The sequence below is a fragment of the Mycobacterium sp. genome (assembly GCF_035633495.1).
Classification (GTDB): Bacteria; Actinomycetota; Actinomycetes; order Mycobacteriales; family Mycobacteriaceae; genus Mycobacterium.
In genome coordinates this window covers 1-57671 of the sequence record NZ_DASQEU010000149.1, presented here as the reverse complement: position 1 = coordinate 57671, position 57671 = coordinate 1, and the positions used below count along the sequence as shown (strand labels likewise).

Annotated in this window: 55 protein-coding genes, 2 pseudogenes and 2 riboswitches (1 of these 59 running past the window's edge); of the genes and pseudogenes, 25 read left to right on the top strand and 32 right to left on the bottom strand. The window is 67.7% G+C overall.

Annotated features, from left to right (window positions below; genetic code table 11):
* The 4 genes in view from VET27_RS22055 to VET27_RS22040 are tightly spaced (at most 56 nt apart) and all read left to right on the top strand, a layout consistent with a single transcriptional unit that may run on beyond the window.
* Positions 1-511 carry the 3' end of a CBS domain-containing protein gene (locus tag VET27_RS22055; RefSeq protein ID WP_526521741.1) on the top strand. Its footprint begins 542 nt before the window's first position, so only the last 511 of its 1053 coding nucleotides appear in the window; its start codon lies off the left edge, out of view; its stop codon occupies positions 509-511.
* Positions 504-1403: a 3-methyladenine DNA glycosylase gene (locus tag VET27_RS22050; RefSeq protein ID WP_526521740.1), complete on the top strand. Its 900-nt coding sequence runs from the start codon at positions 504-506 to the stop codon at positions 1401-1403. Before VET27_RS22055 ends, VET27_RS22050 begins: the two co-directional genes overlap by 8 nt.
* A gap of 28 nt (positions 1404-1431) precedes the next feature.
* A complete protein-coding gene (locus VET27_RS22045) occupies positions 1432-3624 on the top strand; it encodes a malate synthase G (protein ID WP_526521739.1) in 2193 nt (730 codons plus the stop codon).
* Positions 3625-3680: 56 nt separating this feature from the next.
* On the top strand, positions 3681-5759 hold the full coding sequence (locus VET27_RS22040; RefSeq protein WP_526521738.1) for a substrate-binding domain-containing protein: 2079 nt from the start codon (positions 3681-3683) through the stop codon (positions 5757-5759).
* A gap of 77 nt (positions 5760-5836) precedes the next feature.
* Here VET27_RS22040 and VET27_RS22035 read toward each other — a convergent pair.
* From VET27_RS22035 to VET27_RS22025, 3 genes and pseudogenes are all read right to left on the bottom strand, one after another.
* Positions 5837-6694: pseudogene (locus VET27_RS22035) on the bottom strand (alpha/beta fold hydrolase); the annotation flags it as partial.
* Positions 6695-6703: 9 nt separating this feature from the next.
* Positions 6704-9574, bottom strand: a complete 2871-nt coding sequence (gene gcvP / locus VET27_RS22030; RefSeq protein WP_526521737.1) for an aminomethyl-transferring glycine dehydrogenase — start codon at positions 9572-9574, stop codon at positions 6704-6706.
* 33 nt (positions 9575-9607) lie between these two features.
* Positions 9608-9728: riboswitch (glycine riboswitch) on the bottom strand.
* A riboswitch (glycine riboswitch) is annotated at positions 9729-9826 on the bottom strand. It abuts the riboswitch before it with no gap.
* A gap of 14 nt (positions 9827-9840) precedes the next feature.
* Positions 9841-10878: a flavin monoamine oxidase family protein gene (locus VET27_RS22025; protein ID WP_526521778.1), complete on the bottom strand. Its 1038-nt coding sequence runs from the start codon at positions 10876-10878 to the stop codon at positions 9841-9843.
* Here VET27_RS22025 and VET27_RS22020 point away from each other — a divergent pair.
* On the top strand, positions 10852-11487 hold the full coding sequence (locus VET27_RS22020) for a TetR/AcrR family transcriptional regulator (protein ID WP_526521736.1): 636 nt from the start codon (positions 10852-10854) through the stop codon (positions 11485-11487). The two genes, VET27_RS22025 and VET27_RS22020, sit on opposite strands and share 27 nt — an antisense overlap.
* Positions 11488-11512: 25 nt before the next feature.
* Here the strand turns inward: VET27_RS22020 and VET27_RS22015 are convergent, their stop codons facing one another.
* The 10 genes from VET27_RS22015 to secA2 form a co-directional block, all read right to left on the bottom strand.
* The gene (locus VET27_RS22015) at positions 11513-12136 is read right to left on the bottom strand and encodes a MerR family transcriptional regulator (RefSeq protein WP_526521735.1); all 624 of its coding nucleotides are present in this window, start codon (positions 12134-12136) and stop codon (positions 11513-11515) included.
* A 217-nt stretch (positions 12137-12353) separates the two neighbouring features.
* Complete coding sequence (locus VET27_RS22010; RefSeq protein WP_284226624.1) at positions 12354-12848, bottom strand: bifunctional nuclease family protein; 495 nt, start codon at positions 12846-12848, stop codon at positions 12354-12356.
* A gap of 47 nt (positions 12849-12895) precedes the next feature.
* Positions 12896-13627: a transcriptional regulator FtsR gene (ftsR, locus tag VET27_RS22005; protein ID WP_526521734.1), complete on the bottom strand. Its 732-nt coding sequence runs from the start codon at positions 13625-13627 to the stop codon at positions 12896-12898.
* Positions 13627-14103: a glycogen accumulation regulator GarA gene (gene garA / locus VET27_RS22000; protein WP_526521733.1), complete on the bottom strand. Its 477-nt coding sequence runs from the start codon at positions 14101-14103 to the stop codon at positions 13627-13629. Before garA ends, ftsR begins: the two co-directional genes overlap by 1 nt.
* 127 nt (positions 14104-14230) lie before the next feature.
* Complete coding sequence (gene gcvH, locus VET27_RS21995) at positions 14231-14626, bottom strand: glycine cleavage system protein GcvH (protein WP_526521732.1); 396 nt, start codon at positions 14624-14626, stop codon at positions 14231-14233.
* A 39-nt stretch (positions 14627-14665) separates the two neighbouring features.
* Positions 14666-15430 carry a DUF881 domain-containing protein gene (locus VET27_RS21990; RefSeq protein WP_526521731.1) on the bottom strand — a complete coding sequence of 255 codons (765 nt, stop codon included), beginning with the start codon at positions 15428-15430 and terminating at the stop codon, positions 14666-14668.
* Positions 15431-15433: 3 nt separating this feature from the next.
* Positions 15434-15766, bottom strand: a complete 333-nt coding sequence (locus VET27_RS21985; protein ID WP_526521730.1) for a small basic family protein — start codon at positions 15764-15766, stop codon at positions 15434-15436.
* Between the two features lie 25 nt (positions 15767-15791).
* Positions 15792-16703: a DUF881 domain-containing protein gene (locus VET27_RS21980; protein WP_526521729.1), complete on the bottom strand. Its 912-nt coding sequence runs from the start codon at positions 16701-16703 to the stop codon at positions 15792-15794.
* Complete coding sequence (locus VET27_RS21975) at positions 16696-17292, bottom strand: CDP-alcohol phosphatidyltransferase family protein (RefSeq protein ID WP_526521728.1); 597 nt, start codon at positions 17290-17292, stop codon at positions 16696-16698. Before VET27_RS21975 ends, VET27_RS21980 begins: the two co-directional genes overlap by 8 nt.
* Before the next feature lie 9 nt (positions 17293-17301).
* The gene (gene secA2, locus VET27_RS21970) at positions 17302-19641 is read right to left on the bottom strand and encodes an accessory Sec system translocase SecA2 (RefSeq protein WP_526521777.1); all 2340 of its coding nucleotides are present in this window, start codon (positions 19639-19641) and stop codon (positions 17302-17304) included.
* Positions 19642-19795: 154 nt separating this feature from the next.
* Here secA2 and VET27_RS21965 point away from each other — a divergent pair, with 154 nt between their 5' ends.
* From VET27_RS21965 to VET27_RS21955, 3 genes are all read left to right on the top strand, one after another.
* A complete protein-coding gene (locus VET27_RS21965) occupies positions 19796-21706 on the top strand; it encodes an ABC transporter ATP-binding protein/permease (RefSeq protein WP_526521727.1) in 1911 nt (636 codons plus the stop codon).
* 45 nt (positions 21707-21751) lie between these two features.
* Entirely contained in the window at positions 21752-23671 is a 1920-nt protein-coding gene (locus tag VET27_RS21960) for an ABC transporter ATP-binding protein/permease (RefSeq protein WP_526521726.1), read from the top strand.
* A gap of 67 nt (positions 23672-23738) precedes the next feature.
* Positions 23739-25631, top strand: a complete 1893-nt coding sequence (locus VET27_RS21955; RefSeq protein WP_526521725.1) for an ABC transporter ATP-binding protein/permease — start codon at positions 23739-23741, stop codon at positions 25629-25631.
* Here VET27_RS21955 and VET27_RS21950 read toward each other — a convergent pair.
* The 10 genes from VET27_RS21950 to VET27_RS21905 form a co-directional block, all read right to left on the bottom strand.
* A complete protein-coding gene (locus VET27_RS21950; protein WP_526521724.1) occupies positions 25628-27079 on the bottom strand; it encodes an FAD-binding protein in 1452 nt (483 codons plus the stop codon). The two genes, VET27_RS21955 and VET27_RS21950, sit on opposite strands and share 4 nt — an antisense overlap.
* Positions 27076-27570 (bottom strand): VOC family protein, encoded by a 495-nt coding sequence (locus tag VET27_RS21945; RefSeq protein WP_526521723.1) that lies wholly within the window; start codon positions 27568-27570, stop codon positions 27076-27078. Before VET27_RS21945 ends, VET27_RS21950 begins: the two co-directional genes overlap by 4 nt.
* Positions 27571-27616: 46 nt before the next feature.
* A complete protein-coding gene (locus VET27_RS21940; protein ID WP_526521722.1) occupies positions 27617-27907 on the bottom strand; it encodes a WHG domain-containing protein in 291 nt (96 codons plus the stop codon).
* A gap of 138 nt (positions 27908-28045) precedes the next feature.
* A complete protein-coding gene (locus tag VET27_RS21935; RefSeq protein ID WP_526521721.1) occupies positions 28046-28687 on the bottom strand; it encodes a SecDF P1 head subdomain-containing protein in 642 nt (213 codons plus the stop codon).
* Positions 28688-28693: 6 nt separating this feature from the next.
* The gene (locus VET27_RS21930) at positions 28694-29389 is read right to left on the bottom strand and encodes an Rv1815 family serine proteinase (RefSeq protein ID WP_526521720.1); all 696 of its coding nucleotides are present in this window, start codon (positions 29387-29389) and stop codon (positions 28694-28696) included.
* A 95-nt stretch (positions 29390-29484) separates the two neighbouring features.
* A complete protein-coding gene (locus tag VET27_RS21925; protein ID WP_526521719.1) occupies positions 29485-30108 on the bottom strand; it encodes a LysM peptidoglycan-binding domain-containing protein in 624 nt (207 codons plus the stop codon).
* A 120-nt stretch (positions 30109-30228) separates the two neighbouring features.
* On the bottom strand, positions 30229-31644 hold the full coding sequence (locus VET27_RS21920) for an NAD(P)/FAD-dependent oxidoreductase (RefSeq protein WP_526521718.1): 1416 nt from the start codon (positions 31642-31644) through the stop codon (positions 30229-30231).
* A 22-nt stretch (positions 31645-31666) separates the two neighbouring features.
* Positions 31667-32575 carry a sterol desaturase family protein gene (locus tag VET27_RS21915; protein ID WP_526521776.1) on the bottom strand — a complete coding sequence of 303 codons (909 nt, stop codon included), beginning with the start codon at positions 32573-32575 and terminating at the stop codon, positions 31667-31669.
* A 92-nt stretch (positions 32576-32667) separates the two neighbouring features.
* Positions 32668-34236 (bottom strand): carboxylesterase/lipase family protein, encoded by a 1569-nt coding sequence (locus VET27_RS21910; RefSeq protein ID WP_526521717.1) that lies wholly within the window; start codon positions 34234-34236, stop codon positions 32668-32670.
* The gene (locus tag VET27_RS21905; RefSeq protein WP_526521716.1) at positions 34233-34880 is read right to left on the bottom strand and encodes a vWA domain-containing protein; all 648 of its coding nucleotides are present in this window, start codon (positions 34878-34880) and stop codon (positions 34233-34235) included. The genes VET27_RS21910 and VET27_RS21905 overlap by 4 nt, the downstream gene beginning before the upstream one ends.
* Before the next feature lie 157 nt (positions 34881-35037).
* On the opposite strand from VET27_RS21905, the gene VET27_RS21900 reads away from it, so the two are divergent.
* Entirely contained in the window at positions 35038-35373 is a 336-nt protein-coding gene (locus tag VET27_RS21900; RefSeq protein WP_526521715.1) for a DMT family transporter, read from the top strand.
* Positions 35373-35696, top strand: coding sequence for a DMT family transporter (locus VET27_RS21895; RefSeq protein WP_526521775.1), 324 nt, complete (start codon positions 35373-35375; stop codon positions 35694-35696). Before VET27_RS21900 ends, VET27_RS21895 begins: the two co-directional genes overlap by 1 nt.
* On the opposite strand, the gene VET27_RS21890 is transcribed toward VET27_RS21895, so the two are convergent.
* Positions 35665-36795 (bottom strand): MFS transporter, encoded by a 1131-nt coding sequence (locus VET27_RS21890; RefSeq protein WP_526521774.1) that lies wholly within the window; start codon positions 36793-36795, stop codon positions 35665-35667. The two genes, VET27_RS21895 and VET27_RS21890, sit on opposite strands and share 32 nt — an antisense overlap.
* A gap of 111 nt (positions 36796-36906) precedes the next feature.
* Between VET27_RS21890 and malQ the strand changes: the two genes are divergently transcribed.
* From malQ to VET27_RS21860, 6 genes and pseudogenes are all read left to right on the top strand, one after another.
* Positions 36907-39045, top strand: coding sequence for a 4-alpha-glucanotransferase (gene malQ, locus VET27_RS21885; RefSeq protein ID WP_526521714.1), 2139 nt, complete (start codon positions 36907-36909; stop codon positions 39043-39045).
* A gap of 64 nt (positions 39046-39109) precedes the next feature.
* A complete protein-coding gene (locus VET27_RS21880; protein WP_526521713.1) occupies positions 39110-39535 on the top strand; it encodes a hypothetical protein in 426 nt (141 codons plus the stop codon).
* Positions 39536-39627: 92 nt separating this feature from the next.
* Positions 39628-40530, top strand: a complete 903-nt coding sequence (locus tag VET27_RS21875; RefSeq protein ID WP_526521712.1) for a metal-dependent hydrolase — start codon at positions 39628-39630, stop codon at positions 40528-40530.
* A complete protein-coding gene (locus VET27_RS21870) occupies positions 40530-41630 on the top strand; it encodes a PDR/VanB family oxidoreductase (protein ID WP_526521711.1) in 1101 nt (366 codons plus the stop codon). The genes VET27_RS21875 and VET27_RS21870 overlap by 1 nt, the downstream gene beginning before the upstream one ends.
* Before the next feature lie 27 nt (positions 41631-41657).
* Positions 41658-43019 (top strand): annotated as a pseudogene (locus VET27_RS21865) (serine/threonine-protein kinase).
* Positions 43016-43480, top strand: a complete 465-nt coding sequence (locus VET27_RS21860) for a nuclear transport factor 2 family protein (protein ID WP_526521710.1) — start codon at positions 43016-43018, stop codon at positions 43478-43480. The pseudogene VET27_RS21865 and the gene VET27_RS21860 overlap by 4 nt, the downstream one beginning before the upstream one ends.
* Here VET27_RS21860 and VET27_RS21855 read toward each other — a convergent pair.
* Together VET27_RS21855 and VET27_RS21850 are read right to left on the bottom strand one after the other, a co-directional pair.
* Positions 43455-43922 (bottom strand): NUDIX hydrolase, encoded by a 468-nt coding sequence (locus tag VET27_RS21855; RefSeq protein ID WP_526521709.1) that lies wholly within the window; start codon positions 43920-43922, stop codon positions 43455-43457. The two genes, VET27_RS21860 and VET27_RS21855, sit on opposite strands and share 26 nt — an antisense overlap.
* Positions 43922-44533 carry a GIY-YIG nuclease family protein gene (locus VET27_RS21850; protein ID WP_526521708.1) on the bottom strand — a complete coding sequence of 204 codons (612 nt, stop codon included), beginning with the start codon at positions 44531-44533 and terminating at the stop codon, positions 43922-43924. Before VET27_RS21850 ends, VET27_RS21855 begins: the two co-directional genes overlap by 1 nt.
* 130 nt (positions 44534-44663) lie before the next feature.
* Between VET27_RS21850 and VET27_RS21845 the strand changes: the two genes are divergently transcribed.
* The 5 genes from VET27_RS21845 (at position 44664) to VET27_RS21825 (ending at position 50180) form a co-directional block, all read left to right on the top strand.
* Complete coding sequence (locus VET27_RS21845) at positions 44664-45392, top strand: endonuclease/exonuclease/phosphatase family protein (protein ID WP_526521707.1); 729 nt, start codon at positions 44664-44666, stop codon at positions 45390-45392.
* 390 nt (positions 45393-45782) lie between these two features.
* Positions 45783-47591, top strand: a complete 1809-nt coding sequence (locus VET27_RS21840) for an amino acid permease (RefSeq protein ID WP_526521706.1) — start codon at positions 45783-45785, stop codon at positions 47589-47591.
* A 12-nt stretch (positions 47592-47603) separates the two neighbouring features.
* Positions 47604-48494, top strand: a complete 891-nt coding sequence (locus tag VET27_RS21835; protein WP_526521705.1) for a universal stress protein — start codon at positions 47604-47606, stop codon at positions 48492-48494.
* A 66-nt stretch (positions 48495-48560) separates the two neighbouring features.
* The gene (locus VET27_RS21830; RefSeq protein ID WP_526521704.1) at positions 48561-49358 is read left to right on the top strand and encodes a hypothetical protein; all 798 of its coding nucleotides are present in this window, start codon (positions 48561-48563) and stop codon (positions 49356-49358) included.
* Positions 49359-49379: 21 nt separating this feature from the next.
* Positions 49380-50180, top strand: coding sequence for an SGNH/GDSL hydrolase family protein (locus tag VET27_RS21825; RefSeq protein ID WP_526521703.1), 801 nt, complete (start codon positions 49380-49382; stop codon positions 50178-50180).
* Here VET27_RS21825 and VET27_RS21820 read toward each other — a convergent pair.
* Genes VET27_RS21820 through VET27_RS21810 form a run of 3 tightly spaced genes read right to left on the bottom strand, consistent with a single transcriptional unit; the run spans position 50157 to position 51949 of the window.
* Positions 50157-50534 carry a DUF732 domain-containing protein gene (locus tag VET27_RS21820; RefSeq protein WP_526521702.1) on the bottom strand — a complete coding sequence of 126 codons (378 nt, stop codon included), beginning with the start codon at positions 50532-50534 and terminating at the stop codon, positions 50157-50159. The two genes, VET27_RS21825 and VET27_RS21820, sit on opposite strands and share 24 nt — an antisense overlap.
* A gap of 38 nt (positions 50535-50572) precedes the next feature.
* Positions 50573-51136, bottom strand: a complete 564-nt coding sequence (locus VET27_RS21815; RefSeq protein WP_526521701.1) for a hypothetical protein — start codon at positions 51134-51136, stop codon at positions 50573-50575.
* Between the two features lie 15 nt (positions 51137-51151).
* Positions 51152-51949 carry a nuclear transport factor 2 family protein gene (locus tag VET27_RS21810; protein WP_526521700.1) on the bottom strand — a complete coding sequence of 266 codons (798 nt, stop codon included), beginning with the start codon at positions 51947-51949 and terminating at the stop codon, positions 51152-51154.
* Between the two features lie 120 nt (positions 51950-52069).
* Between VET27_RS21810 and VET27_RS21805 the strand changes: the two genes are divergently transcribed.
* The 3 genes from VET27_RS21805 to VET27_RS21795 all read left to right on the top strand — a co-directional run bounded on the left by VET27_RS21805 (position 52070) and on the right by VET27_RS21795 (position 54686).
* Entirely contained in the window at positions 52070-52423 is a 354-nt protein-coding gene (locus VET27_RS21805; protein ID WP_526521699.1) for an Rv0313 family protein, read from the top strand.
* Positions 52424-52538: 115 nt separating this feature from the next.
* The gene (locus VET27_RS21800; protein ID WP_526521698.1) at positions 52539-52970 is read left to right on the top strand and encodes a hypothetical protein; all 432 of its coding nucleotides are present in this window, start codon (positions 52539-52541) and stop codon (positions 52968-52970) included.
* Positions 52971-53021: 51 nt separating this feature from the next.
* The gene (locus tag VET27_RS21795; protein ID WP_526521697.1) at positions 53022-54686 is read left to right on the top strand and encodes an acyl-CoA synthetase; all 1665 of its coding nucleotides are present in this window, start codon (positions 53022-53024) and stop codon (positions 54684-54686) included.
* On the opposite strand, the gene VET27_RS21790 is transcribed toward VET27_RS21795, so the two are convergent.
* From VET27_RS21790 to VET27_RS21780, 3 genes are all read right to left on the bottom strand, one after another.
* Positions 54638-55207 (bottom strand): hypothetical protein, encoded by a 570-nt coding sequence (locus tag VET27_RS21790; protein ID WP_526521696.1) that lies wholly within the window; start codon positions 55205-55207, stop codon positions 54638-54640. The genes VET27_RS21795 and VET27_RS21790 overlap by 49 nt on opposite strands.
* 173 nt (positions 55208-55380) lie before the next feature.
* Positions 55381-56259, bottom strand: coding sequence for a cyclopropane mycolic acid synthase family methyltransferase (locus VET27_RS21785; RefSeq protein ID WP_526521695.1), 879 nt, complete (start codon positions 56257-56259; stop codon positions 55381-55383).
* A gap of 109 nt (positions 56260-56368) precedes the next feature.
* Positions 56369-56836, bottom strand: coding sequence for an SRPBCC family protein (locus VET27_RS21780; protein ID WP_526521694.1), 468 nt, complete (start codon positions 56834-56836; stop codon positions 56369-56371).
* A 47-nt stretch (positions 56837-56883) separates the two neighbouring features.
* Here VET27_RS21780 and VET27_RS21775 point away from each other — a divergent pair, with 47 nt between their 5' ends.
* Entirely contained in the window at positions 56884-57669 is a 786-nt protein-coding gene (locus tag VET27_RS21775; protein WP_526521693.1) for an SDR family NAD(P)-dependent oxidoreductase, read from the top strand.
* Positions 57670-57671 lie beyond the last annotated feature (2 nt).

Below are 57671 nucleotides of genomic sequence, written 5' to 3'. Positions count from 1 at the left end.
GTCCACGGTCGAACTGTGGGAGATGATCGCCGAGTCACTGTCGGAGGGCCTGCTCGACCCCGAGGAGCACGGCAGGCTGACGCGGGCTCTGCAGGTGCGCACCCACGTCGTCGCCGACGTCGCGATTCCGCTCGGTGACATCCGGGCGGTTCCGGTCGCGGGTCCGGGGCTGGGACCCACCGTCGCCGCGATCGAACGGGCGCTGGTCGACACGGGCTATTCACGCTTCCCCGTGACCGACGGCGCGGGCGAATACCTCGGTTACCTGCACATCAAGGACGTGCTCTCGCTGATGAACGACCCCGATGCGGTGCTCGACGCGTCGAGCGTGCGCGCCCTTCCGAGGTTGCCGTCGTCGTTGCCCGTGCCCGATGCATTGACCCGCTTGCGGCGCGACAACAGCCACCTGGCCCTCGTCACCACCGGCGAACAGGTAACCGCCGTCGTGGCGTTGGAGGACCTCGTCGAGGATCTGGTGGGGACGGTGCGCGACGGAACGCACCGTGTCTGAGACGGTGCTCGGCGAATCCGACTGGACCGAGCGCGAGCGCCGGTACGTCGAGCGGGCGCAGGACTTCCTCGGGCCGCACCGTGCCCGCGCCCAACGTGGCGAAGCGCATCCGGTGTGGGACTTCCTGTTCAGTTACTACAGTCTGCGTCCCCGACAGTTGCGTCGCTGGCACCCCGGCTTCGGCATCGCCCTCGAGGGTGCCTCGGCGGATCGGTTCGCCGACCGCGCCGCCTACGTCCGAGGGGGCTCCGCGGTCACCGTCACCCGAGCGCACCTGCTCACCCGCATCTACACCGTCGAATTCATCGCGGAGTTGCTGCGGGCCACGGCCGGTCGGCCGGCGCGGCTGAACTGCTTCGGACTCCACGAGTGGGCGATGGTCTACCGCACCCCCGACGTGCGGCACGGCCAGGTTCCGCTCCGGCTCGGCGCGGCGGGCACCGACGCGGTGATCGAATCAAACCCGTTGCGGTGCAGTCACTTCGACGCCTACCGCTTCTTCACCGGGCCAGCCGTGCCGCGCAACGCCGAGTTGTTGAGCCGCCAGACGCAGGTCGTCAGCGAACAACCGGGTTGCGTGCACGCCAACATGGACTTGTACAAGTGGTGCTACAAGCTCGGTGCGCTGGTGCCGTCGGAATTGCTGATGGACTGCCTGGACCTCGCGGCCGACGCGCGGGCGCTGGACATGCGGGCCAGCCCGTACGACCTGCTGTCCTACGGGATCGCACCCATCGCGATCGAGGACGCCGCGGGCCGCATCGAGTACGTGCGGTGTCAACGCGAGATCGCCGAGCGCGCCGCCCCGCTTCGGGTAGCCCTGCTGAGCCGGTGCGACGAGTTGCTCGCGGCGGCGCGACAGGCCAATCGGCCCGCAGTTACCCACGGGTAAGCTGGATCGACGCTTGAGAGAGGAAACCATGACCGATCGCGTGACCGTCGGAAACCTGCGCGTGGCACGGGTGCTGCACGACTTCATCACCAATGAGGCGCTGCCGGGCACCGGTGTGGACGCCGACAGCTTCTGGGCGGGCGTCGACAAGGTCGTCACCGATCTGGGGCCCCGGAACCAGGATCTGCTGGCGCGACGGGACGACCTGCAGGCGCAGATCGACAAGTGGCATCGTCAGCGCGTCATCGGACCGTTCGACCCGGCGGAGTACCAAGAGTTCCTCACCGCGATCGGGTACCTCGAACCCGCACCCGAAGACTTCTCCATCACCACCTCGGGTGTCGACACCGAGATCACCAGCACTGCGGGTCCACAGTTGGTGGTGCCGATCCTCAACGCCCGCTTCGCGCTGAACGCGTCCAACGCACGCTGGGGCTCGCTGTACGACGCGCTGTACGGCACCGACGTCATCCCCGAGACGGATGGCGCCGAGAAGGGCAGCGGCGGCTACAACCGGGTGCGCGGCAACGAGGTCATCGCGTATGCCCGCACGTTCCTCGACGAGTCGGTGCCGCTGGCGTCCGGTTCCTACGTCGACGCCACCGGCTTCAAGGTGGACGAGGGCCAGCTGTTGATCACCCTCGGCGACGACCTGTCCACGGGTCTCGCCAATCCCGAGGAGTTCGTCGGCTACCTCGGTGAGGCGGACTCGCCGACGTCGGTGCTGCTGGTGCACCACGGCCTGCACATCGAGATTCTGATCGACCCGGACTCCCCCGTCGGTTCGACCGACGAGGCGGGTGTCAAGGATGTCGTGCTGGAGTCCGCGATCACCACGATCATGGACTTCGAGGACTCGGTGGCGGCCGTCGACGCCGACGACAAGGTGCTCGGCTACCGCAATTGGCTGGGCCTGAACCGCGGCGACCTGACCGAAGAGGTCAGCAAGGGCGACAAGACGTTCACCCGGGTCCTCAACGAGGACCGCACCTTGACCGCCCCCGACGGCGGCGAGCTGACCCTGCCCGGCCGCAGCCTGCTGTTCGTCCGCAACGTCGGCCACCTCATGACCAACGACGCCATCACGGACGCCGACGGCAACGAGGTGCCCGAGGGCATCCAGGACGCACTGTTCACCGGGCTCATCGCCATGCACGGCCTCAAGGCCGACGAGCACAACGGGCCGCTGATCAACAGCCGCACCGGTTCGATCTACATCGTCAAGCCCAAGATGCACGGTCCCGACGAGGTCGCGTTCACGTGCGAACTGTTCAGCCGCGTCGAGGACGTGCTTGGCCTGCCGCAGGCCACCATGAAGGTCGGCATCATGGACGAGGAGCGGCGCACCACGCTGAACCTCAAAGCGTGCATCAAGGCCGCCGCCGACCGCGTGGTGTTCATCAACACCGGCTTCCTGGACCGCACCGGCGACGAGATCCACACCTCGATGGAGGCCGGGCCGATGATCCGCAAGGGCGCGATGAAGAGTCAGCCGTGGATCAAGGCTTACGAGGACGCCAACGTCGACACCGGCCTGGCCGCCGGCTTGTCCGGCAAGGCGCAGATCGGCAAGGGCATGTGGGCCATGACCGAGCTGATGGCCGACATGGTCGAGCAGAAGATCGGCCAGCCCAAGGCCGGCGCCACGACCGCGTGGGTGCCGTCCCCGACCGGTGCGACCCTGCATGCGATGCACTACCACCAGGTCGACGTGTTCGAGGTGCAGAAGGGGCTCGCGGGGAAGAAGCGGACGACGCTCGACGAGCTGTTGACCATTCCGCTCGCCAAGGAACTCGCGTGGGCTCCCGAGGAGATCCGCGAGGAGGTCGACAACAACTGCCAGTCGATCCTGGGCTACGTGGTGCGCTGGATCGATGCGGGCGTCGGCTGCTCGAAGGTGCCGGACATCCACGACGTGGCTCTCATGGAGGACCGCGCCACCCTTCGCATCTCAAGCCAGCTGCTGGCCAACTGGCTGCACCACGGCGTCATCACCCCCGAAGACGTGAAGGCCAGCCTGCGACGGATGGCCGCCGTGGTCGACGAGCAGAACGCCAAGGACCCCGACTATCTGCCGATGGCCCCCGACCCCGAAGCCAGCATTGCGTTCGAGGCGGCCCAGGAGCTGATCCTGTCCGGTACCGAGCAGCCCAACGGCTATACGGAGCCGATCCTGCATCGCCGTCGCCGGGAGTTCAAGGCTCGCCACGCCAACCAGTGACTAGACTTCGGCGGGGCCGGGTGACAAGTCAGAGCAACGAGTGCAGGGGTTGAGGGATGGGCAGGCATAGCATTCCCGATCCCGAGGACGACTCGGAGGCGGGACCATCCGGCGGGTCGGACGTCGGCGGAGGTCAGCCGGAGCTCGAATACCCCGGTGACGGTGGGTATTTCGACGATCGCGGTGACAACCACGAGGACGCCGACGACGGCTACGAGACCGACGACGACGACCAGACCGACTACGACGACTGGCAGTCCGGCGCCCCCACGGAGACCGGGTATGACTACTCGTATCTCGAGGAGCCGGAACCCGCGACGCAGGCGTTCGCCTCATCGACTCCCCCACCCGACCGGCCACCGGCCTCCGGGCCGCAGCACGGCGGTGACTGGGACGGCGGCGAGTGGACCGGCAGCCACCGCGCCATCGAGACCGGCAGGCGCGGCGTCAGTGTCGGAGTCATCATTGCCCTGGTCACCGTCGTCGTCGTGGTCGGCGCCGTGATCCTCTGGCGCTTCTTCGGCGATGCCCTGTCGCAGCGTTCGGAGGCCAGCGCCGCCCGATGCGTGGCCGGCGAGGTCGCCGTCGCGGTGATCGTCGACCCGTCCATCGCGGACCAGATGACGCCCCTCGCCGACAAGTACAACCAGTCCGCGGACCCCGTCGGGGACAAGTGCGTCAAGGTCGGGGTGAAGTCCGCGGATTCCGATCAGGTCATCAACGGGTTCGTCGGGCCGTGGCGCGGGGAACTGGGCGAGCGCCCCGCGCTGTGGATTCCCGGCAGTTCGATCTCCGAGGCACGCCTCGAGGCGTCGACCGGAGAGAAGACCGTGAGCGACAGCCGGTCCCTGGTCACCTCGCCCGTGATGCTCGCGGTGCGACCCCAGTTGAAGAATGGGCTGGCTCAACAGAACTGGGGCACGCTCCCCGGCCTGCAGAGCAATCCCGCGTCTCTGGACGGCGTGAACCTGCCCGGCTGGGGATCTCTGCGACTGGCGCTGCCGCTGACCGGCGACAGCGACGCCACGTATCTGGCCGCCGAGGCTGTCGCCTCCGCAGCGGCACCACAGGGCCAACCCCCGACGTCCGGTGCCAACGCCATCGCGAGCTTGATGGCGGGGCAGCCCAAGCTCGCCGACAACGCGTCGTCGACGGCGATGGACGCGTTGATCAAGGCAGGCAATCCCGCCACGGCTGACGTGCACGCAGTGGTCGCCACCGAGCAGCAGATCTTCCAGCGGGGCACTCAGCCGGACGCCAAGGGTCAGCTGGCCTCGTGGCTGCCGCCGGGACCGACGGCGCTGGCCGACTATCCGACGGTTCTGCTAGCAGGCACCTGGCTGAGCCAGGAACAGGTAAGCGCAGCAAGCGAGTTCGCCCGTTTCCTGCGCAAGCCGGAGGCGCTGTCGAGCCTGTCGGCGGCTGGTTTCCGTGCCGAGGGCACCACCATGCCGGAGAGTGACGTCACCGACTTCGCCTCGCTGTCGGCGCCGCTGTCGGTGGGTGACAACGGCATGCGTGCCACGTTGGCCAACCTCGTCAGCACACCCGCCCAGAATCCTGCCGTCACCGTCCTCCTCGACCAGTCGATGACCCCCGACGAGGGCGGCAAGTCCAGGCTGGACAACGTCACCGCTGCGCTCAACGCGCGACTGCAGGCCCTTCCACCGAGCTCGGCGGTCGGGTTGTGGACGTTCGACGGCGTGGCGGGTCGTTCCGAGGTGCCGATGGGACCACTCGCCGACCAGGTCGGCGGTCAACCGCGCTCGGCGGTGCTCACCACCAACCTGAACGGTCAGGTGCCCAGCAACGGCGGTGCGGTGTCCTTCACGACCCTGCGGTTGCTGTACCCGGAGGCGGTCGCGAACTTCCTTGAGGGCCAACCCAATTCGGTACTGGTCATCACGGCGGGACCGCACACCGACCAGTCGCTCGACGGCCCTGGCCTGCAGGACTTCATCCGGCAGAACTTCAACCAGGCACGGCCGGTGGCGGTCAACGTCATCGACTTCGGCGGCGACCCCGATCGCGGCACCTGGGAAGCAGTGGCTCAGGCGACCGGTGGCGACTACCAGAACCTGAACAGTTCGGCGGGCCCGGAACTCATCACGGCGCTGACCACCGCGCTCGGCTAACCACTTCCCGCCGAACGTGGATTACCCTCACGCGGATCTCGCGGTTGGCGTGGGGGTAATCCACGTTCGGCGGAGGTGAGCAGGTGCAACGCGTGCTCTGTGAAGACCTCGGGCACCTCGACCTGGGGGTAGTGGCCGACGCCTTCGAGTTCGACGACCTCGGCGGCAGGGCGCAACTCGCGTAGGCCGGCCAGCACGTTGACCGTCGCGACGGGATCGTCCAACGCCCACAGGAACCCGAGTGGTTTCGGCCAGTCCCGCACCGCGCCGTGCCACCGCGTGGCGTAGCGCACGCGCTCGTCGAGGTAGGAGATCGTCAGATGCGTGATCCGATGTCCGTCGTGGTACGACAGCAGCGCCCACTGTGCGTCGGCCTCCTCGGCCGACAGGGGGTGCCCGGCGCTGAACAGCTCGCCGAAGCCCTTAAGGAAGCCCTTGCGGTTGGCCAACCGGGCGGCAACGGGTCCGAGCGGCCCGCGCAGCACCTTCTGCGCCGGCCGCAAACTGGCCCGCTCCAGAATCACGCTGCCGTTGGTCAGCACCGCAGCCCGAAGATCGAAACCCAGGCGGCCGTCGATGTCTCGAGCCAGAAGCTCCGTGGCGACCGACGTGCCCATGTCGTGGGCGATCAGCACCACCGGGCCCGACACCTCTGCCGCGACGATCGTCTCCACCAGATCGGCCTGTTCGAGAAGGCTGTAACGGTGTGGCCGCGGCTTGTCGGACAGGCCGAAGCCCAGGAAGTCCATCGTCAACCAGGCGCGATCACCAAGGTGGGCAACCACGTTGCGGTAGTCGTAAGAACTCGACGGATAGCCGTGTAGCAGGAGCACCGTCGGGCCGGTGCCCGCCGACGCGCGGACGAACACCGAGCCCACACCCGTCTCGACGAAGTGTCCCCCGTCGAGCCAGTCCCGAACGCTACGTGGCAGCATCGGCCAAGGTTAGGCGAAGGCCTCCACCGGCGGGCAGGAGCAGACCAGATTGCGGTCACCGTAGGCGCTGTCGATTCGGCGCACCGGCGGCCACACCTTGGGCCGGAAGCCCTTGCCCAGCGGATACGCCGCCTGCTCGCGGGTGTACGGGTGATTCCAGTCCTCGACGAGCAGGCACTCGGCCGTGTGCGGGGCACCGCGCAGCGGGTTGTCGTCGACCGACCAGTGGCCGGACCCGACCTGGTCGATCTCTGCGCGGATCGCGATCATGGCCTCGCAGAACGCGTCCACCTCGGCCAGGCTCTCGCTCTCGGTGGGCTCCACCATCAGCGTGCCCGCGACCGGGAAGCTCATCGTCGGAGCGTGGAACCCATAGTCCACCAACCGTTTTGCCACATCGTCAACGGTCACGCCGGTGGTCTTGGTGATGGTGCGCAGGTCGAGGATGCACTCATGGGCCACCATGCCGTTCTCCCCCGTGTAGAGCACCGGGTAGTACTCGTCGAGACGGCGGGCGACGTAGTTGGCCGACGCAATGGCGGTGAGCGTCGCGGCCCGCAGGCCGGGCGCACCCATCATCCGGATGTACGCCCACGTGATCGGAAGGATCGACGCCGAGCCGTACGGGGCGGCCGACACAGCGTAGGTGTCCTTGAGCTCGTCGGCCATCGGGTGGCCGGGCAGGAACGGAGCCAGGTGGCTGCGCACCGCGACCGGTCCGACGCCCGGGCCGCCGCCGCCGTGCGGGATGCAGAACGTCTTGTGCAGGTTGAGATGGCTGACGTCGCCACCAAATTTGCCCGGCCGGGCCAGCCCGACGAGGGCGTTGAGGTTCGCGCCGTCGACGTAGACCTGGCCGCCGACGTCGTGCACGGCTCCGCAGATCTCCTCGACGTCGTGCTCGTACACGCCGTGGGTCGACGGGTACGTGATCATCAGCGCCGCAATGCTTTCCCCGTGCTCGGCTATCTTGGCGCGGAGGTCGTCGAGGTCGACGTCCCCGTTCTCGCGGCACGCGACGACGACGACGCGCATGCCCGCGAGCGCGGCGGACGCCGCGTTGGTGCCGTGGGCGCTCGACGGGATGAGGCAGACGTTGCGTTGCGAGTCGCCCCGGCTGAGGTGGTAGGCCTGGATCGCGAGCAGTCCCGCGTACTCCCCCTGTGAGCCGGCGTTCGGTTGCAGGGAGACCGAGTTGTAGCCGGTGATCTGGGTAAGCCAGCCTTCGACGTCGGCGATCAGTTTGCGCAGTCCTGGCGTGTCCGAGACCGGTCCGAACGGGTGCTGGCGGGCGAACTCCGGCCAGGTGATCGGCTCCATCTCGGCGGCGGCGTTGAGTTTCATCGTGCACGACCCCAGTGGGATCATGCTGCGGTCCAAGGCGATGTCCTTGTCGGCGAGCGATCGCAGGTAGCGCATCATCTCGGTCTCGGTGCGGTACTTGGTGAACGCCGGGTGCGTAAGGAAGGGCGAAGTGCGCGTGGCGATTTCGGCACCGGTCCAGTGCTGGCCGCCGCGGGTGGCGCCGAACGCGGCGAGGACGTCCTCGACGTGGTTGGCCGTGGTGGCCTCGTCGCACGCCACCGAGACGTGGTCGCCGTCGACCAGCCACACGTTGATGCCGCGGGCCTTGGCCGCCGCGCGGACCTCCTCGGCGCGGCCGGGGACGCGGGCCAGCACGGTGTCGAAGAAGGCGTCGTGCACCACCTCGACGCCTGCCTCGACGAGCCCCATGGCGACACCGAGTGCGTTGCCGTGCACCTTGTGGGCGATCGCCGTCAACCCGTCGGCGCCGTGGTAGCTGGCGTACATGGCCGCCATCACCGCCAACAGCACCTGCGCCGTGCAGATGTTGCTGGTGGCCTTGTCGCGTCGGATGTGCTGTTCGCGGGTCTGCAATGCGAGTCGGTAGGCCAGCGAGCCGTCGGAGTCCACCGACACGCCTACCAGACGGCCCGGCAGCTGGCGGGCATGCTTGGTGTGCACCGCGAGGTATCCCGCGTGCGGTCCACCGAATCCCATTGGCACGCCGAATCGTTGCGTGGTTCCGAAGGCGACGTCCGCGCCGATTTCTCCGGGCGGGGTGATCAGGGTGAGGGCAAGAAGGTCGGCGCCGACCGCGACCAGTGCGCCACGATCGTGTGCCTGGCTGATCACGCCGGACCAGTCGACCACTGCGCCACTCGCGCCGGGCAGTTGCACGATGACGCCGAAGAAGTCGCCGTCCGGCAGTCCGTTGCGCAGGTCGGCGGTCACGATCTCGATGCCGAGCGGTGCGGCGCGGGTGGTCAGCAGCGCGGCGGTTTGGCGGTAGACGTCGCTGTCGACGAGGAGGGTGTTGGCCGAGCCCTTGACAGCCCGGTGCATCAACGTCATGGCTTCGGCCGCGGCGGTGCCCTCGTCGAGCATCGATGCGTTGGCCACCTCGAGGCCGGTCAGCTCCTCGACCATCGTTTGAAAGTTCAGCAGGGCCTCGAGCCTGCCCTGGCTGATCTCCGGCTGGTACGGCGTGTAGGCGGTGTACCAGGCGGGGTTCTCGAGGATGTTGCGCCGCAACACGGGCGGTGTCAGCGTGTCGAAGTACCCCTGCCCGATCATCGAGAGGGCGACGGTGTTCGCGTCGGCCATCGCCCGCAACTCGGCAAGGGACTGCTCCTCCGACGCCGGCGGCGGGAGCTGGTCGAGTCCGGGGGCTATCCCGTCGATCGTGATGGCGTCGAGAATTCCCGCGGGCAGCGCCTTTTCGGCCAGCTCTCCGAGGGTGTCCACGCCGATGACCCCGAGCATGGTTTCGATGGCGTCAGCGTCCGGTCCGATGTGTCGATCGGCGAACCGGGGCTGGTGATGTTCGTTGCTGGGGTGGGGACGAGCACCGGACAAGGGAGGCCTCTCAGAGCGCAGAACCGCTAGCGGTCCTCTCCCTCTGTCGTCGACCCGTAACGGGTGCCTGAGAGATTCGGCGGGCCGGACAATGCCGGCGGAGCCTTTCCCCATGGGCGGGCGATGTCGAACTCGCCACTTTCCAGAGGCATCGTGGCTCCGCGCGGTCCTGGTGCCTGAGAGGTTGACGGAGAGGTGTTGCTCCTTCGGCGTCCGTGGCTGGCGGCCACGGAACTCTCCCGCGCGGGGGCGATGCGTGGTTGAGTCTACCGGGCCGGCGCTATCAGCGCGTTGCCGGCCGACGGTAGCGAGCCGGTCAATTCGCCGACCACTCGATGGGCGGACGCCACTGCGCCGTCCATGTGCCCCTCCCAGACATGCGTGGACTCGGCGCCCGCGAAGTGCAGGTTGCCCACCGGTCGTGTGAACGCGTCCCGGGCGGCAGTGATGACGCCAGGCGAGGGCCGTGGAACGCAGCCGGCCTGGTAGGGCTCGGTCGACCAGTCCTGTTCGACGTAGTCGACCGGTTGGCGGGCCTGTTCTCCGAAGCGCTCTGCGAGCTCGGCCGCCACCGCGTCGCGGCGGCACTCGGGCGGGCCGTCGAGCAAACCGGTGGATTCCCACGCGGCGTGATCGAGAAATGTCATCAAGATGCCGGGCCCGGCCGGTTGACCGACATCGAACGTGACGGGGATCAGTCCGCTGTCGGCGTAGGACAGGCCCGACAACCCGCCGCGCCGCCAGAAGGGTTCGTCGTAGCCGATGTGGACCTTGGTGCCGCTACCCATCGCGAACGTACGTTGCAGTGTGGCGCGCCTCGGCGGCAGTGCTGGCCGATGCTCGATGCCGCCCGCCATAGCCGGGTCGACCGCCAGAACCCCGTGCTGGCAGGTGAATTCGAAACCCTCACCAACGATTCGCAGCCCAGAGTCGGCTTGCTCGATCAGTCTCACGGGAGTGTCGCAGCGAACGCGGGCACCCAGCTTGGCGGCCAGTTCGTCGCAGAGCGTTGCTGCGCCGCCAACGATGTGACGGTCTAGAGCTGCGCCCCTGACCCCGGTGAGGTTCGCCAGTCCGTCAGCCGACGCAACGTGTACGAGAAACCCGAGCAGGGACAGCTCGTCGGGGTGGCAGCCGAACGAGGTGGCCGTGATCAGCTCGAGGAAGAAGCGGGCCCCCCGCGTCAGGGTGTGACGGTGCATCCAGGCGCCGAGAGTCTGCCGGTCGAACCGCTCGGCGTCGGGGTGCGACCAGGGCGCAGGACCGCAGCCTCTTCCATGACTCGAAGAGCCGAGCCGTCCGATGCCGGAACGCTGCGCACCGTCCCCGAGCAGGACCGTTCGCGTCGCACCGTTGCAGCCATCCTCGAGGCGGCCAGTGATCTGCTGTCCGAAGGTGGACCCGATGCGCTGACCACCAGCGCTCTGGCCGAACGCACCGGTCTGCGGGTCCGCAACGTCTACCGCTACTTTTCCGATCGGCAAGCGGTGATGGCGACACTCGCGGAACGAATGAACGAACGGATTGAATCTGCCGTCGCGGAGGTCACGGCGCTCGCGGACCCTGCCCATTCTCTGGAGCGCGCAATCGACGAACTGATCGATGGCGTAATCGCGGCGACGGCGTCGGAGCCAGCCGCTGCACAGGTCCGGGCGGCGATGCGAACTAGCCGCCAGTTACAGGTACTTGATCGCGCGTCCGACGAGCGCATTGCGCGGCAGCTGGCCGACCTCGTGCAGCAACGCGGGGTCAGGACTCAGCGCCACCGGCTGGAAGCGGGAATGTTCGTTCTCGCAACGTGCGTCGGCGCGGTACTGGACAGGGCCACGCTCGACAGCGGCGCCAGCGACGGAGTCGCCGAAGTGCGGGAGACCAAGCGAATGGCAGCCGCCTACCTGCGGACTCTGATCTAGGCAACGCAAACCGGCGTGGCTGACCTCAGCCGATTTTGCGGTCGCGGTGCTTGCGTCGCGACGCGAGTTCGTCCTCCGGGCTGGGGATGGACTCCCCGCCGTCGGCCCGCTCACCCGGGAAGTCCGCGATGGCACCGGTGAGCTCACGCATCGCACCCGATACCGCGATGCCGAAGACGCCCTGGCCGCCTTGGAGCAGGTCGACGACCTCTTCGGCCGAGGTGCACTCGTACACCGTGGTGCCGTCGGAGAACAACGTGATGTTGGCCAGGTCCTTGACGCCGCGTTGGCGCAGGTGATCGACGGCGACCCGGATGTTGTGCAGCGAGATGCCGGTATCCAGAAGCCTTTTCACGATCTTGAGGACGAGGATGTCCTTGAACGAGTACAGCCGTTGGCTGCCTGAGCCTGCCGCGCCGCGGATCGAGGGAACGACCAATGACGTCCGGGCCCAATAGTCCAGCTGGCGGTACGTGATGCCCGCGATCTGGCAGGCGCTGGGGCCGCGGTAACCCACCAGTTCGTCCGGGACGGAGTCGTCGGGAAACAGGCCCGCCTGGACGGGTTCGCTAGGGGCTGCTGAGACCACCGGCTCCGGCGTGCTGTTGGAGGTGAGATCCAACTGCTCCTGACGTGGCGTGTCGCCCACTGCCCATCCTCTCGCCGATCGAACTGGATCCGTGCCCCGCAGCCGTCAACGACGACTCAACACGTTTGCTCCGAGCTCTCGAGTATGTCGAGCATACGCTCCCTGCTCGGCACTCACTGCCTCTCGTAGCGATCAAAGTATGGCTGCCCACGCACCTGGATCGATGAAACCGTCTCCGCGTGTCGAGAGCGCGAGACGCATCCGTGACTATAGAGCTTCAGGTGGCCTTGAAATCGTCCGGCGAGACGCTGTCGAGGAACTCCTTGAACTTCTCGACTTCGTCTTCCCGGACCGCTCCGGTGGTCTCTTCGTCGGACTCGTCGGGAATCAGCAGCCCCGCTTCGGCCAGCACGGCTTCCTCGACGTAGATGGGGACGCCGACCCGCATGGCGATGGCCACGGAGTCCGAGGGACGCGCCGACACCTTGATGTCGCGGTCGAAGACCAGGTCGGCATAGAACGTGCCTTCCTGCAGATCGACGATCCGAACTTCCTTGAGTGAATGCCCAAGGGCGGTAATCAGATCCTGGATCAAATCGTGGGTGAGCGGGCGCGCAGGCTCAACGCCCTGCTGCTCGAGCGCGATCGCCTGCGCTTCGAACTGGCCTATCCAGATTGGAAGATAGCGGTCGCCGTTGGACTCTCGCAGCAACAGAACCGGCTGGTTCTGAGGCTGTTCCACGCGAATGCCGATCACACGAACCTCGCCCATCTGTGTCTGCCCTCCGCGCCGCAAGCCGTCGTGGGTGAGTCTAATCCTCAGCGATCGAGAACGTCGCGCACGGCGGACTTGATCAGCGACGTGTGCAACGTAATGGCCAGTGCGGCAACTTCGCGCGCAAGATCGTCGGCCCGGTCGCGGGCGCCCGCCTTCACCACGGGGCCGGCAATCTGAGCGATCAGGTCGGATTGCCGATCCGCCGCCGACCGGAACGCCCGCAGGTGCCGGGGTTCGACGCCGTAGTCGGCCAACGCCTTCGCGCACTGGGCGGTCACGACGGAGTGCTCGTCGAAGAATCCGCCGGGGCCGGACTTGATGACGCCTGCCTTGATGAGGGCGCCGAGCAGTTCCTCGTCGACTCCCGAGCGCGTCAACAGATCCTCGCGGCTCAGCCTGACCTGTGCGGGCGCCACCGCGGCCGTGTCGTGGACGGTGCCGTCACCGTCATTCGACACCTGCACCAATCGCGGCACGCCGTAAGCGGATCCGGTCTCGGGTAGCGCCCCGTCGGGTAGTGAGTCGAGCTGGGCCTTGATGACCTTCAACGGCAGGTAGTGATCCCGCTGCGCGGTCAGGATGAACCGCAGCCGCGCACAGTCATAGGCGGTGAACCGCCGGTAACCCGAGCCCGAGCGCTGGGGCGTGACCAGTCCTTCAGCTTCCAGGAAGCGGATCTTGGAGATGGTCACGTCCGGAAAGTCGGGTCGCAGCGAGTCCAGGACCGCTCCGATCGACATCCCGGCGAACGCTGGGGTGTCGGGGGCGGTCATCAGCTACCGGAACCGCCCTCGTCACCCTTCGGTCCGGTGAGGAAGACCAGTCGGAACTTGCCGATCTGGACCTCGTCGCCGTTGGCCAGCACCGCGGAATCCACGGGCTCGCGGTTGACGTAGGTGCCGTTGAGGCTGCCGACGTCGACGACCTGGAACTCCGCGGCCTCGAGCCGGAACTCCGCGTGCCGACGGCTCACGGTGACGTCGTCGAGGAAGATGTCGCTGTCGGGGTGTCGACCGGCCGAGGTCCTCGCCTGGTCGAGCAGGAATCGCGACCCGGCGTTCGGACCGCGCTTGACGACGAGCAACGCCGAACCCGCGGGAAGTCCTTCGACTCCCGACACGGCGTTGTCGCCGCCCGTCGGGGGCGGTGCGTCCAATTCGTTGAGGAAGTCCGATCGGAAGACCGAGGTGGTCTCGACCGTCACTTCTTCGGACTGATCAGCTCCCGAACTGGTGTCGTTGTCCGTCACCCGGTGCTCCTCACTGGCTGCTGTGGCAATGGTTGGCAGAAGCGCCGGCACTGACGCCGCCCGTCATGCATCTCGTGACGACCGTACCGCGCGGCGGTGGTCGCCGTGTCCACCACCGCCGGAATTCTCATTCGTCGAGGGTGGCGCCGTAGGCGTCGGGGTCGAGCAGACCGTCGAGTGCCTCGGATAGCGCCGCGGCGTCGATCTGCAGGTCGATGAGCCATCCGGCGCCGTACGGGTCGGAGTTGACCAACTCCGGGGAGTCGGTCACTTCGCCGTTGACGGCAACGACTTTCGCGGTGATCGGCGCGAAGAGATCCGAGTTCGACTTGGTCGACTCCACCGTGCCGAACTCGCCGCCTGCGGTGACGTCGGCGTCAACTTCGGGCAACTCGACGAACACGACGTCGCCGAGCGCGGCCTGGGCGTAGTCAGTGATGCCGACGCGCACGGTGTCGTCGCCGGTCCGACGCACCCATTCGTGGTCCTCGGTGTAAAAGAGGTCGGACGGAATCTCGCTCACGGCGCTCCTCGGTTCTCCGCCTGGGTGCGGATGTCGTGCTCACTTGACTGGCTGAGCGTATTGGCGGGGTTTCGGTTGCCGCAAGGCGGTCACGTTCACGACGTCGGCTTGTTGCACCGACATTGTGCCGCCGACGCGTTCGACGCTGTCGACGGCCCCACCGGGAATGTTCATCGCCGCGGCGAGCGTCGCTGGATCACCAATGGCGAGAACGGAATAGGGCGGCGACAGCGTGCTGCCGTCGACGACGAGCGCGCCGGGCGATCCTACGATCCAGGTGTCGACGCCGACTCTGATCACCGATCCGCCAGGACTGGAGATCTGCATGGCCTCCGCGCCCGCGGCGCGCAGCTCGTTGACGACGTCGAGCATCGTCTCCGGAGACACCCCAGGGGCGACGTCGTCGATGGTGATCGTCACTCCCGGACCCGTCGCGGCCACGGTTCCGATCAGGATCGACAGGGCGGCCAGCCGGGCCTGGGCGTTCTCGACGGCGGCCTGGTCGTTGCTGCCCGAGGACTGCAGCGCTTCGAGGGTGCGCTGCAGGTCGGCGACCTCGGTGTTGAGCGCGGCTTCGCGCTGCTGCAGGGAGTCCAGGAGCACCAGCAGGTCGGCCGGGCGGGCCGTTTCCAGCGAGTCGCCGGAGTCGGTCTGCCGCGCCTGGGTGACGATCGCCACCCCGAGCAGGGCGCACAGCACGACCGCCAGCGCACCGAAGGCGATCTGGGTCCGACCGCGACGGACCACGCCCGCCACGCCGTCGGGCCGCTCGTGGCTGCCGTGTTCCGCGTGGGGTTCGGTCATGTCTCAGGCCCCGAACAGTCTGCGCCGCAGTGCGGCGGCGTTGCCGAAGATTCTGATGCCGAGAACGACGATGATCGCGGTCGAGAGCTGGGTGCCCACCCCGAGCTGATCGCCAACGAAGACGATCAGCGTGGCGACGAGCACGTTGAAGACGAACGACACCACGAACACCTTCGAGTCGAAGATGCGCTCCAGGTACGCACGCAACCCGCCGAACACCGCGTCCAGCGCGGCGACGACCGCGATCGGCAGATACGGCTGGATCACCTCCGGCACGCTGGGGTGAAACACCAGGCCGAGGATTATGCCGACGACGAGTGCAGCTATTCCGACCATCTGTCTCCGATCACTCGCGTGTGCATCAGGGCCCAATCTGCTTGGCGAAGTTGACGTCTCGCACCGAGCTGGCGGGAAGGGTCACGTCGTCGACTTCACTGACGTTGACGCCGACCCCGTACGACGACTCGAGGATGCGCAGCCGCTGAAGGGCCGGACTCTGCTCGAAGACGTCGTGCATCCCGTGCGGCGGGCCGACGGCGAGCACGACGTACGGGTTGCTGATGGGCAGGTTGTCGACCAGCAGACCGCCGCCCGCCTGCCGCACGGTGACGTTGGGTCCGATGCGCACGCCGCCGACGGCGATCGCCTCGGCGCCGCTGACCCACAGCGAGTTGACGACCAGCTGCAGATCGCGGTCGAGGATGACCTGGGGGCTGCCCGCGACGCGCTGTTTGGACACGTCGCTGAGATCGCGCGCGGCAGTGGGTTCGGTGACCGTGACGGTCAAGCCCGGCCCGTGGACGGCGGTGGCGGCGGCGGCGAAGTCTGCGACATCGAGGTTGGCGAGCAACAGGCGTCCACGCTCGTCACCCGCCAGGCGACTGCGCCGCTCCGACTCGACCTGCTCGGCCAGCGCGTCGCGGCGGGCGGTGCCGTCGTTCGTCGTCCGCTCGGCGTTGAGCACCCCCGCGGCCAGTACCTGTCTGGTCTCCTGAGTCGCCGGGGCGACGGACTGCGACTGGGCGGCAGCGGCGGCGAACACCGCGGTCACCAGCGACCCCGCCAGGATCTGCCAGCCCCAGTTCGCGGCCCTGCCGCGGGGTTGGCCCGACGTGCGCCGCTCAGCCGCTGCGGCATAGCCGGGGTCGAGGTGCTCGGACAGCAGCGACCGCAGCAGCGACGGCACCGGGATCGGCGTCGGTTCACCCGCTACGTGAGCGTGGCGTCCGGCGTCCGGGCTGTAGCCGCCGAGCGCGCGCTCGTCGTCAGCCATTCCCCCGACTGCCGGCGACGTGGCGGGGCATCTGCCGAACCACCATGGTGGCCTGGACGAGGTACAGCACGCCCGACCAGACGTACATGGCCATCCCCCAGCCGAGGAACGCCCAGCCGATCGCGAGGGCCACCCGGCTCCAGAGCGCGTCCCACTGGCCGAGCAGGACCAGGGGGAAGCCGGACATCAGCGAGAACGTGGCGGCCTTGCCGACGTAGGTGACGGTCAGGGCGGTCAGCCCGCGGCTGCGCAGGACGGGCAGGGTGAGGGCGAGTAGCACGTCGCGCACGATGAGTACGACCACGAACCACCAGGGCACGATGCCGTAGACCGCCAGCGCCACGGGCACGACCACCATGTAGATGCGGTCGACGGCGGGATCGAGCAGCGCGCCGAGTCGCGATGACTGGTTGTCGACGAGTCGCGCAATCTTGCCGTCTGCCCAGTCGGAGAATCCGCTGAACGTGAGCACCGCGACGGCCCAGGCGTTGGCGTCGACGGCGAGCAGGTAGATGAAGACGGGCACCAGGACCAACCGCAGCACGCTGAGCGCGTTGGGAATGGTCAGCACCCGATCCCCGGTGTCCATGCGATGAACCTAGCGGAACACCCCGGGCAGGCTGAGGCCAGACATGGTGTCGTCCGCCAGTGGATTGTCGTGAATCATGTAGGTCCACGTCGAAGTGGGCCGTGCGAGTTTCGACAGGTCGAGTCCCTGCTCGTCGTCGACCACGTTGGCGGTTTCGAAGGTCTGCTGCGCGGCTTCGATGGCGTCGGCCGCCAGTGAGGCGAAGGCGTCGACGGCCAGCCGGTGGAATTCGTCGAGTGGGTTCTGTCTGCCCAGCGCCCGCAGGTGGATGCTCTCGCGGATGTCCGACAGGTAGGCCTGGTGGTCGGCCCAGCCGCGGTCCAGGTGGTAGAGCATGATCTGTCGGCAGATCTTCTCCAGCCGCTCCTCGTCGATCTCCTTCGCCAGTTCCTCGTAGCGCTCCGGGGACCGCTCGGCCAGCTCCTGGCGGGCAGTAGCGGTGCGCAGCAACGTGTTTCGCCGCTCCACCAGGATCGCGCGCTGCTGGGCGACGAGCTGGTTGTAGCGCCAGGTGTTGGCGTGCACGTCGAGCAGCCTGCCCTCGGCGATGCGCTGGGCGTGCTCGAGCAGCTGGGCGGCCTTGTCGGCGGTGATGCGGCCGTCGTCGTCGGTCCCCATCGGGAGTTTTTCCGGGTCGAGGTGCGAGACGACGACGTCGTCCTCCCAGCTGGAGAAGAACACCGACGAACCGGGATCGCCCTGCCGGCCGGCACGGCCGCGAAGCTGGTTGTCCAGCCGCTCGGTGTGGTGGCGGCCCGTGCCGATGACGTGCAGCCCGCCGAGTTCGGCGACTTCATCGTGGCCGGCCTCGTCGGAGCCGCCCAGGCGGATGTCGGTGCCGCGGCCGGCGATCTGGGTGGACACCGTCACCGAGTTCAGCGTGCCTGCCTCGGCGATGACGCGCGCCTCCTCCTCGTCGTTCTTGGCGTTCAGGACGACGGCGGGCACACCCGCCTTGACGAGCCGTTCGTGCAGTTCTTCGGACTCGGCGACGTCGCGGGTGCCGACGAGCACCGGCTGGCCGGTGGCGTGGATCGTCTTGATGTGGTCGATGACGGCGTCGATCTTGGCGGCGGCGGTGATGTAGACGCGGTCGGCGACGTCCTCGCGGACGTTGGGTGTGTTCGGGGGAATCGGCGACACCCCGAGCTTGTAGAACTGCCGGAGCTGCTCGCCGGCGGCCAGCGCCGTACCGGTCATCCCGCACACGGTCGGATAGCGGTTGATCAGGGCCTGGACGGTGATGGTGTCGAGCACTTCACCGGTCTCGGTGGTCTCGATGCGCTCCTTGGCCTCGACGGCTGCCTGCAGCCCGTCGGGCCAGCGCTGCAGTTGCGCGATGCGGCCACGGGACGCGTTGATCAACTGCACCCTGTCGTCGCGGACGATGTAGTGCACGTCGCGCTGCAGCAGCACGTGGGCGTGCAGGGCCACGTTGATCTCGGTCAGCGTGGTGCTGACGTTCTCCTCGGAGTAGATGTCGATGCCGCCGAGTGCCTTCTCGAGCTTGCGGGCGCCCTGGTCGGTGAGATGCACGTTGCGACGGTCGGCGTCGGTGTCGTAGTACTTTTCGGCGGCCGTCGCGGCACACAGGTCGCCGACCATCCGGATGATCTCCAGCCGCGGGGTCTCGCGGTGCGTGGTGCCCGCCAGCACCAGCGGGACCAGCGCCTCGTCGACGAGTACGGAGTCGGCCTCGTCGATGAGCGCGACGTCTGGGTCGGGTGACACCAGGTCGTCGACGTCGGTCACCAGCTGATCGCGCAGCACGTCGAAGCCGATCTCGTTGACCGACGCGTAGGTCACGTCGCAGGCATAGGCGGCGCGTCGCTCGTCGGCGGTGGACTCGGCGGTGATCCAGCCGACGGTCAGGCCCATCGCCTCGAGCAGCGGGCCCATCCATTCGGCGTCGCGTCGCGCCAGGTAGTCGTTGACGGAGATGACGTGCACGCTGCGGCCGGCGATCGCGTAGCCTGCCGCGGCGATCGCACCGGCGAGCGTCTTGCCCTCGCCGGTCGCCATTTCGACGACGTCGCCCGCGAGCATGCGCAGGGCGCCTAGTAGCTGAACGTCGAACGGCCGCAACGTCGTTGCGCGTTCGGAGGCTTCGCGGGCAATGGCCAGGAACTGCGGGATGTCGGCCGACTCGGCGAGCTCGTCGAGGTTGAGCAGCTTGGCGGCCTTGCGCAGTTTCTCGTCTTCGAGGCCCGCCGCCTTGTCGTCGAACTCCGCCGAGGCGCGCACCAGGTCCATCGACTGGGCCTGGTCCTTGTCGGTACTGGCGCCGAGCAGCTTCCAGAACCGGTTGCTCAGCCGACCAGAGGTGCGGTCTTTCGTCTTCGGGAAGATCTTTGGCACTCGTTCACGGTACGCGGACCACTCTCGCTCCCGCGAGCGTGCGTGTCTGCGGCCGACACGCCGCGTCTAAACCGCAGAACGCGCACGCTCGCGGCAGGGTAGCTTCCCGCACAGCGGTGTCGCCGGACGCCCGCAGAGGAGTCTGATGGATTCGGAGCGATTCAAGCCCTCCGTCGACTGGAGCAATGAATTCCTCGCGTCGACCCTGTGGGTGTTGAAGACCTTCGGCATCACCGCCGTCTGCCTCGTCGCGGTCCTCGTCCTGCTGGGTCGCCTGACCGAATGGGGCCGCCAGTTCTGGCGCATCAACGGCCCGTACTTCACCCCTCGCGGCTCGCGTCTGACCGTGTGGATCATGTTGGCGGGCTTGCTCGCATCGGCCATCCTGGCAGTGCGGATCAGCGTGCTGCTCAGTTACTACGCCAACGACCTGTTCTCGTCGTTGCAGGTGGCGTTCGAGGGCAACGCGGCACCGGACGGCTCACTGAAGGACACCGGGGTCGAAGGGTTCTGGGTGTCGATGCGCATCTTCGCCGTCCTGGCGACGGTCGCGACCGTCCGGTCACTGTTCGACCTGTACCTGATGCAGCGGTTCACCATTCGGTGGCGCGTGTGGTTGACGCACCGGGTGGTCGACGACTGGCTCGGCGGCTACGCCTACTACCGCGGGCAGCTGATGAGCACGCCGATCGACAATCCCGATCAACGGATACAGCAGGACGTCGACATCGTGACCACCGGCACCGGCGAGCCCAACACGCCGTCGCACGGCTCGAGCAACACCCTGCTGTTCGGTGCCGTCGAATCCGTCCTCAGCGTGGCGTCGTTCGGGGTCATCATGTGGCAGCTGTCGGGACCGCTGACGGTCTTCGACGTGACGCTGCCGCGGGCGCTGTTCTGGATCGTGATCGTCTACGTGCTGGTCGCGACGGTCGTCGCGTTCTGGATCGGCCGTCCACTGATCCGCTTGAGCTTCCTCAACGAGTTCCGCAACGCCAGCTTCCGCTACGCGATGACACGGTTGAAGGAGGCTGCGAGCGCCGTCGGCCTCTACCGCGGCGAGGACGCCGAGCGTCAGCAGCTCACCACCCGCCTCGGCGCCATCATCACCAACTACCGGCACTGGCTGAACCGGATGGTGATCTTCCTGGGGTTCAACCTCTCGGTGAGTCAGGCGATCAACCCGCTGCCCTACATCGTCCAGGCCCAGCGACTGTTCGCCCAGCAGATCTCCTTCGGTGACGTCATGCAGTCGGCGACGGCCTTCCACGCCATCCACGACGCGCTGTCGTTCTTCCGGAACGCCTACGACGCGTTCGCCAGTTACCGGGCCGCCTTGATCCGTCTCGATGGTCTGCTCACCATGAACGAGCGCACCCGGGTGGTGCCCCAGCTGGTGATCGAGGAGTCGTCGGACGGCGCGGTGCAGCTCGAGGACGTGGACGTGCGCACGCCCGACGGCCAGCTCCTCGTCCAGGCGCTCGACGTGCGACTCGCCCCCGGCGAGAGCGTGGTGATCACCGGACCGTCGGGCAGCGGCAAGACCACACTGCTGGAAAGCCTTGCGGGACTGTGGCCGCACGCCTCGGGCCGGGTGCGCTTTCCCGTCGAGGCGAGGGACGTCATGTTCGTCGCGCAACTGCCGTACATCCCGCTGGGCGACCTGCGCACCGTCACGTCCTACCCGCGGCCGGACGGCGAGGTCGACGCGGGCCGCATTCAGCAGGCGCTGCTCAAGGTGGCCCTGCCGAACCTGGTCATTCGAATCAACGAAATCAAGGACTGGGCCAAGGTGCTGTCCGTCGGTGAACAGCAGCGCATTGCCTTCGCCCGCATTCTGCTGAACGAGCCGAAGGTGGTGTTCCTCGACGAGTCCACGTCCGCGATGGACGAGGGTTTGGAATTGATGCTCTACCAGCTGCTTCGGGAGGAGCTGCCCGAGTCGATCCTCGTCAGCGTCAGCCATCGGGAAACCGTCGAGCAGCATCACGACCGGCAACTCGAACTGCTCGGTGGCGGCCAATGGCGAGTCGATCGGATATCCGCCGCGACTTGACCCCTCTGAACGGCTGACACCTACTGACCGGGGTACCTTGCCCGAATGGAAATGTTCACCCCGACGCTGGATTGGAGCGCCGAGTGGCTGACGTCGCTGTGGTGGATCATGCGGGCATGGGCGATCTCCGCGGTCGCCACGATGGTGGTCTTGGTGCTGATCGCCCGCTTCACGAATTGGGGTCGTCAGTTCTGGCGCATCACCGGCGCGTACTTCAGCGGCCGCTCGAGCACCCTCATCTGGGTCTGGCTGGCGGGGCTGCTGTTGTCAGTGATCATCGGCGTACGACTGACGGTGCTCTTCAGTTATCAGAGCAACGACATGCTGACCAGTTTCCAGGTGATCGCCGCGGGCGTCGGCGGTGGCGACGAGACCATCAAGCAGTCCGGTAGGGAAGGCTTCTGGCTCTCGATCACGGTCTTCAGCATCATGGCGGTCATCTACGTCGCGCGGGTCATGCTGGACCTGTTCCTGATGCAGAGGTTCATGCTGAGATGGCGGGCCTGGCTGACCGATCGGCTCACCGGGGACTGGCTCGACGGCAAGGCGTACTACCGGGCCCGCTTCATAGACGACACGATCGACAATCCCGACCAGCGAATCCAATACGACATCGACATCTTCACCACCGGTGTCGGACCCACGCCCAACACGCCGAACATCACCACCGGTTCGACGCTGCTGTTCGGCGCGATCAACGCGATCGTGACGATGATCTCCTTCACCGCGATTCTGTGGCAGCTGTCCGGTTCGTTGACGCTGTTCGGCATCGAGATGCCCAGGGCGATGTTCTGGATCGGGCTCGGTTACGTGGTGTTCGCGTCCGTGATCGCGTTCTGGATCGGCAAGCCGATCATCTGGTTCGCGTTCGACAACGAGAAGTACAACGCCGCTTTTCGCTATGCGCTGGTGCGCCTGCGGGAGGCGTCGGAGGCCGTCGCCTTCTATCGGGGTGAGATCGCCGAGCGCACGGGACTGCGACGTCGCTTCGCGTCCGTCGTGTCCAACTACAAGCGCTACATCAACAGGATGATCGGCTTCTACGGCTGGAACCTCTCGCTCAGCCAGATCATCGTGCCGCTGCCCTACGTGCTGCAGTTCCCCCGGTTCTATGCAGGCGACATCAAGCTCGGCGACATGACCCAGACTGCGTCCGCGTTCGGCAGCATCCAGGACGGGTTGTCCTTCTTCCGTAACGCCTACGACCAGTTCGCCGGGTATCGGGCGGCGATCATCCGTCTGCACGGCCTGGTCGTCGCCAACGACGAGGGTCGGGCGCTGCCCACCGTGACGACGGCGGCCTGCGTGGACGGCACGGTTCAACTCGACAGCGTCGAGGTCCGCACGCCCGACGGCCTGCAGCTCATCAACCCCCTCGATCTGCGCCTGGAGATCGGCGACACCCTGGTGATCACCGGCAAGTCGGGCAGTGGCAAGACCACGCTGTTGCGCAGTCTTGCGGAGTTGTGGCCGTTCACCTCGGGCACGCTGACCCGCCCGTGCGGACCCAACGAGACGATGTTCCTGTCTCAGATGCCGTACGTTCCGCTGGGTGACCTGAGGGCCGTCGTGTCCTACCCCTGTGAGGTGGGCACGCTCAAGGACTCCGAGCTGCACGACGTCCTGACCCGGGTTGCGCTGCCGCACCTGAACGATCGGCTCGACGAAGTCCAGGACTGGGCCAAGGTGCTCTCCCCCGGCGAGCAACAACGGATCGCGTTCGCCCGCATCCTGCTGACCAAGCCCAAGGCCGTCTTCCTGGACGAGTCGACGTCTGCCTTGGACGAAGGCCTGGAGATGACGCTGTACCGGCTGGTCCGAACCGAACTGCCGGACACCATCCTGGTCAGCGTCAGTCACCGCAAGACCGTCGAGCAGCACCACGACAAGGAACTTCGTCTGCTCGGCGGTGGCGAGTGGCAGCTCAGCAACCTCCGTGAAGAGCCGGAGCCGGTCCCGGTCTAGCCCGGGTCTAGCCCGGTCTAGCCCAGGTCTAGCCCGTAGAAGGGGTATGCCGGGGTAGCTTCCCCCGATGGACATGTTCACCCCGTCACTGGACTGGGGCAACGAGGTCGTCGCATCGCTGATCTGGGTCGCCAAGGCATGGGTGATCAGCGCCGTCGCGATGCTCGCCGTACTTGCGTTGCTCGCCCGGTTCACCACGTGGGGCCGACAGTACTGGCGGATCACCGGCCCCTACTTCACTGGGCGCCAGAGCATTTCGGTGTGGTTGCTGGTCGGCGTGCTGCTGCTGTCGGTGATGTTCTCGGTGCGGATGGACGTGCTGTTCAGCTACTACGGCAACGATCAATACTCCGCGCTGCAGGTCGCCTTCGAAGGCGCCAGTGCGGGCAACGACGCCGTGCGGGACTCCGGCATCCGCGGCTTCTGGTTCTCGATCCTGGTCTTCGCCCTGCTCGTCATCACCTATCTCGCCCAGACGCTGCTGGACCTGTATCTGATGCAGTTCTTCATCATTCGGTGGCGGGTGTGGCTGACCGACCGATTGACGAGCGACTGGCTCGACGGGCGCGCCTACTATCGCGGGCGCTTCATCGACGATCCCATCGACAACCCGGATCAGCGCATTCAGCAGGACATCGACGTGTTCACTACGGGGACGGGCCCGGAGACCAATACGCCGACGGTCGGCACGTCCACCACCCTGCTGTTCGGTGCGGTGTATTCGATCGTGTCGGTGGTCGCGTTCACGCCGATTCTGTGGAATCTGGCCGGCCCGTTGACGTTCTTCGGGGTGACGGTGCCGAAGGCGCTGTTCTGGATCGTGCTGCTCTTCGTGGCCGTCGCCACCGTGGTGTCGTTCTGGATCGGTCGCCCGATAATCCGGCTGAGCTTCCGCAACGAGATGACCAACGCCGCCTTCCGTTATGCCCTGGTGCGCGTGCGCGATGCCGCCGAGGCGGTGGGCTTCTCCCGCGGCGAACGCGTGGAGCGCATCGGGTTGTCCGACCGGTTCGCCCGGATCATCGTCAACTACCGGGCCCTGGTGTGGCGGGGGGTGGCCTTCCTCGGGTGGAACAAGGCCATGTCGCAGATCGTCGACCCGCTGCCGCTCATCGTCCAGGCGCCGCGACTGTTCGCCGGTGAAATCAACCTGGGTGACGTCAGCCAGTCGTCGAGTGCATTCCGGTCGGTGCAGGGCTCGCTGTCGTTCTTCCGTGCGGTATACGACTCGTTCGCCAGCTACCGCGCGACGATCATCCGTCTGGACGGCCTGCTCACCGCGAACGAAGAGGCAAGGGCACTACACCAACTCACGGTGGAGGTCAGCAGCGGCGGCGCCGTGGAGATCGACGACGTGGCCGTGAACTCCCCCGCCGGTGACTCCCTCGTCGACGGGCTCGCGGTGCGACTGGCCGCCGGTGGCTCGTTGGTCATCACGGGCCGGTCGGGCACCGGCAAGACCACCCTGCTGCGCAGCCTCGCGCAGATGTGGCCGTACGCCTCGGGCACCGTCCGCTACCCCTCCGACGAGGGGGCGATGTTCCTGCCGCAGCTGCCCTACGCCCCGTTGGGCGACCTACGGACGGTCGTCTGCTATCCCTCGATCGCGGAGTCGTTCGGCGACGATGACATTCGGTCCGCCCTCGACGCGGTCGCGCTCGGACACCTCGGTTCCCGGCTGGACGAGACGGCCGACTGGTCGAAGGTGCTGTCCCCCGGCGAGCAGCAGCGGATCGCGTTCGCGCGGGTGCTGCTGAATGCGCCGCGGGCGGTGTTCCTCGACGAGTCCACCTCGGCGCTCGACGAGGGTCAGGAGTTCGCGCTGTACCGGACTCTGCGCGACAGGTTGCCGGACTGCATCGTGGTCAGCGTGAGCCACCGCGGCACCGTCGAGCAGCACCACGACGACCGGCTGGAACTGCTCGGTTCCGGTGAGTGGCGGCTGGCCCCGATCGGTTAGCGGGTCGCGGCGTGCTCACCCGCGCGGCGCCCGAAGAACGACCCCTCGCCGAGTTGGGTTCCGCTGCAGTACCCCTTGCAGTCCTGGGCGATGTTCGACGCGCAGGCGCCTGCTGCGTAGAGACCCGCCACCACGCTGCCGTCCTCGCGCAGGACTTCGCCGTCGAGCGTCGTCGCGAGTCCGCCCATCGTGAAGCCGGCGTACATCGCCTTGCCCAGCGAAAGGTCGAAGGCGCCCCACGGCCCCTTGTCCTGCGGCGCAAGGAATTCCGGCTGCTTGTGGAAGTCGGGGTCTTCCCCCTTGGCGGCATACTCGTTGTAGCGGTTCAGCGTGGCGACCAGGTTGCCCTCGGGGATTCCTAGCGCCGACTCCATCTCCTCGACGGTCTCCCAACCGTCGATCAGCGGAATCAGTGGCAGCTCCGGGCGCTCCAGGTGCTCCTCGTCGACGATGAGGAACGCCGCACTGTCGGGTTGCTCCATGACGAAACCCGACGTGCGCGAGTGGTAGGAGTCCTCGGTGACGAACCGTTGTCCGTTCTTGTTGACGATGATGCCGGTCAGCAGGATCGCCGGCGGATACGGCGGCGCGGTGACGAAGTACTGGTCCATGTGCTTGGTGGCCCCGCCCGCCGATTCGCCGAGCCGGATGCCGAGGCCGTCGTCGTAGGTGTTGCCGAGCACGAACGGCTTCTCGGCCAGCTTCGGCGTGAACGTGGCGACCATCTCCGGGTTCATCACGAAGCCGCCGGCGGCGATGACGACGGCCTTGGCGCGGATGGTGCCCGTGTCCTCGAAGTGCTTCCAGCTGGCGCCCACGACCACGCCGTCGTCGTCGGTGACCAGTGCGGAGGCGCCGGTTTCGTAGCGGACGTCCACCCCGAGTTCGGCGGCGCGCTTCACGAGCAGGTCGATGACCATCGCCGCGCCACCCAGTTCGCCGGGCATGGGGACGGAGTGGCCGCGCGGTGCGGGCTTGGCCTGCTCGAAGAACGGCCACACCTTCTCGTTGCCGGTGTACGACAGTCCCTCGGTGCCCGGCGGTACGACGACCTTGCCGGGGTAGTAACTGCGCTCGAACTGAAAGCCCAAGTCCTCCAACCAGTTGAAGTGCTCGACGCTGCCGTCGGAGTAGGCCCGGATCTTGTCGAGCTCCGGTTCGCGGGACATGGCGACGAGGTACTCGTACATCTCTTCGGGGCTGTCGTCGTGGCCGGTCGCCTTCTGCACCTCCGTGCCACCGCCGAGGTAGAAGTGCCCGCCGGCCATCGACGTCGTGCCCCCCGCGGCGGCCGCACGCTCAAGCAGGACGACGCGCGCGCCCGCGGCGGCCGCACTGACTGCGGCGCAGCCCCCGGCGATGCCGAAACCCACGACGACGACGTCGACGTCGTCGGACCACTCCGCGACGTCCGCGGCGGCGACGGCCTCCGGAATCTGAGTGCTCACGCTTGCTCCTGTTTGACGTAGTCGAAGAATGCCCGGATCTCGGACGGGATGTGCGCGATCTCGAGGTAGGGAACGCCGGCCTGCGCGGCGGAGACGTAGGCGAAGCGCATCCCGCCGGGCATGACGCCTCGGGACACCACCGGCGCGCCGTCCCGTTCGGCCTCGCGCAGCAATGCCTCGAAGGCGTCGACGTCGTCGGCCTCGATGCAGACGTGGTGCAGTCCCGGGCCCGACGCGTCCAGGAATTCGGTGTAGACGCTCTCGCCGCGGACCGGCGCGATCAGCTCGAGCTGGGTGTCCCCGGCGTAGGACAGCGAGACGTGGGCGACGAAGTCGGCGGGCCGCCCGCGATGGGTGCAGGTGTCCGGGCCGAAGTGGATGTCGGGCATGCGCACCCACTTCTTCGCGCCCATCAAGCTGGTCAGCGCGCGTCCTCCTGCATCGAGGTTCCGCGTCACCCAGGCAATCTGGACAGGTGTCTGGTCATGCATCGCTCAGAAGGATATCTCCGGCGGGCACCGCTGGCTAGAACGTGTTCTAGTTCAGGATGATGGCGGCGAGAACGAGCCGGATCTGCCCGTCGAAGATGTCGCCGGGGTCCGAGAGCGTGTCGGCGTCGTACTTACCGAAGACCTCGAGGCTGATCGCCCCGACGAGCGCGGCCCACAGCAGGAAGCACTTCATCACCGTCGCGTCCCCGCCCGTGAACCCGAGTTCCGCGCGGACGCCGTCGAAGTCGGACGACGTCGATCGCGAGGGGGCGGGCCCGGAATCGGGCACCTCCCCCGCGGCGACGCCCGCCGCCACCACCGCGAACAGCGCGCCCACCACGCGCGTTCCCGGCCCTACCGTGAGGTCGGCGGGCGCGTGGCACGTGGGTGGTCTGACCTCCGACTCGACCGACGAGCAGATCCGCGCCGTCGCACCGTCGATCCCGGTCTTCGAGTTGGTCTGATGCCTCTCGCGTCAGGATCCGTCGCGCAACATCTGCGCGATCGTGGCAGCGGTGGCGGCACTGAGCTCGCCGGAGATCTGAATCGACTGCCCGTCGATGGGCTGGCTGATGGCGGGTGCGGCCAGCACGACCCCGTTGCGGACGAAGGCGAGCTGCTTGCCGATGTTCGCGGCGGTGTATTGCGCGAAGGCGGCACTCGACTCGGGATCCATCGACATCTGCACGGTGTGGAAGTCGGTCGTCGGCAGCTTCGTCTCGGTGGCCCCAGTCAGGTTCAGCGCCAACGCAACTGGGCCTAGCTGATACACCGCGGCCTTGTCGACGTCACACACCCCAATGGGCGCCTCCGGTGGTGTCGGTGGCGGAACGGGCGGGCAGTCCTCGGGATTGGCGACCAGCGGCACCTCCACGACGGGGCGCACGGCCAGCGGGATACCGATCACCGCGGGGGTCCTCGTCGTCGGCATCGGGGTGGTGCGCTGAGCGAGCTGACCCTGGTCCTTCATCAGGAAGGCCATCGCCACGCCGACGACGATGGTGCTGACCATCGCCAGGATGCCGATCGACGCCAAGACGGCGATCATGATCCGGCGGGCGGTCCACGGCTCCCCCGACGAAAACCAGGAGAACCACGAGTAAAACCGATACCGCATCAGCGGTCAGGCCGCCGGTGGGGGCGCGACGGGTGCGGTGCCTGCTGAGGCGGTGATGACCTCTTGGCGAATCTGCTGATCGGTGTTCGACCATGTGACGGCGGCGGGGTACTGCCCCCAGGTGCTGTTGAACATCCCGACGATGACGGCGCGCCCGTCGTCGGTGAGCACGTAGACGGGGCCACCCGAATCACCCTTCTGACTGACGACGCCGTTGGCCATCGTGAACCACCCGTTGTTGACGGCCTCCACAGTGCCACAGCTCTCGCCGGTCACCACGCCGAAGTGGCAGACGCGCTGCCCCAGTTGCGGCACGACGGCCGGATCGAAGGACAGGGCCCTCCCGCTTGGCAGGACGTCGTTGATCTGCACGTCGGGTGCCAGGGCGATGGCCTCCCAGTCGGCGATCATGTGATCGGTGGCGACGGTGGCGCCGTCGGGGGTGTTGTCGCGGAAGACGGTCTGGCGGCCGACGACGTTTCCGTCCTTGTCGCCGACGGTCCCACTCCCGCGGCAGTGCCCGGCGGTGAACGCGGTCCGCGTCTGCACGTCCACGAATGCGAGCGTGCACTTGTTGGTGTCCTGGCGGATCTCCATGCCCGGATGGACGAGGACGCCGGGAACGGCGTGAGCGGGCGCGGAACACAGCATCGCGATCGAAGCGGTTGCCAGCACGACCGCGCGCAAACACTTTCGGCGCAACGTCGTCTCCGATCGCCAAAGGTAGGTGAGGGATCAGAGTACCCATGGCAAAGGCGGCCCGCACCAAAAGGAGCGGGCCGCCTCATGTGCTTACCCTAAGGAATCGTGACGACCTGACCGGGATGGATGAGGTCGGGGTTCGCGATCCCGCTCGCGCGAGCGATGTCGTGGTACTTGTTGCCGTCGCCGTAGAACCGTTCCGCGATGGCCCACAACGTGTCACCCGACACCACGGTGTAGGTCCGAGGTGCGGGCGGCGGCGGCGGCGGTGGCGGCGGCGGCGGCGCGGGAGCCTCGGCCGGTGGCGCCTCCTCGGTGACTGCGGCGGGAACCACTTCCGGTTCCGCGGGCACCTCGGTGACCGGTGGCGGCGGCGCGGGCACCTCGTCAGTCTTCGTGTCCGACGACCACGCTGGCCCGTCGAACCCGTACAGCACCAGGTTGCGGTCGTTCTGGAGGACTAGTCGAACGTCCTTCGCGCCCTTGGTCTGGCTGGCCCACACCGGATCGTCCGGCGTGTAGAGGACGAAGTTGCCGTCGGTCTGAACCTCGGCGCGGACCACGTTCTTCCCGTTGGTGCCCGTCGACCAGACGGATTCGGCACCGGCGTACAGCACCAGATTTCCGTCGTCCTGGAGGATCAGTTTGTACGCCTCGTTCTCAGACGTCAGCGACTGACCGACCTCCAGCTTCTCTCCATTGTGAAGTCTGTCTCCCACGATGTTGCACCCTTTCCTCGTCGGCAGGAACGAGCCTACTGGCAGCGGTTGGGCTCGGAGGCCGTTCGGGTTGGCGCAATCAAAACGCTTGGCGAACAATCGGTTGCGTGCTGCGACGCCCTAGGAGTCGAATCCGAGGCCGAGGGCGTCGAGCGTGCGCAGCAGGACGTTGCGTTGCCCGGCGGAGTGATCGGCGCGGTCGAGGGACCACCGCGTGGCTTGAATTCCGATGCTGGCAAACGGCTCGGGAGGAAACGGAAGTGGCTTCTGGCGCACCATCTCCAGTTCCGTACGCGGCGTCGCCACACCGCCGAGTAGGTCGAGGCAGACGTCGGCGGCAAACCTCGCCGCTCCCACGCCGAGACCGGTGAACCCGTTGACGTAGGCGACCCGGCCTTCGCGGGCCAGGCCCCAGTGCGCACAGAACCGGGTGTTCGTGTCGATGGGGCCCGCCCACCGGTGGCTGAATCGGACGCCCTCGAGTTGCGGGAAGGTGATGAAGAAGTGGGCGGCGAGTCTGCGGTAGCTCTCGGGCCGATCCTCGTAGTCGGCGTCGACCTTGCGGCCGAAGTGGTAGATGGCGTCGTAACCGCCGAACACGATCCGGTTGTCCTCGGTCATGCGGTAGTAGTGAAACTGGTTGGCGGAGTCGCCGATTCCCTGTCGGTTGCGCCATCCGATGCTGTCCACCTGGGCGTCGGTGAGCGGTTCGGTGGCCAGCACGTAGTCGTAGACCGGAATCGTGTGAAACCGGTTGCGGCGCAGCAGATGCGGAAAGACGTTGGTCGCCAGCACCACCCGCTTGGCGGTGATGACGGCATCACCGGTGTCGACTTGAATCGACGCGGTGCCGGAGTTCAGTGACCTCGCGTTGGTGTGCTCGTAGATGCTCACGCCGGCCTCGGTGCACGCGCGAGCCAGCTCGAGCGCCAGCTTGGCGGGGTGCACGATCGCGCACGTGCTGGCGTGTTGCAGCCCGGCGAGGAACGTCGGTGAGTGGACTTCGGCGCGTACGGCGGCCTCGTCGAGGAACTGGCCTTCACCCTCGGCCGCCGACTCCTTCAGCCATTCCACCTGGTGGGGCTCCGTCGCGACGCCCAGCATCCCGGTCCGCTGCCATTCGACGTCGAGGCCGAGGCGTTCGATCTCGGCCTGCATGCCGTCCAGGTTCTCCAGGCCCATGACATCGAGCTGCTCGATCTCGTTGGGCCAGCGCGTCTTTCCGTTCTCCTTGCCGTGCGTCAGGCTAGCCTCGACGAATCCGCCGTTGCGGCCGGATGCCGCCCATCCGATGCGGTGGGCGTCGATGAGCACGATGCGTTGGTCCGGATCACGCTGTGCGGCATGCAGAGCGGTCCATAGACCAGCATAACCGCCTCCGACCACCAGGAGGTCGCACGCGCGGGCCTGCGTCAGCTTCGGATGGTCGGGTCGATTGGACTCTTCCACGTCGAGCCACATCGATCCGAAGGCGCTGACGGCAAGGGACCGTTCGACCAGCGCGGAATCGACGTGGCGATCGAAGACGGTTTCCACACCTCTGACACTACCGGGGCTGCTAGGAGTGAGACGGCGCCGGTGTACTGCCCGCCGCGGCGGGGGCGGTGACGTCGGTCCCGGAAGGGCGCCGCGGTGCCCAGCCCGGGGGGCCGAACACATAGCCGAGGCGGTCGCGCAACCGGTCGGCGCGCCTGACGTCGCGCGCAATGGCCACGTATTCGTGGGTCTGCAGCTTCCAGACGTTGTACGTCGAGACCTGTTTGGTCAGCCCGTAGTGCGGTCGGAACAACTCGTCGCGATAGGTCCCGAAAAGGCGGTCCCAGAGGATGAGGATGCCCCCGTAGTTCTTGTCGAGGTACTCGGGGTCCATGCCGTGGTGCACGCGGTGGTGCGACGGGGTGTTGAAGACGTACTCGATGGGCCGCCACATCTTGTCGATGCGTTCGGTGTGCACCCAGAACTGGTAGATGAGGTTCAGGGAGAAGCTGGCGAACACCATCCACGGCGGAATCCCCAGCAGTGGCAACGGAATCCAGATCAGAATCTCGCCGCTGTTGTTCCACTTCTGACGCAGGGCGGTGGCGAAGTTGAAGTACTGGCTGGAGTGGTGTGCCTGATGCGTCGCCCATACCAGCCGCACGCGGTGCGCGATGCGGTGATACGTGTAGAAGAGGAGGTCGACGCCGACGATGGCGACGACCCAGGTGTACCAGGCGGTCGACGGCAGGTGCCACGGCGCGACGTAGGCGTAGATCGCGGCGTAGCCGAACAGCGCGAGAGCCTTCCAGGCCCCCGTGGTCGCGACCGACACCAGCCCCGTCGAGATGCTTGCCCAGGCGTCGCGCCGCAGGTAGGCACCGGACGGCGCGCGATCGTCCTCGAGGCGATCGAGCGTGCGGGCCGCGGTCCACTCGAGGATGAGCAGCAGTAGGAAGAAGGGGATCGCGAACAGCACGGGGTCCCGCATCTGCGGCGGCAACACGTCCAGGAACGCGCGGATTCCGTCCCACCAGTTCACGTCCACACCTCCTTCCGAGTGGCGATCCTAGCCACCCGGTCCTAGCGGAAACTCAGAACGTCGTTCCCCCATGCCGCACGCAGCTGGCGGTCGGCGTCCTCGACCACCAGGTCACGCTTGTCGAGCAACAGCGTGGCCCGGTCCTCGTCGCGGTAGCGCCGCCAGTGCGGCTCCCCCGCAGGGCCGGTGGGCTCACCGGTCGCCGCGAAGTTGAGCCACCGGGTGCGGATGCGCTCCGACAGCGCGGCGCCGGCCTTGAGGCCGCCCAGTTTGAACGTCGGATCCTTCGGTCCCGCAACGAGATTTCCCCATACATACGGCAGTTCGGTGGCGTGCGCAGCGCCTAGTCTCAGCAGGCGCAGCATGGGCGTCGCCCAGTCGAACCGGTAGGTGTACACCGGTGCGGCCTTCGCATGGCCCTCGGCGAACCAGATCGTCGGCATCCGGAAGCCGATGTCGCGGGCGACGCCCATTCCAGGCGTCTTCCCGCGGCCCCTGTAAGCCGAACCGAGATCGGCTTCGCTGGGCAGCTGCAGGCCGGGTTGCTCGGCGGCGATCCCGTCGAACATGGCCTTGATGGCAGGCGGCGTGATGGGCATCAACGGTGACTTCATGAAGCGGAACAGTGCCGCCTCGTGCTTGTTGGTGCCGATGATCAGCGGCACCGGATGCGTGCCGCCCGCCCTGGCGACGGCGACGGGATAGTCGGGCACCACGTCGCCGTCGACGATCGGCGCGTACGCCAGCGTTCCCGGTGTTCGCACCGGCATCTCGTCGAACAGTCGCTTGGAGGCGGCCAGCAGTTCGCTCATCGGCGCGGCAGGCAGGCGGTCCACGTCGTCGGCACCCACGCCAAGTGTGTCCAGGAACTCCTGGGCGATCCGGTGGGAGCGACTGGCGTCGTAGACCGACGTCGCGGGCGAACTCTGGGCGATGGCCGCCGAGAACAGACCGGCCGCCGCCGGGCTGGCCAGCAGCGTCGTCACGATGCCCCCGCCCGCCGACTCGCCGAACAGCGTTACCCGCGCGGGATCTCCTCCGAACGCGGCGATGTTGTCCCGCACCCACCGCAGGGCGAACAGCACGTCGCGGAGGCCCAGGTTGCTCTCGAAGCGGGTGCGGTCGGTGCTGAACGACGACAGGTCCAGGAATCCGAACGCCCCGAGCCGGTAGTTCACCGTCACGATGACGGCGTCGCCGCCGCTGGCCAGCGCGCGCCCGCGGTACAGCGACTGTGCCGACGACCCGAGGACGTACGCGCCACCGTGCACCCACACCATCACGGGCTTGCCGTCACCGGCCTCGGTGTTCGACGACGCCCACACGTTCAGCGTCAGCGAGTCGTCGCCCTGGGGCGCACCGAGGTCGAGCGTGATCCGTGGGTCGGTCGGCTGCGCGCAGGCCGGCCCGACCCTGGTGGCATCGGCGACGTCGGTCCAACTCTCGGGCGGCCGAGGGGCACGCCACCGCAGCTCGCCGACGGGTGGCGCCGCGTATCGAACTCCCCTCCACGACTTGACCCTTCCGTCGTCGACACCGCGGACGCGTCCGTACGCGGTGTCGACGATCGGCGCGTCGACCGATCGACCGGTGCTCGGTTCCGCCGTCACCGCTGGTTGCCCCTCGCGCCCACCCGATCCGCATCCGAGAAGCCCGGCGCCGCCATTCCGGGGGCCACGCGCCGCTGCCGGGACACGTAGCCGGTCGTCGACGCCAACGCCGAGGCCACGCCCGCGTCGCTCGCGTCGTAGGTCATCGTCCTGTCGACCGCGAACCCCATCCGGGCGCCGACCGCGACGGCGTCCATGTTGGCCCCGAGGAACACGAAGTACCAGGAGTACTCGCTCTCCTGGCGCTTGATGGCCGCGCCGACGGCCTCGTGGGTCCACTCGATGCTCGAGTTCTCGTGACCGTCGGTCATGACCACGACGATCACGTGACCGGGACGCTCGGCCTCGGGCCGCGCCGCCAGCGCGGCGCCCACGTCGGTGATCAGCCGACCGACGCCGTCGTACAGCGCGGTGGCGCCGCGGGGCTGCAACCGAAGACGTGGCACGTCGGCGATCGGGCGGTCCGCGTAGACCACCTCGTACTCCGTGTCGAACTGCGCGAGCGTGACTCTGGCCTCCCCCGGCTCCTTGGCCTGCTCGGCGATGAATGCGTTGAATCCACCCTCGGTATCGGCCTTGATGCTTTCCATCGAACCGGAGCGGTCGAGGAGTACGGCAATCAGCGTGCGCTGGGAATCCGTCACGGAAACTCCTTCAGATGTGGCTGCAACAAACGTGATCACCAGGCTACTCGCGCCAGCAAACGATCCACCCCCTCCGCCGAGTGGCCAGTTATACGACGCCTCAGCGCCGAAACCGGCACATAACTGGCCACTCGCGGGCGGCAGCTAGGTTGATCCGGTGCGAAAGTGGGTGCTGCTGGCCTCGGCCATCGTCAGCGAGGTCGCGGCCACGCTGTCGCTGCGGGCATCCCAGGACCACGCAGCCTGGATCGTGGCGGTCGTCGCCGGGTACGCGGTCGCCTTCACCCTGCTGACCCTGGTGCTACGCGAGGGCGTCCCGGTCGGCGTCACGTACGGCATCTGGGGTGCGACGGGCACGGCGCTGACGGCGGTGTTGGCCGCGGTGATCTTCCGCGACCCGTTCACCTGGCCCATCGCGCTGGGCATCGCCCTCATCATCGCCGGGGTGCTTTTCATCGAATTCGGTTCGCGGCCAACGGATCTCACGTCGTGATGTGGTTGGTGCTGGCCATCGCGATCGGCGTCGAAGTCTTCGCGACGCTGGGTCTGCGCGCTTCGGACGGCTTCCGCAAGAGGGCGTGGATCGTCCCGGTCGTGCTGGGCTACCTGGCGTCGTTCTACCTGTTGTGGCTGACGTTGGCGCTTGGCATGCCCGTCGGCATCGCGTACGGCGTGTGGACGGCGTGCGGCGTCGCCCTCGTCGCGGTGATCGCCCGCTACCTGTTCGGCGACCCGCTGACCTTCAAGATGCTGATCGGCATCGCGCTGATCATCGGTGGCGTCCTCACGATCGAGTTGGCGGGCGTCGTCCACTGAGCACCCCGGCCGCGGCGACGATGGCCAGCCCGGCGACGGGCACGATGAGCAGGCCGACGCGCAGGCTCGTCGCGTCGGCGATCATGCCGACGATCGGTGGTGCGCCGACGAAGCCGACGCGCATCAGCCACGCCAACGCCGCGAGTCCGGTGCCCGGCTTCAAGCCCGGCAACCGATCGGCGCCGTGCATGGCCGCCGGAATGACGGTCGCGGCGCCCAGACCGGCTGCGGCGAAGCCCGCGATGGTCCCCGGCACGCTCGGGAAGGCCAGCGCCAGCCCCATGCCCGCCGCGACGAGCAGGCCACCGCCACGGGCCATCGCGCGTTCGCCGAAGCGGTCGACCATGCGGTCGCCAAAGATCCGCCCGATGAACTGGAAGCTCAGCAGCGCGACGTAGCCGAGCGCCGCGACGGCACCCGCCGCGCCCAGCCCGCTGCCCAGGTACAGGGCGGCCCAGGAACTGCCGGCGTCCTCGACCACCGCGCCCGCGGTCGCGATGAGCACCAGCAGGAGCAACGCGCCGTACACCCGTCTGCCCGGCCTGCCCGCCTTCGACGCGACCGCCGGGTGCTCGGGCTGGTCGGGCCCCTTCAACAGGAACGGATAGGCGGCGACGGCCACGCCGGTGAACACCGCAGCGCTGACACCGAGGTGGATCGCGATCGGAACGCGCAGGGCAATCGCCGCGGCAGCCATGCCTGCGCCGAGCACCGCGCCCACCGACCACACGGCGTGCAGCGAGTTGATGATCGACCGGCTGTAGACCCGTTGCACCCGGAGTCCGTGCGCGTTCTGCGCGACGTCGGTAACCGCGTCGCAGGCCCCGCCGGCGAACAGCAGGGCGGCCAGCACCACGGGCGTCGTCGACGATCCCGCCGCGAACACCAACAGGGCGATGCCGGTGGTGCAGAGCAACGCGGTGCGCGCCGAGGTGAGCCGACGGACGATCGCTCCCGCGGCCAGCCCGGCGAACAGCGCCCCGACGGGGAAGGCGGCAACGACGATGCCGTAGGCGGTGTTCGACAGCGCGAGTTCGGTCTTCAGTTCGGGGAACCGCGGCACCAGGTTCGCGAAGATGGCTCCGTTGGTGAGAAACATCGCCGCCACGGCGACGCGGGCCCGGCTGTTGCGTCGCGCAACGTCGCCTGTGAGCACTGAGCAGACGATACCGCCACGCGCGGCCGCCCCTTTCCCGGCAAGATCAACCCCATGACTGAACTGGCCGGCTCGTTGGTCGAACTCTCCCGCCGCTACGGCGTGGCGGCCACCTACGACGACTGGATGGGAGGTCACCGGGTGGTCGCGGAGTCGACGCTGGTCTCGGTGCTGGCGGCGCTCGGCGTTGCGGCGGCCACCGAGGACGAGCGCCAGGCGTCGTTGTTCGCCCACGATCGCGACCACTGGCGTCGCACCCTGCCCCCGACCGTCGTCACGCGGACGGGTCGGTCGACGTCGTTCTGGGTGCACGTCACCCACGGCGATCCCGTCGGTGGGTGGATCCGCCTCGAGGACGGCACGGTGCGCACCGGTCTGCGTCAGCTGGAGAACAACCGGGCGCCGTACGAGGTCGACGGCCGGTCGGTCGGCGAGGCCACGTTCGAGCTGCCCGCCGACCTGCCCGTCGGTTACCACCGTTTGCGCGTCAACGCCGGCGGTGTGGACGCCGACGCCGCGCTCATCGTCTCCCCCGCCGCGGTGAAGCTGCCCGCCTCGCTCGGCGGTGGACGCACCTGGGGTCTGGCCACCCAGCTGTACAGCGTTCGCTCCGAAAGGTCTTGGGGCATTGGCGACTTGACCGATCTGACCGATCTCGCGGTGTGGTCGGCGGCGCAGTACGGCGCGGGCTTCATCCTGGTGAACCCGCTGCACGCGGCCGCTCCCACCGCACCGATGGAACCGTCGCCGTACCTGCCGACGTCGCGCCGGTTCGTCAACCCGATGTACCTGCGGGTCGAGGCGATCCCGGAGTTCGCCTACGTCGGGGACCGCGGCGAGCTGCGCAAGGCGCGTTCGGTCGCCCAGGCCCGAGCGAAGAAGTCCAAGCTCATCGACCGCGACTCGGTGTGGAAGATCAAGCGCGCTGCGCTGAAGGCGATCTACCGCGTCAAGCGCTCCGCGGGCCGCGAGCTCGCCTATGCCGCCTACCGAAGGCGGGAGGGGCGCAGCCTCGACGACTTCGCGATCTGGTGCGCGCTCGCCGAGAGGTACGGCAACGACTGGCACCGGTGGCCCGAGGAGCTTCGGCACCCGGCCGGTGACGCGGTGGCGGCCTTCGCCGCGAAGCGCGCCGACACCGTCGACTTCCACCGGTGGCTGCAGTGGCAGCTCGACGACCAACTCACCGGCGCGCAAGCCACCGCGATTCAGGCGGGCATGTCACTGGGTGTCATGCACGATCTGGCGGTCGGGGTCGACCCCAACGGCGCTGATGCGTGGGCGTTGCAGGACGCGCTGGCCCTCGGCGTCAGCGTGGGCGCGCCGCCCGACGAGTACAACCAGCTGGGTCAGGACTGGTCGCAACCGCCGTGGCGTCCCGACCAGTTGATCGAACGGGGTTACGAGCCGTTCCGCGCGCTCGTCAACGCCGTCATGCGGCGTGCGGGCGGGATCCGCATCGACCACATCATCGGACTGTTCCGGTTGTGGTGGATCCCCAACGGCGCCGCACCGACCGAGGGCACGTACGTCCGCTACGACCACGAGGCGCTGATCGGCATCGTCGCGCTGGAGGCGCACCGGGCGGGCGCGGTCGTCGTCGGCGAGGACCTGGGCACCGTCGAACCGTGGGCCCGCGACTACCTCGCCGAGCGCGGGCTGCTCGGCACCTCCATCCTGTGGTTCGAGCTGGATCGCGACGGCGACGGCGGCCCGCTGCCCGCGCGTCGGTGGCGGGAGTACTGCCTGTCGTCGGTCACGACCCATGATCTGCCGCCGACGGCGGGGTACCTGGCGGGCGAGCACGTGCGCATCCGGGAGGAGTTGGGGCTGCTGACCCGCCCGGCCAGCGAGGAGCTGGCGGAGGACAGGGCCGAGCAGGACGCGTGGCTCGCCGCGCTGCGCGCCGCCGAGCTGCTCGGCGACGATCCGAGCGTTCAGGAGATCGTCAGCGCACTGTACGGATACCTGGGTCGGACGCCGTCCCGGCTGCTCGCGCTGGCGCTTCCTGATGCGGTGGGCGACGTGCGGGCCCAGAATCAACCTGGGACGACGAACGAGTATCCGAACTGGCGGGTCAAGCTGGCCGGCCCGGACGGCAGGGAACTGCTGGTGGAGGACGTGTTCGCCGACCCCAGGGCGGCCGCCCTGGCCACCGTGATGCGCGCGCAGGTAACACTCGCACGCGAGTGACCGAAGTTTCTCAAGAGGCTGAACTGCGCTATGTTCGCAACGCACCGCGACACACGGAGGGCACGTGAAGAAGATTCTTGGGCTGGGAGCTGCAGCGCTCTTCGTTCCTGCCGCCATCGCTTCGGCGGCCTTGTTCAGCCCCGGCGTGGCCGTATCGGACCCCGGCAGCACGAATGCGCTGAACGTCGTCGGTGAGCCATACTTCCGCGCGGTGAGCATTCTGAAGAGCCAGGGCGTCCGGGCCACCTTCGGCGGCTCGTTCGGCAGTGACCTGCCGCAGTCGCAGTGCATCGTCAGCCAGCAGAAGATCAATTCCAGCAAGAAGATGATCTTGATGCTGGACTGCACGGAGGCTGCCGGTCAGGAGGCGGCAGCAAACGCCCCCGCCCGCCCCGGTTCCGGCGTGGCCCCCGGTGCGCCAGCGCCTGCACCGGGAAATGGTCAGGGTACGTACGGTGGCCCCATCGGGGTTCCCGTCCCCGTCGGCTAACACTTCGACTACCCGGTACCTGCGTTCCCACTCAAGTCGCGGAATCCAGTAGACTCCCTTCCCGACACACGGCGATGAGGGGACAGACAGCAATGTTGCGACCCCAGCGTTTCCACACCGAGATCGACCCGGGCCCGGTGCAGATCCAGGCCCGCCGGGTGCACTTCGACGTCGACGACATCCCACTGCACTGGATCCCCGATCACCCCGTGGCATCCAACGTCGTCAGCCTGCTGAACGTCGTGCTGCCCGCAGCCGAGCGCTGGTTCGTCGCCGCCCACAACGAGGCGCTGCCGCTGGTGAAGGATCCGAAGCTGGCCGAGGACATGCGCGGGTTCATCGGCCAGGAAGCCACCCACGCCGACGTGCACGACAAGGTGCTCCACGAGTACCTGCTGAACCACGGCGTCGACGTCAAGCCGATCCTCGACCAGATCGAGTACGTCTTCGACAAGATGCTGGCGCCCGACCCGTCGATCACCGACCCCAAGCGCAAGCTGAACCACCTCTGCGACCGGCTGTGGCTGATCGCCGCCATCGAGCACTACACCGCCGTGCTCGGGGACTTCTCGCTCAACTGCGCATGGGACGACCACGCGGCCAACCCGACGATGGTGGACCTGTTCCGCTGGCACGGCAGTGAAGAGGTCGAGCATCGGATGGTGGCGCATGACGTCGCGATGTACTTCCACGACAGCTACGTCGACCGCATCCGGGCCATGATCATGGCCGTCGTCTTCATGTTCACGTTCTTCCAGCGCGGCGCCTGGTACCTGGCCAAGAACGATCCCTCGCTCGCCGTGGGCTGGTGGCGGATGCAGCGCCTGCGGATGCAGGACTCCAAGCTGGGGCTGCTGCCTCGGTACCGAAAGTTGTTCGGCTCCAACACGTTCATGTACTTTCGCCCGGGGTTCTCGCCGGAGCAGATGGGGTCGACGGCCCAGGCCGTCGCGTACCTGGCCAGCTCCCCCGCGGCCCGCGCCGCGCATCTTTGATGTTCGAGCGCTTCCGTCAGGCGCCGCCGAGCGCGTCGGGGCGGTCTCGCCACGACCTGTCGCTCGGCATCGCCGACACCTTGGTCACCGGGCTGTTCAACCTGTCCGGCGCGGTCCGGAACATGGCGCCGCTGCCCGGCGTCGACCGCGGCTTTCCGCTCGTCGTGGCGGACCGCCGGATCGTCGCCCACGATCAGGACGTCATCGCGTTGACGCTCACCGGGCCGGACGGTGGCGCACTCCCGCGCTGGCACCCCGGCGCCCACCTCGACGTGCACCTGCCCAGCGGCCGGGTGCGGCAGTACTCACTGTGCGGTGACCCCGGTGTCACCGACTCCTACCGAATCGCGGTGCGCCGCATCCCCGATGGCGGCGGAGGGTCCATCGAGGTGCACGACGCGTTGGGCGTCGGCGCGACGATCACCACCAGCGGGCCGCGCAACGCGTTCCCGTTGACCGTGCCGGGCTACGGCTCACCCGCCCAGCGCTTTCGGTTCATCGCCGGCGGCATCGGCATCACGCCGATCCTGCCGATGCTGGCGCAAGCGCAGCGCCTCGGTTTGCCGTGGTCGATGGTCTACGCGGGCCGCAGTCGCGACACGCTGCCGTTCCTGGAGGAGCTGGCGCGCTTCGGCGACCACATCGAGATCCGCACCGACGACGAAGCCGGGCTGCCGACGGCGGCCGATCTGCTTGGGGACTGTCCCGACGGCACGACGGTGTATGCGTGCGGGCCGGCGCCGGTGCTGACGGCACTGCGGGCAGCGCTGGCGGGGTGTGACGACGTCGAGCTGCACTTCGAACGCTTCGCCGCACCCCCGGTCGTCGACGGCACCGCGTTCTCGGCATCGGTGGCCTCGACCGGTCGGGCGATTCGGGTCGGCGCCGACGAGACGCTGTTGACGGCGCTGAATCGCGACGCCGTGCACGCGCCGTACTCGTGTCAGCAGGGCTTCTGCGGGACGTGCCGCACGCGGGTGCTGGCGGGCGACGTCGAGCACCGCGACACGCTGCTCACCGACCCCGAACGCGACGCCGGGATGATGCTGATCTGCGTCTCCCGCGCTCTGCACGACGCCGACCTGATCCTCGACCTCTGAGCATTTCGTCCGGACTACTATTCGCCCATGCGGTTGAACGAGGGGTCGACCTTTGCGGGCTACACCATCGTCCGCCGCCTCGGTTCGGGCGGCATGGGCGAGGTCTACCTGGTCGAACACCCGCGACTGCCTCGCCGGGACCCGCTGAAGGTCCTGCGCCCCGAGGTGTCGGCGGACGGCGAGTACCGCGAGCGGTTCAACCGTGAAGCCGACGTCGCCGCATCCCTGTGGCATCCGCACATCGTCGGCGTGCACGACAGGGGCGAGTCCGAGGGCCGGCTGTAGATCGACATGGACTACGTCGACGGCACCGACGCGGCGCGCCTGCTCCACGAACGGTTCCGCGACGGGATGCCGGCCGTGGAGGTCGCCGACATCGTCACCGCGGTCGCCGACGCGCTCGACTATGCCCATCAGCGCCTCCTGCTGCATCGCGACGTCAAACCCGCCAACATCCTGATCGCCAACCCCGGCACGCCGGAGAGACGAATCCTACTGGCGGACTTCGGTATTGCCCGCTGGGTCGACGATCCCAGCGGGCTGACGGCGACGAACATGACCGTTGGCACGGTGTCCTACGCAGCGCCCGAACAGCTGATGGTCGGTCAGCTGGACGCGCGCGCCGACCAGTACGCGTTGGCCGCGTCGGCGTTTCACCTGCTGACGGGCGCCCCGCCGTTCCAGCACTCGAATCCGGCGATCGGTGACCGGCGGCCCGACCTGGCGTCGCTGGACCCGGTGTTCGCCAAGGCGCTGGCCAAGGATCCCAAGGACAGGTATGAGCGGTGTGCGGACTTCGCCCGTGCGCTGCGGCACCGCCTCGGCGGCGAGGACTCCGGGGAGACGCGGCTGTCCGCGCCCGTGGCGGTGCCCGGCCCGGAGCGACGGTCACCGCTGCGCGCGGGCGTGCTGGTGCCCGCGGTACTGGCCGTAATGCTGGTCGCGGCAGTCGGATTCGGGCTCATCGAGTTGACCCGGGCCGACGACGAGCGCGCCGCGCCGCCCGCCGCGACTACGACGACCGCGACCACGTCTCAAGTCATCCCACTGCCGCCGCCCCCGGAACCTCCGCCGTCACCTACCGACACGACCACGACCACCGTCGCGCCGCCGCCTGCGGCGGTCATCGGCGCGGACTGCTCCCCGGCGGGCAGCACGGCCACGACGGCCGATGGCACGACGGCGTACTGCTCCACGCTGCAGGGCAGCAGCGCGACCATCTGGTCGTTGACCCAGGGCGACGTGCCGAGCCCGACGGTGACCATCGACCCGACGGAGACGCCGCTGCCCGTCGAGCAGGAGACACCGGTACGGGTGTGCATGCAACAGACGGGTCAGACCCGGCGGGAGTGCCGCGAGGACATCCGGCGGAGCAACGGGCTGCCGTGACGTTGCACTGGGCCGACAGGCTTGCGGTGGCCGACCTGGTGCATCTGTACGCCGCGGCGGTCGACGACCGTCGCTTTGCCGATGCGATCGAATTATTCACCGAGACAGCGGAATTGCGTCTACCCGATCCGCCACGCGAGCTGGAGGCGGTCATCGTCAAGCGCGGTCGGCCCGGCGTCGGCGAGGCGATGGAGGCGCTGCGCGCCGTGGACCGTACCGAGCATGCGATCGTCGGCGAGGTGTACGCCGCCGCGCCCGAGCAGGGCTATGCGCTGGGCCGCATCACGTGCGTCGCACACCACTGGACGCGGTCCGCCGAACAGGTGACGGACGTGGTGTGGCACTTGCGCTACGACGACGAGTATCTGCGGACTCCCGCGGGCTGGCGCATCCACGGCCGCAGGCTGACGATCAATGCTGTCGAGACGCGCCCCGTCAGGCGCCTTCGAGATGAGCGATGAGGGCGTCGAGCAGCGGCCGCTGACCCTTCAGCAGTTTCACCTGAGCCTCGGCGACGGAAAGCCAAGCCAATCGGTCGATTTCGGGAAACTCCTTGAACTTGCCGGACCCCTTCGGCCACTCCAGCTCGAAGGTGTTACTCACGCTGTCGGTGACGTCGAGGTCGGCCTCGACGGCGAACGCGGTGACGATCTTGCCGCCGGACTGCTTCACGGGAGGCAGCGCGATCCGCGGTCCGTCGGGCACGGGAAGGCCGATCTCCTCGACGAACTCTCGTTGCGCGGCTACCCACGGATCTTCGTCATCGGTGTACTCGCCCTTGGGAATCGACCACGCAGCCTCGTCCTTGCGCGCCCAGAACGGGCCGCCTGGGTGGCCGATCAGGACCTCGACTCCGTCGGCGCCCCCTCGGTACAACAGCAGCCCGGCGCTCGTCCGTGGCACTACCACTCCTTGAGCACGCGCAGCTTGTTGGCCTTGAGAACGGCGTCGCGTCGCAGCCGCTTCAATTCCTGGTGAAAGGCGTTGGTGTCCTGGAGATTGAGGGGAAGCACGAGGTTGGCGGTCAGTTCGTCCTCGAAGATCCACGGCTCGGGCCGAACCACCCACGACACCAGGGCGTTCTCGGCCATCCACTGGTTGAGCACGGCTTCGCCGCCTGCCAGGGTGATCTGCTTGCCCGAGCCGACGCGGCGCAGTTCGAGGCCGAGCTTGGAGGCCAGCAGCACGCCGAGTGTCTTTCGCAGCGACGAGCCGTCGGCATTGCCGCGTGCACCGCCGAAGTGATAGCGGATCCGCTTGTGCAGATCCTGGCTCACCGGCCGCTTCCCGTTTGCGGGCGGCGGCGTCGGGCTGATCCCGACGTGCAGCAACGTCAAGCCGTCCCGCACTTCACAGCCCGTGGTGTCGACGGCCGCGGGCACCGCACGGAACCACCAGCCGTAGGCGCCCGGTGCGTGCGGGACGGGGCTCGGCTCGGTGAACACTTGCTCGCGCGTAAATCGCTGCGCGTCAAGAAAACCCGCGACGGTGTTCGAGTTTGGGGCGTCAGGCATACTTCAGCCTCCCACAACCGGTCCCCATGACCCGCTCTCGAACCCGATATCACCGGTGATGTCGAATTTCGTGGACGGTCAGGGGTGAGGGAGGTGCAACATGAGACGTTGTGACGATGAACGACGGCGCATGATGGCAGAGCCGTCGTCGAAGGTTCGCTCCGTCGTCTCGCTCAACATCTTGCACGGTGGCGGAACGCGAGCAGACGCGCTCACCGAGCGACTGCTGAATTACGAGGCCGATGCACTCGTCGTCACGGAGTTCCGAGCGAGCCGTATCGGCGAGCGTCTCCTCGCGCGACTCGAGGACGCGGGCTATGTGACGTCACATCCTGACAGTTGGTCTCCAGATTCGGTGCTCATCACCTCGCGCACGTCAATCGATCGATCCTGGGCTTTCAACGATGAACTCGATGCACGCCGTCTCTGGTGTGCAGACATCGGCTGGATCGTTGTCTGCGGCGTGGTCATGCCAAGCGGACAAGCCAAGCTACCGTTTTGGAACTCCCTGGTCGTGAGGGACCCTGCAGTGGGATCGACCTGTTCATTGGCGACTTCAACACGGGCAGTGGCGAATTGGACAAAGAGTCCCAAACCTATCGATTCCCGGGCGGGGACCAGTGGCGGTCGATGCACCCCGGTGTTCGGTGTTCGCGAGTACTCCTACGTCAGCAACACCGACAACGGTTTCCGCGTCGACCATGCGTTTGCTGCGCCCGAGTTGGCTCAACGCGTGACTGCATGCGAGTTCGACCACGCACCAAGGCTTCTGGGCGAGACCGATCATTCGGCGCTGATCGTTCGCGTCACGACGCTTGCTCCGTCATCGGTTCGGGGAACGCATGGTAGTCGCGCGTGATGATGGTTGCGCGCATTGGGTCGGATCTGGTACGAGGTGGCCTCGCCGATGTGCTCGGTCAGGCCCGTGCGGCAACGACGAGGCAAGGCGGCGCACCGGAACAATGGATACGTCACCGACGCATCACCCAACTGCGATGCTCAATTTCCTACGGCCAAGGGGTGAACAGGCCTACGATTTTGACTCGAAGCCCAATGGCGACGGCGCCCCAACCGGGTGCCAGTCAGGAGGGGGATTTTCGCATGCGAGGGTCAAGCAAGACCAAAAGCCCTGTGGCAAGAACGCATTCGAAGCTCAGCCGTCAGCTTCAGCCTGAGGGCGACGCACTGTTCTGAACCGGTCGCTTCAACCGGAGCGATTCCCTCGCCGCACGCGGTATCGGAGGATGACATGGGCGCGACACCAACCCTGCAGAAGGCGCTGAGTCAGCGACAGTTGACGATGATCGCGATCGGCGGCGTCATCGGCGCGGGCCTCTTCGTTGGCTCCGGCGTGGTCATCGGCGATACCGGGCCGGGAGCATTCATCACATACGCCCTGGCCGGCGTCCTGATCATCATGGTCATGCGCATGCTCGCCGAGATGGCCGTCGCCAACCCGTCGACCGGCTCGTTCGCCGACTATGCGCGCACCGCCATGGGCAACTGGGCCGGCTTCTCAGTCGGCTGGCTGTACTGGTACTTCTGGGTGATCGTCGTCGGCTTCGAGGCGATCGCCGGTGCGAAGGTCATTCAGTACTGGATCGACATCCCGCTGTGGTTGTCCGCGCTGGTGCTGATGGTTCTGATGACGGCGACGAACCTGTTCTCGGTGTCATCGTTCGGCGAGTTCGAGTTCTGGTTCGCGGGCATCAAGGTCGCGGCCATCATCGGCTTCATCGGGCTGGGCGGGCTCTACGTGCTGGGAGTGTGGCCGAACAAGTCGCTGGACTTCTCGAATTTGTACAGCCATGGCGGCTTCTTTCCGTTCGGGGCCATGGCGGTGACGGTCGGCGTCGTCACGGTGATCTTCTCGATGGTCGGCGCCGAGATCGCCACCATCGCGGCAGCAGAGTCATCAGATCCGGAGCGGGCGGTCGCGAAGGCCGCGAACTCGGTGATCCTGCGGATCGCGGTGTTCTTCGTCGGCTCGGCGTTCCTGTTGGTGACGATCCTGCCGTGGAACGACGACGGGGTGGCCGCATCGCCCTTCGTTGCGGCGTTTACCGAGATGGGAATTCCGTACGCAGACCACATCATGAACGCCGTCGTGTTGACGGCCGTGCTCAGCTGTCTGAATTCCGGGATGTACACCGCGTCGCGCATGCTCTTCGTCCTCGCCGCGCGTCGTGAGGCACCGGCGCAACTGGTCAACGTGACCCGTCGCGGAGTGCCGACCGCCGCGATCCTTACGTCCTCGGTCATCGGCTTCCTGTGCGTGATCGCTGCGGCGGTGTCACCGGACACCATCTTCGCGTTCCTGCTCAACTCCAGCGGCGCGATCATCCTCTTCGTCTATCTGCTCATCGCCATCTCGCAGATCATGCTGCGCTATCGCACCCCGGACTCCGAGCTGAAGGTGAAGATGTGGCTTTTCCCGGCGGTCTCCATCATCACGGCCGTCGCGATCTTCGCGATCCTGGTGCAGATGGGTCTGCAGGCGGACGTCCGATCGCAATTGGTGCTGAGCCTCATGTCGTGGGCGGTCGTCATCCTGGTGTATTTCGCGAACCGGTGGTTCATCAATAGGCGTCCCGAGCTCGCGGGCGCCGCCGCGACGGACCCACCGCACCGCGTGCTGGTGCTGGCGAATCAGACCGTCGAGTCCCAGGAGCTCCTCGACGAGTTGCGTCGCATCGACGCCGACAAGTCGGCCACCTACTTCGTGGTCGTGCCCGCCAGCCCGATCGAGGCGGGAACCGCCGCTTCGCACGGTCCCCTCGATCTTCGGGAGGCGACGCTGAAGGTCGCCCAGCAGCGACTCGACGGCACATTGACGACCCTTCGTTCGGATAACCTCGATGCCGACGGCGAGATCGGGGACACTCGGCCGTTGCGCGCGTTGGCCAGCGCCGTGACGTCGTTCCATCCAGATCAGATAGTCATCTCGACGCTGCCGCCCGAAGACTCCGTATGGCATCGCTTCGACGTCGTGGACCGCGCCCGTGCCGAGTACGACGTACCGGTCACGCACGTCGTGGCTTCTCCGGTACGGGTCTGAGAGATCAGCTCGATGACCATCATCGCGGGATTCAGCTCCAGCCGCCAAGGCAGCGCACCGCTGAACCTGGCTGCCCAGGTGGCACGCACCACGGGCGAGAGGGTGATCGCCGCGGCAATCGTCGAGCGGGCTTTTCCGCCGCGCGACGACCCCGTCGAGACGGAGTATCTGCGGTACGTCTCGGCGCAGGCGCAGAAGTCGCTCGAGCGGGTGGTCGAACTGTTGCCGGACGATCTCGACATCCCGGTCGTCGTCAACCAATCGACCTCCATTCCCGTGGGTTTGATCGAACTCGTCGCAGCTCACGACGCAAGCCTCGTCGTGGTCGGATCGTCGTCGTCGGGGCTGTTGGGCCGCGTCGGGCTGGGCAGTGTCACCGAGCGCCTCGTCCATACCGCGGCGGTGCCGGTCGCGATCGCGCCGCGTGGTTACTCGCCGGGATCCGGCCCGGTGCGCAGGGTCACCGTCGCCTATGGCGACGAGGCGGACGCCAACGGCCTGATCCCCGCGGCCGCGGAAGTGGCCAAGAAGTGGTCAGCGTCATTGCGGATCGTGTCGTTCACGGTGCGACCGGTCCGCATGTTCGGCGGGTCGATCGAACCCTCCGCCGAGGACCTGGTCGTGCAACAGTGGTCGCGACGGACGTTCGACGATATCGTCAAGCAGCTCAACGCCGTTCGCGAACGGATCCCGGTTCCCGATGTAGACGTGCTGGTTGGCAGCGGTCGCGACTGGCGCGAGGCGGTGGAAGCGGTCCCGTGGGAGGCCGGCGACATCCTCTTGATGGGTTCGGGAACGGCGGGGCCGGTCGCCAGGGTGTTCCTCGGCTCCGTTGCCTCGAAGATCCTGCGGCACGCTCCCGTCCCGGTAATGATCGTTCCGCGGCATCGGTCGGTGGCGTAGCCAACGGCCCGCGCCCGCGCTGCCAGTCAAGTTGGCGCCCGCGCGGCTTTCCCGGATGCTGGAGGAGTGACGGATCCGGGGCCGCTCCGAGGATGGGACCCGTTCCGTCCGTTGGACCTGCTGGCCAACACCGGGGTGGCCGCCGCGTACAAGACGATGTTCGTCACGTTGCGGCAGCTGGTCGTGGGCAGGCGCCTGTCGATCCGCGTCGGCTCACCCCAAGCTGGCACTTTGGTCCTCACCGTGACCCGCTTCAGCTGGCGGCTGGACCTCAAGGGGCTGGCGTCGGGCAGCCATCACGACGTCCGTCTGGAGGCCAAGGACATCTCCTGGCGGGACTACGAGTTCGACCGGGCGCAGGTCACCCTGCACAACCTGCACTTCCGCGGGAACCTTCGGCCGACGGAGCTGATCGCCGCACCCGTCGAGCTGACGGTCGAGCTGCCCGCCCCGGCCCTGGACGACATGTTCCGGTGGGCGGCGCCGCGGTTGGCCGGTGAGGTGGGTCCCGACGGGATCGCCCGCCTGCACTTCGCCAGGCGCCGGGGCAGTGGCCACGTGGAGGTCGACGCCCGCCTGGACGGCTCGACGCTGTGGGTCACCCCGCGTGCCGTCGTGCGGCGCAGGCGGTGGAGTCTGCCCGCCCGCACCCCGTCGTACCGGGTTCGCGTACCCGAGCTGCCGCATGGCCTTCAACTGACGTCGATCGACTTCGCCCCGGGGATCGTCCGGCTCACCGGCACCCTGCCCGAGTGGCGTGCCGACATGCCGCGCACCCGCCTCGAGGACGTCATCGGCCAGCTCAGCGCGGTCGGCAGGCCGCTGAGCCTGATCTGGTCGAGCGCTGCCGACACACGGCGTTGAGCGCGCCGCTAGAGTGCCCTCGTGGCGGACGAGTCATACTTCCGATACGTCGCTGTTGGCGACAGCCAGACCGAGGGTCTCTGGGACGGCGACGACACCTCCGGCGTCAGGGGCTTCGCCGACCGGCTGGCGGCCCGGCTCGAGGAACTGCATCCCGGCGTCATGTACGCGAACCTCGCCGTGCGCGGGCGCCGCATTCGCGACGTCCTGGACAACCAACTGCCCGCGGCCGTCGCGATGCAGCCCGACCTGATCACCAGCTGCATCGGCATGAACGACGTCACCCGGCCCGGCAAGACCTTCGCCACCGCGCTCGAGGACATCGACCTGCTGCACGACCGGCTCGCCGAGACCGGCGCCACCGTCGTCACGACCACGTTCCCAGACCTGGAGCGGATCCTGCCGGTGGGGCGCGTACTCGGGACCCGGGTGGTGCAGATCAACGCGGTGATCCGGGGGGCGGCGGCCCGGCACGGCTTCCGGCTCGTCGACCTCTACGCGGCGGAGTCAATGGGCGATCCGGACGTCTGGAGCCCCGACCGCGTGCACGGCTCACCCGCCGGGCACGAGCTCTTCGCCGCCGCAGCCGCGGAGGCGCTGGAACTGCCTGGCGGCAACCATGATTGGGCTGTGTCGAAACCGGACGCGGACGTGCCGGGCTTCCGGTCGCGGATGTATTCGCAGGCGTTGTGGACGCAGAATCTGCTGATGCCGTGGATTTGGCGGCACCTGCGCGGGCTGTCCAGCGGCAACGGACGCGATCCGAAGCGTCCGCGGCTGGAGCCCGTGGCGGTCGACTTAGAAGCCGAAACCGCCGAGTAGTCCCAGCGGAATCGGGGACTCGCCGTTGCCCAGCGAGGTCATCACGCTCGGGCAGAAGGCGGAGATCGCCAGCCCGGTGAACATGGTCGCGGGTCCGAGCGACATGCCGCCCATGTCGGCGACCGTCGCGGCGGCGTCGGCCATGTCCTGACCCGGCTGCGACAGCATCGGGCACACCGACTGTCCGAGCGCCACAGCCTGGCCGGGATCGCCCATTCCGATGCCCGCGGTGCCCAGCGAATCGACGAAGTCGGTGATGGGGTCCGCCGACGCGGGCGCCGAGGCCATCACGGCGGCGCAGAGGGCACCGGCGGCCACGACGGCGATTCGGGTGGTGATTGATTTGCTGCTCACGCCGACGAGAGTACAGCGAATCGGCGTGATCGGCCCAATCAGATGCCGGTCCACACCTCGTCGATCTGGCTGCCGATGTCGATGACCTTGGCCTTCGCGGACTCGGGGCTGTCGATCTCACCGGCGACGTGTTGGGAGATGAACCGCTTGATCTCGGCGTCGACGCCGCCCACGATGCGCACCAACTCGGCGCGCAGCGTCGTCGACGTTATGTGGATCGAGATGTCCGACGGGCGGGGCTTCTCGACGTCGAGGACCAACGCCAGCTCGTGAACGGCTACCGCGGTGGCCTTCAGGGCGATCTCGCCGAAGACCTTGAAGCGCGGCTTGTCGATGCGCAGGTCGATGACCAGTTCGATCTCCAACGGGATCCGGATGTCGAAGGTGATGAGTTCGCCGAGTCTCCGCGTCACGGCCGGGTCTTGAACCTTCACCTTCGCGGTGACCTTGGCGATCTTGCCCGGCCCCTGGGCCATCGGGCCCATCGAGAACTCTTCGCCCGCGATCTGCCCGATCGCCGCGCCGACGCGCTCCTCCGTCACCGCGAGCTCGAAGAACCTGCGGCCGAATTCCTCGTACGTCATGGTGTCGTAGTCAGACATGGTCCAATCACCTTGTCACGTCCACTGGTCGTCGGCGAACACCCTCACCGCACGGATTCGCGTCGGTCGTGTCTCGATGTCGCCGAACAGCATCAACCGATGGTCGTCGCGGTGCACCCTCGCGACGACGGAGTGCCCGGCGCGGATCATCCCGTCCCAGCGCGCGCCGTGCAGCAGCGCGACCAGTTCGGACGTGCCGACGTGCTCGACGTCTCCCTTGGTGACGTGCCCGGCGTCGCCCAGCCGTCGCTTGACCGCGACCTGGTCGCCTGCGCAGGCGTCGTCGAGAAGGCCGGCCAGGTGCCGCTTGCCGCGACTGGTCGCGCCGGCGAAACCGGACAGGAACCCGGCCGTCCCCGTCGCCCCCTGGTTGCGCAGCAGCGCCCGAGACAGCCGAAGACCTGCGGGTACGGCGCCGACGCTGCTGCGGGCGAATTGCCACATCATCGCCGGAAGTTCCCAAAACGCCTGCAGGCGGGCAATCCTCAACGAGTCGTCGAGGTCGTACCGCAGGAAGGCGGGGATCAGCATCGTCACCGACGAACCCATCCGCACCTCCAGGGTCAGATCGCGAATGACCGTCGACCCGGAGACGACGTCGTGGCCGCGGTGGAACGTGATGTCCCTGGGCCCGATGAAGGTGTCGTAGAAGCGTTCGATCTGTGCGCGCCCGCGGTGGGGTCGCGAGCCCACCGGATCCTCGATGCGCCCGTCGGAGGCGAAGAGCCCGACCCAGCCCTCGCGGTGGTGGGCGCCCGCGGCCCGGGGCGAGCGTTCGACGGCGGCGAGCATCTCGGCCTGGGTGGCGGGCATACCTCATCACTTACCACTCCGTCCGCTCCCGGGGGAACGTCGTGGCGAACTTCGCCGTGGACCTGCACACTGGTGGGACGCGCCGTCGGGTCTCGAGTCGGCGCAGATGAGGAGCCCGTCATGAGCCAGAATCCGTTCGGAATCGACCCCGAGGACTTCGACCGCGTGATGCGTGAGGCGGGCGACGGCCTGCGGGATGCACTCGGCCGGTTGGGCAAGCAGGCGGGCTGGTCGACGCTTCTCGACGAGTTCACCAGGGGCACCCGTCCCAAGACCGAGCCCGAGACCGCGGGCGAGACGGGCGACGGCGTGTGGTCGATCTACACGGTCGACGACGCGGGCGGCGCCCACATCGAAGAGGTCTACCCGACGGAGCTGGACGCGTTGCGCGCCAACAAGAACAACACCGATGCCGGCCGCAAGGTGCGGTTCCTGCCGTACGGCATCGCGGTCAGCGTCCTCGACAGTGAGTGACGCGCGGTAGCGCCTCGATCGAAACCACTCGCCTCCTCGGCGATACCCGTTAGGCTTTGCCGCAACGTCGCTGGAGCCGCCCCGGCGGCGACCGTGTTCGAGGAGGCACATCATCATGATTCGCGAACTGACGGTCGCTGCGGCGATCGCCGGGGCAGCCATCGCACTGGCGCCGTCGGCTGTGGCCGACCCGGGTCCGATGTTCCCCGACGACCCCAGCCACTACGACACGTCCGCCACCGACGTGCCCGGCATGAACTTCCACGCCGCCCTGGGCGCGCCGTGCGACGACTATCAGCTGTTCACCTTCGGTCGCAGCCGTGGCGGCTCGACGGTGGTGTGCCACTACATCCCGAACCAGTGGCCGCCGGTCTACACCGGGTTCTGGGTGTCGTCGTACCCGCTGAAGGGTGTCCAGGAGATCGGTGCGCCATGCGACGGTCCCAAGGGCGCGGCTCAGGCACCGGACGGTCGCCCGATGGTGTGCCAGGGCGCGCAGGGCTGGCAGCCGGGCACCTTGACCGGAGCCGGTTTCTTCCCCGGCTGATCGACCGACTTCAGACCATACGGGCAGCACGCCCCTGTATGGTCATGTCTCATGGATAGTGGGACTAACTTCAACCTGTCCGACGTCTTCGGCACCGTGGCCAAGGCGATCCCCGATCAGACGTTCCTGGTCTGGCGGGGCCGCCGGCTCTCTTACGCCGACGTCGACCGCCGAGTCGAGGGCTTCGGCAACTACCTGGCGTCGGTCGGCCTCGGCTGCCACACCGAACGCGACGCGCTGGCGGGCCACGAGTCCGGTCAGGACCACCTCGGCATCTACCTGCGCAACGGCAACGAGTACCTCGAGGCGATGATCGGCTCGTACCGGGCCCGCGTCGCGCCGTTCAACGTCAGCTACCGCTACGTCGAGGACGAGCTGCTCTACCTGCTCACCGACTCCGAGTCCAATGCGCTGGTCTACCCGGCCGAGTTCGCGCCGCGGGTGGCCGCGATCCGCGACCGCCTGCCGCACCTGCGGGTGCTGATCCAGGTCGCCGACCACTCCGGCCACGAACTGCTGCCCGGCGCCGTCGACTACGAGACCATCCTCGCCACCCCGACACCGGCCGCGGGCCTGCCGACGCCGTCCGGCGACGACCTCTACGTCCTCTACACCGGCGGCACGACCGGCATGCCGAAGGGCGTGCTGTGGCGTCAGCACGACATCTTCCTGTCGTCGATGGGCGGGCGGCCGTGGGGCAGCGACCAGCCGCTGGCCTCCTACGACGAGCTCGCCGAGAAGGCCCGCGCATCGGCCGGTGCGATGTCGATGATGATGATCCCGCCGTTCATGCACGGCGCCGCCCAATGGGCCGCCTTCAACGCCGTCACCATGGGCGGCCGGATCGTCATCCCCAACGACGTCGAACGGATGCAGCCCGCCGAGGTGCTGCGGCTGGCTGCCGAGGAGAAGGTGCTGAGCCTGCCGGTGGTCGGCGACGCGATCGCCCGCCCGCTGCTCGACGAGATCGAGACCGGCGACTACGACCTGTCCGGTTTGTTCACCATCACCAACGGCGGTGCCCCGCTGTCCCCGACGGTGCGCGAACGCATTCTCAAGGCGCTGCCGCACCTGATGTTGCTCGACGCGGTCGGCGCGTCGGAGTCCGGCGCGCAGATGAGCACCGCGACGACGGCGGGCGCCGAGACGCAGGCGGCCACGTTCACCCCGCAGTCCGACACCGCCGTCGTTTCCGCAGAGCTCGACCGGGTGTTGCAACCGGGTGAGGGGCGAGGCTGGCTGGCGCGTCGCGACCTCATCCCGCTGGGGTATCTGGGTGACGAGGCGAAGACGGCCAAGACGTTCCCAACGATCGGCGGGGTGCGCTGGTCGGTGCCGGGCGACCGGGCGAACGTGTTGTCCGACGGGCGGATTCAGTTGCTCGGTCGCGACTCGGTGACCATCAACTCCGGTGGCGAGAAGATCTTCGTCGAGGAGGTCGAGCGGGCGATCGCCGCGCACCCCAGCGTGTACGACGTCGTGGTGGTGGGCCGGCCGTCGGAGCGATGGGGCAGCGAGGTGGTCGCCGTGGTGCAGTTCGCGGACGGAGCCGACGCCACCGACGAGGAGCTCGTCGAGGTGTGCCGGACGTCGATCGCGCGTTACAAGATTCCGAAGGCGTTCATCAGGACGCCGAAGGTGGTGCGCTCCCCCGCGGGCAAGGCGGACTACCGCTGGGCCAAGGACGTGGCGACCGAGGGCGTCAGGTCGGAGTAGGCGGCGTGCAGGCTGGTCCGGCCGCGGAAGGACTCGGTCGGGCCGACGGGCTCCGACAGGCCGAGTGCCGCCAGGGCGTGTCGCTTGAAGACGCGGGCGGCGGCGCTGAGTTCGTGCTCGACGGGATCCAGGTCGCGCTCGATGCCTTCGGGCCGGGAGTGGCCCCAGATCAGGACGTCGCCGACGCCCCGCTTCATGGCGCGCAGGACGTCCGTTCGCAGTTCGGGGTCGGCGTTCACGGCGTCGGCGGAGGCGGCGAGCGCCACGGACCGTGCAGGTGCGGTGGCGTCGTCGTCGGGTTCCCGTGGTTCCGTGTCGACGCCGAGGATGTGCAGAGGGCGCGGGTCGCCGCCGCCGGTGACCACGACGTTGACGTCCCAGCCTGCCATCGACCGGTCGAAGAGCCAGCCGCCGGCCGATCGCACCAGGTCGGCGACGTCGGACGCGGTGACGTCGAGCTGGTACTTGCCCAGCCCGCCCGTGTTGGTCTTGGTGCCGGTGCCAAACGTCCGTGCGCTCATCGCATTCCACCTCTGGGGCTGATCATGTGGGGTTCGTCGAGCCTATCGCGCGATCAGCCTCGAGCGTGACAGTTCGCGAGCGATCTGTAAAGCAACGATTTGGTCGCCACCCGCTCCGGTCGCCCGATTGTCGCTCGCCGACTTCTGCCGATCGCCGCTCAGCGCGGGCTGAACTACTTGGCCAGGGTGAACTGGCAGAGGTTGGTGTAGCGCTTGTGGAAGAGGTCGGCGCAGCCGGTCAGGTACTTCATGTACCGCTCGTAGACCTCCTCGGACTGCAGCGCAATTGCCTCGTCGCGCCTGGCCTCCAACGCCGCCGACCAGATGTCGAGGGTCTTGGCGTAGTGCTTGCCGAGTCTGTGGATCCTGTCGATGGTGAAGCCCGACTCGGCGCAGAACTTCTCGACCTCGGCGATGACGGGGATCTGGCCGCCGGGGAAGATCTCGTCGCTGATGAACTTGGTGAACCGCATCAGTGACATGGTCACCGGAAGGTTCAGTTCCTCGCGTTCCTCGGGGCCGGCGCGGGTGATGGTGTGCAGCAGCATGATGCCGTCGTCGGGCATCGCCTGGTGTGCCATATCGAAGAAGCGCCCGTACCGGTCGTACCCGAAGTGCTCGAACGCGCCGATGGACACGATGCGGTCGACGGAGCCGTCGAACTCCTCCCACCCCATCAGCTCGACGCGGCGACTGCGCTCACTCGGCAGGTCGGCGAGCAGCCTCTCGACGTGCGCGGCCTGGTTGCGGCTCAGCGTCAGGCCGACCACGTTGACGTCGTACTTCTCGACGGCGCGCTTCATGGTGGCGCCCCACCCGCAGCCGATGTCCAGCAGCGTCATGCCGGGCTCGAGGTTGAGTTTGCCCAGGGAGAGGTCGATCTTGGCAAGCTGCGCCTCGTGCAGCGACATGTCGTCGCGCTCGAAGTAGGCGCAGCTATAGGTCTGGGTTTCGTCGAGGAACAGCCGGAAGAAGTCGTCGGACAAGTCGTAATGGGCTTGGATGTCGTCGAAATGCGGCTTCAGGTTCCGCGTTACGTCCTTCGCGCTCACAGGCGCCTCCTCATCATCTGCGCCACGTGGGCGTCACTCATGGCACGGCGGCCGCAGCAATGTTAAGCAGGGTAGCTGCGGACGCCCTGCAAACATGCCCCCGCCGCCCTCACAGGAAACATCGACGGATGCCGGCGAGCATTTCGGCGTGTGCCCTGACGGCTTCCCTCGCGGTCATGGCGGCCAGTGGTCGCGGGGCCTCGATCGTCAACCGCTCGGTGAGGCGCGTACCGCCGTCTACCTGGTCGAACGACACCGTCCCGAACAGCCGGACCCGGGGACATTGCCGCGCCTCGATGAGGACGTCGCCGCTGTTCGGAACGTGGACCCGGGCGGTGTAGGTGACCCCCAGATTCACGGGTCCGAAGGGGATGCGGTCACGAACTCGATAGATCTGCGTGTGCGAGTCGGCGGTCTGGTCGCGGCGGATCGTGTGCACCGAGACGACGAGCGGGTGCAGCTTCGTGATGTTGTGCAGATCGCAATAGAAGTCGCGGACCTCGGCGGGCGGGGCGGGCACCTCGTCGGACACGACGTGCTCGCTGCGGGTGAGCCACCAACTGCCGCTTCGCGCCACGACGCAAACTTACCCGTTGGCGAAGTCCCCAACGGTAGGTTGACGCCATGGCGGCGGACAGGCAGGCCGGCGAGGGCGCGTTGTCCGGCCGGGCGGTGATCGTGACGGGTACGGCGCAGGGCGTCGGCAAGGGCATCGCCGCCGCACTTCTGGAACGCGGCGCGTCTGTGCTGCTGGTCGACCGCGATGCCGACGTGTTCGCGGCTAACGTCGACGAATTCGGTTCTGCGGGTTGGGTTTCCGAGTCTCTGGTGGCCGACCTGCGTGACCCAAACAGTCCCGGGTTGATCGTCGACGCGGCGCTGAGCAGGTTCGGCAAGGTGGATGCGTTGGTGAACAACGCGATCGCCACCAATGAGCCAAAGGCGTTGGTGGACATCACGACCGAGGACTACGACCTGGTGTTCGACGTCGGTCCGCGGGCGACGTTCCTCCTCATGCAGGCGGTGCACCCCGCGATGAAGGCGGCCGGTGAGGGCGTGATCGTCAACCTCGGGTCTGGTTCGGGAACGGGCGGGCAGTCTCGATTCGCGGCCTACGGCGCCGCCAAGGAGGCCATCCGCGGGATGTCGAAGGCCGCGGCAGTGGAGTGGGGCCGCGACAACATCAGGGTCAACGTGATCTGCCCCTTCGCCGACTCCCCCGGCGTGCAGTTCTGGCAGGACGTAGCACCCAAGGACTTCGACCGCGCGCTTCGCGCGGTACCGCTGCGACGGGTGGGTCGTACGCGTGAGGACATCGGGTCGGTCGTGGCGTTTCTGGTGAGTGACGACGGCGGGTTCATCACCGGCCAGACCATCATGGTCGACGGCGGTATGGGTGTTTTCCGCTGATG

What these genes read in the sequence shown, in the direction of transcription:
- VET27_RS22045 (WP_526521739.1), top strand. Translation starts at nt 1,432, where the DNA reads ATGACCGATCGCGTGACCGTCGGAAACCTGCGCGTGGCACGGGTGCTG.
- VET27_RS22040 (WP_526521738.1), top strand. Translation starts at nt 3,681, where the DNA reads ATGGGCAGGCATAGCATTCCCGATCCCGAGGACGACTCGGAGGCGGGA.
- VET27_RS22020 (WP_526521736.1), top strand. Translation starts at nt 10,852, where the DNA reads ATGACTCGAAGAGCCGAGCCGTCCGATGCCGGAACGCTGCGCACCGTC.
- VET27_RS22010 (WP_284226624.1), bottom strand. Translation starts at nt 12,848, where the DNA reads ATGGGCGAGGTTCGTGTGATCGGCATTCGCGTGGAACAGCCTCAGAAC.
- ftsR (WP_526521734.1), bottom strand. Translation starts at nt 13,627, where the DNA reads ATGACCGCCCCCGACACCCCAGCGTTCGCCGGGATGTCGATCGGAGCG.
- VET27_RS21990 (WP_526521731.1), bottom strand. Translation starts at nt 15,430, where the DNA reads ATGACCGAACCCCACGCGGAACACGGCAGCCACGAGCGGCCCGACGGC.
- VET27_RS21985 (WP_526521730.1), bottom strand. Translation starts at nt 15,766, where the DNA reads ATGGTCGGAATAGCTGCACTCGTCGTCGGCATAATCCTCGGCCTGGTG.
- VET27_RS21980 (WP_526521729.1), bottom strand. Translation starts at nt 16,703, where the DNA reads ATGGCTGACGACGAGCGCGCGCTCGGCGGCTACAGCCCGGACGCCGGA.
- VET27_RS21975 (WP_526521728.1), bottom strand. Translation starts at nt 17,292, where the DNA reads ATGGACACCGGGGATCGGGTGCTGACCATTCCCAACGCGCTCAGCGTG.
- VET27_RS21965 (WP_526521727.1), top strand. Translation starts at nt 19,796, where the DNA reads ATGGATTCGGAGCGATTCAAGCCCTCCGTCGACTGGAGCAATGAATTC.
- VET27_RS21960 (WP_526521726.1), top strand. Translation starts at nt 21,752, where the DNA reads ATGGAAATGTTCACCCCGACGCTGGATTGGAGCGCCGAGTGGCTGACG.
- VET27_RS21955 (WP_526521725.1), top strand. Translation starts at nt 23,739, where the DNA reads ATGGACATGTTCACCCCGTCACTGGACTGGGGCAACGAGGTCGTCGCA.
- VET27_RS21945 (WP_526521723.1), bottom strand. Translation starts at nt 27,570, where the DNA reads ATGCATGACCAGACACCTGTCCAGATTGCCTGGGTGACGCGGAACCTC.
- VET27_RS21935 (WP_526521721.1), bottom strand. Translation starts at nt 28,687, where the DNA reads ATGCGGTATCGGTTTTACTCGTGGTTCTCCTGGTTTTCGTCGGGGGAG.
- VET27_RS21915 (WP_526521776.1), bottom strand. Translation starts at nt 32,575, where the DNA reads ATGCGGGACCCCGTGCTGTTCGCGATCCCCTTCTTCCTACTGCTGCTC.
- VET27_RS21895 (WP_526521775.1), top strand. Translation starts at nt 35,373, where the DNA reads ATGTGGTTGGTGCTGGCCATCGCGATCGGCGTCGAAGTCTTCGCGACG.
- VET27_RS21890 (WP_526521774.1), bottom strand. Translation starts at nt 36,795, where the DNA reads ATGTTTCTCACCAACGGAGCCATCTTCGCGAACCTGGTGCCGCGGTTC.
- malQ (WP_526521714.1), top strand. Translation starts at nt 36,907, where the DNA reads ATGACTGAACTGGCCGGCTCGTTGGTCGAACTCTCCCGCCGCTACGGC.
- VET27_RS21875 (WP_526521712.1), top strand. Translation starts at nt 39,628, where the DNA reads ATGTTGCGACCCCAGCGTTTCCACACCGAGATCGACCCGGGCCCGGTG.
- VET27_RS21870 (WP_526521711.1), top strand. Translation starts at nt 40,530, where the DNA reads ATGTTCGAGCGCTTCCGTCAGGCGCCGCCGAGCGCGTCGGGGCGGTCT.
- VET27_RS21850 (WP_526521708.1), bottom strand. Translation starts at nt 44,533, where the DNA reads ATGCCTGACGCCCCAAACTCGAACACCGTCGCGGGTTTTCTTGACGCG.
- VET27_RS21845 (WP_526521707.1), top strand. Translation starts at nt 44,664, where the DNA reads ATGATGGCAGAGCCGTCGTCGAAGGTTCGCTCCGTCGTCTCGCTCAAC.
- VET27_RS21840 (WP_526521706.1), top strand. Translation starts at nt 45,783, where the DNA reads ATGGGCGCGACACCAACCCTGCAGAAGGCGCTGAGTCAGCGACAGTTG.
- VET27_RS21835 (WP_526521705.1), top strand. Translation starts at nt 47,604, where the DNA reads ATGACCATCATCGCGGGATTCAGCTCCAGCCGCCAAGGCAGCGCACCG.
- VET27_RS21815 (WP_526521701.1), bottom strand. Translation starts at nt 51,136, where the DNA reads ATGTCTGACTACGACACCATGACGTACGAGGAATTCGGCCGCAGGTTC.
- VET27_RS21810 (WP_526521700.1), bottom strand. Translation starts at nt 51,949, where the DNA reads ATGCCCGCCACCCAGGCCGAGATGCTCGCCGCCGTCGAACGCTCGCCC.
- VET27_RS21805 (WP_526521699.1), top strand. Translation starts at nt 52,070, where the DNA reads ATGAGCCAGAATCCGTTCGGAATCGACCCCGAGGACTTCGACCGCGTG.
- VET27_RS21800 (WP_526521698.1), top strand. Translation starts at nt 52,539, where the DNA reads ATGATTCGCGAACTGACGGTCGCTGCGGCGATCGCCGGGGCAGCCATC.
- VET27_RS21795 (WP_526521697.1), top strand. Translation starts at nt 53,022, where the DNA reads ATGGATAGTGGGACTAACTTCAACCTGTCCGACGTCTTCGGCACCGTG.
- VET27_RS21790 (WP_526521696.1), bottom strand. Translation starts at nt 55,207, where the DNA reads ATGAGCGCACGGACGTTTGGCACCGGCACCAAGACCAACACGGGCGGG.
- VET27_RS21775 (WP_526521693.1), top strand. Translation starts at nt 56,884, where the DNA reads ATGGCGGCGGACAGGCAGGCCGGCGAGGGCGCGTTGTCCGGCCGGGCG.